Origin of the sequence: Embleya hyalina, assembly GCF_003967355.1 — a bacterium.
GTDB classification, from domain to species: Bacteria; Actinomycetota; Actinomycetes; order Streptomycetales; family Streptomycetaceae; genus Embleya; species Embleya hyalina.
The window spans coordinates 83,387-140,031 of record NZ_BIFH01000030.1; the positions used below are offsets into that span (position 1 = coordinate 83,387).

Here is a 56,645-nt window from a genome sequence, read left to right on the forward strand (position 1 = left end):
CATCGACGTCGGCGCCCTGCCCTCGACCCCTTTCCCGCTGTTCACCGCCTGGCTGGCCGAGGTGGCCGGGGCCGAGCTGCCCGAGCCGAACGCGATGGTGGTGGCGACCGCGACGCCGGACGGACGGCCCAGCACCCGCACGGTCCTGCTCAAGGAGTTCGACGAGCGGGGCTTCGTCTTCTATACGAACTACGGCTCGCGCAAGGGTGTCGAGCTCGGCGCCAACCCGGCGGTGAGCCTGCTCTTCCCGTGGCACGCGCTGGCCCGCCAGGTGATCGTCACCGGCTCCGCCGAACGGGTGTCCCGGGAGACGAGCGCCGAGTACTTCCGCTCCCGGCCGCGCGGTTCGCGGATCGGCGCCTGGGCGAGCGAGCAGTCCAGGCCGGTCGCCGGGCGCGAGCGGTTGGAGAAGCGGTACGCGGAGGCCGCGGCCGGGTTCGCCGACATCGACGACATCCCGGTGCCGGAGTTCTGGGGCGGCTTTCGGGTGGTGCCCGAGACGGTGGAGTTCTGGCAGGGGCGGGAGAACCGGATGCACGACCGGCTGCGCTACCTGCGCGAGGGCGACGACGGTGGCGGGCACACGTCGTGGCGGGTCGAGCGACTGAGTCCGTGAGGCGGGCTCCGTGGAGCGGGCGCCGTGAACGGATCCTGTGAACGGGCCGGAAACGACAGCGACCCGCAGGTCGCTTCTCCGTCCACCTCGGTGAGGTGGGTCGAAGGCCGGGGGACGATCCCGGCGACCTGCGGGTCGGGTGTCTGCCTGGTGTTGCCGGCCGCCTGCCTGCGTCCGTCGCGGTGCACTCACGACGGGGCCTGCCGAGCCGGTAAACCGGAGTGGCGGCTAGCGGGCAGCCACCTCACGCGTCCGAATGCTATGCAACTTCAGACCACCTCCTCTCCCGTGTGCCAGTGAGATTAGATCGGTGTCGGGACGGGTGCAACGGATTTACGAGGTGCCCGATCCCACACCGAATCCAGGAATAGATGCGGGGCACACTGGACTTGGATATGGGGATGCCCTCTGCCCCTGACACCTCGAAGAACCCGGCGCGGAGCGCGTCGACGAACGCGTCGGCGAACGCGTCGAAGAAGCCCTCCGGTCGCCTCGCCGGATCCGTGCTCGTGGACGTGGGTCCGCTGCGCGCGTTCCCCGACTTCCGCCGTCTGTGGTTCGGCCACTCGGTGTCCTCGCTGGGTCAGCAGATGACCGCCGTCGCGGTCGCGATCCAGGTCTACGACCTGACCGGGTCCAACTTCGCCGTCGGCGTGGTGGGACTGTGCGCGGTGGTCCCGCTGATCGTGTTCGGCCTGCTCGGCGGGGCGATCGCGGACAGCCTCGATCGGCGCCTGGTCGGCCTGGTCACCGCCGGCGGGCTCTCGGCGGTGTCGGTCGTGCTGGCCCTACAGGCCTTTCTCGACCTCGGCCAGGTGTGGCTGCTGTATACGGCGGTCGCGGTGCAGTCCGGCTTCTACGCGGTGAACAATCCGGCCCGCACCTCGATGATCCCCAAGCTGCTGCCCGCGGACCGACTGCCGTCGGCCAACGCGCTGAACTCGATAGCCATGTCGTTCGCGATGACGGTCGGGCCGATGCTCGGCGGCCTGGTGATCGGCCTGTGGAGCTTCCAGGCCGCCTACCTGATCGACGCGATCGCGTTCTCCGCGGCGCTGTACGCGATGTGGCGGTTGCCGTCGATGGCGCCGGACCGGACCGAAGGCGGGCCCAAACGGGCCTCGGTGCGTGAGGGGCTGCGCTTTCTGCGGAGTCGGCCCAACATCCGGATGACGTTCCTGACCGACATCGTCGCGATGGTCTTCGGCATGCCCCGCGCGCTGTTCCCGGCGATGGCCGCGGGCCTGTACGGCGGCGGGGCGACCACGGTCGGCCTGCTGGTCGCGGCGCCGGCGGTCGGCGCGCTCGTCGGCGGGCTGTTCTCCGGATGGCTGGGTCGGGTGTACCGCCAGGGACGCGCGGTGGTCGTCGCGGTGGTCGCGTGGGGGCTCTGCATCACCGCGTTCGGGCTCGGCGGACCGCTGTGGCTCGGGCTGATCCTGCTCGCCTGCGCGGGCTGCGCGGACACCATCAGCATGGTGTTCCGAAATACGATCATGCAGGTCGGCACGCCGGACGCGATGCGCGGGCGGCTGGCGGGCGTGTTCATCGTAGTGGTCGCCGGCGGGCCGCGCCTGGGCGACTTCGAGGCCGGGTCGGTGGCCTCGCTGACCACCGAGCGCGTCTCGGTGGTCAGCGGCGGGATCGCGTGTGTGGTGTTGGCGATCGGCCTGTCGCTGCGGTGGCGCGACTTCTGGCGCTACGACGGGCGCGACCCGAAGCCGTAGCCCGGGCGGCGCGGCGGGTCAGGCGCGCGGCGCGATCCACACCTGTTCGGCGTGTGCGGCCGGGCGGCCCTCGGCGTCGTAGAGCGTGGTGGCGGTGCGTACCTTGCGCCCGTCCCGGCCCAGAAGTCGGCCCAGCACCACGCACGGCTCGTCCGGATAGGGCAGCGCGTACACGTGCGCGGTCATCCGGCCGAGCAGGAGCGCGGTGTCGCGGTCGATCCCGGTCCAGCCGCCGGGGCAGTCCAGCGCGGCCCAGACGAACTCCGGAGCCACCTGGCCGGTGCCCGGCGCGACCAGCGAGCCGTGCGGGGTCCAGACGCACGCGTTGGTGTCCGGGCGGTCGGCGAGCATCCCGGGGAACAGTCGCAGGCCGTCGCCCTCGGCCCGATCCGGGCCGCACACGAAGCAGTCGGTGTACGGGTTCCACGCCGCGAAGCCCGGGAAGGACCGGCTCGCCTCGGCCGCCTCGGCGGGGGTGACCGGGTCGATCGGGGTGGGCAGCGGCAGCGCGGGGTCGACCGGGATCGCCTCCGCGATCGCCCCCGCGTCCTCCGCCAGGGTCAGCGTCCCGCTCGCCGCGTCGTGCGCGAGGGCCAGCGCGCGGTCCAGCGGCACCGCGCGGCGCAGCGTCACGGTCACCCCCGAGGCGATCCCGCCGACCGCGCGGGTGGCCAGCAGGCCGGCCAGGTAGCCGCCGTTGCCCATGCCCGGCGGCCCGTTGAAGCGGCCGGGGACGACCAGCGGGGCGGAGCGGGGGTCGGCCGCGCCGCCCGCTCCGGACGGGGTCTGCTCGGGGGAGTGGGACCGTGCGTTGGGATGCACTGCCGGGTTCACCTCAGATAGAAGATCCGGTCCGCGTGTTCGGCCAGCAACCGCTCGTTCCACGCGTTGCCGCCGTCGATGTTCGCGGACATGAACACCGGGGGTTCGATCCCCCGGGAGACCAGATGGCCGATCACGCCGACCATGAGTGTCTGCATCACCGCCGAGCACACCACACCCGAGGTCGGGCCGATCCGCTGGGGCACGCCCTCCACGTCGAGCGCGGCGTCGCCGACCGCGATCGCGGTGTCCAGGACGATGTCGCAGTTGTCGAGGACCCGGGTGCCGGACGGGTGCCGCGCCGGCTCCGCCTCGCTGGCCTCGACCGAGGTCAGGCCGATCACCAGCGCCCCGCGTTCGCGCGCCCGGCGGGCCAGCTCCACGGGCAGCCCGTTGCGTCCGGACAGCGAGATCACCACGAGCGCGTCGCCCTCGCGCACCCCCGCGCCGTCCAGCACGGGACCGGCCAGCTCGGCCAGCTTCTCCACCGCGCTGCTGACGGTGATCGGACGCACGGTCAGCTCGTTGCCGGGGGCGATCAGCGGGTTGGCCAGGATCAGGCCGCCCGCGCGGTAGACCACGTCCTGCGCGGCGAGCGCGGAGTGCCCGCCGCCGAACACGAACAGCCGGCCGCCCTCCGCCAGGGCACCGGCGATCCGGTCCGCGGCCCGGTCGATCGTGGGCAGTTCGACGTCCCGCAGCCGTTCCAGCAGCCCGATCGCCGCGTCGAGGTAGCGTGCGCCCAGCTCGACCATCCCCGGTCCTCCCGTTCGTTCGGAGCTTCGTATACGGATCCGCCGTGCGAACGCGGATCCGGCACCTTACCGCCGGATCGCCCGGTAGCGGTCGAGTGCGACGCGCCTTTCCTCGGCGTGCTCCACGATCGGATCGGGATAGCCGTCCACCCCGATCCGCCACGGCTCGTGCACCGCGCGGCCCGCGATGTGCCGCAACTCGGGCACGTACCGGCGCACGTAGTCGCCCTGCGGATCGAACCGGCGGCCCTGTTGGATCGGATTGAAGACGCGAAACCACGGCGACGCGTCGGTGCCGCAGCCCGCGGTCCACTGCCAGCCGTGGCTGTTGGACGCCGGGTCGCCGTCGACCAGGTGCCGCATGAAGTGCGCCGCGCCGCGGGTCCACTCCTGGTGCAGGTCCTTGACCAGGAAGGACGCCACGACCATGCGCACCCGGTTGTGCATCCAACCCTCGGCGAGCAGTTGCCGCATGCCCGCGTCCACGAACGGGAAGCCGGTTCGGCCCGCGCGCCACGCGTCGAAGAGCGCGTCGGCGTCCGGGCCGGTGTCGTAGGCCATGCCGGCCAGGTCCCGGTTCAGGTATTCGCGCACGGTCTCGGGGTGGTGCCAGAGCACGTCGCCGTAGAACTCGCGCCAGGCCAGCTCGGACCGGAACGTGGCGTCGGGACAGTCGGCGAGCAGCGTGCGCGGGTGGATCTCGCCGAACTTCAGGTGCACCGACAACCGCGAGGTGCCGGGCAGGTCGGGCCGGTCCCGCAGCTCCCGGTAGCGGTCCAGACCGTGCGCGCGGAACTCCCGCCAGGCGGCCAGCGCCGCCCGCTCGCCCGCCTCGGGCAGGTCCACCCCGGCCGGCTCGGGGGCGGTCGGCGGGTCGTCCGAGTCGGCGTGCGCCCAGGCGAGGTCGGTCGGTCGCGGCAGCGGCTCGGGCCACCCGTGCTCGGCCCACGCGCGCTGGAAGGGGGTGAACACGCGATACGGCGTCCCGTCGGCCTTGCGCACCCGGCCCGGGGCGACGGCGTACGGCGATCCGGTGGCGCGGAAGGGTACGTCCAGGGCCTCGGCCACGGCCGCGTCCCGGGCCCGGCCGTAGGGACCGAAGTCCGCCGTGACGTGCACCTCGGCGGCGCCGCTCGCGCGCACCAGCGCGGGCAACACCCGGGTCGGCTCGCCCGCGCGGACCACCAGCCGCCCGCCCGCCTCGCGCAGATCGGCGTCGAGGGTGTGCAACGAGCGGGCCAGGTGCGCTCGGCGCGCGGGCCCCGCGGCGTCCCACACCGCCGGGTCGAGGACGAACAGCGGCAACACCCGGGCGGGCGCCCCGTCCCCGGTACCGGGAAAGCCGGTGCCGGCGGCGGCGTGCAGCGCGGGGTGATCGGACAGCCGCAGATCGCGACGCAACCAGAGAATATGGACGCGGCGAACTCGATCGGTGGATTCTGCGGGACCCGAGGTCTTCCGGGATGGCAATGGCATATCGGAACGTTATGACCGTACGCACCCGACAACGTGTACCCACCGGGGCTGGGCACACGTACGGATGACGCGGCGGAGCACACGGGACGGCGTGTGCCGGGAAAAGCCGAGGGGACCCGATCGGCCGGACGTCCGCATCGGCGGTCCAGGTGCGTCAGAATTGCACGGCAGGACCACCAAGAACGGAGCCGCTGGTCGTGAGTGGACTCATCGACACCACGGAGATGTACCTCCGGACGATTTTCGAGCTGGAGGAGGAGGGTGTGGTCCCGCTGCGGGCGCGGATCGCGGAGCGACTCGAGCAGAGCGGGCCGACCGTGAGCCAGACCGTGGCACGAATGGAGCGGGACGGGTTGTTGACGGTCGAGGGCGACCGTCATCTGGAACTGACGGCCGAGGGGCGGGGAATCGCGACGCGGGTCATGCGCAAGCACCGACTCGCCGAGTGCCTGCTCGTGGACGTCATCGGGTTGCCCTGGGAACAGGTGCACGCCGAGGCGTGCCGTTGGGAGCACGTGATCAGCGAGCAGGTGGAGCGTCGCCTGCTCGAACTGCTGCGCTATCCGAAGGAATCGCCCTACGGCAATCCGATCCCGGGCCTGGAGGAACTGGACCGGGAACTGCACGCCGACTCCTTCAAGGAAGGCGGCCTCGTCACGCTCCTCGAGTCGGCGGGGCCGGAAGGAAAGAACGTCGTGGTGCGGCGGCTCGGCGAGCCGCTGCAGACCGACGCGCAGTTGATGTACACGCTGCGCCGGGCCGGGATTCGTCCCGGTGCGGTGGTGAGTGTGCACGAGTCGGCGGGCGGCGTGATGGCGGGCAGCGGTGGCGAGGCCGCCGAGCTGCCCCCCGAGGTCGCCTCGCACGTGTTCGTGGCGGCGCGTTAGTCGCGGCCCGCCGGCCGCGGCGCGCGTCGCTCGCGGTCGGCCGGTCGTGGTTCGCGCGAGGGCCCTCGCCACCGAGGTGACTCGGTGGCGAGGGCCCTTCGCCGTGCGTCGCGGGCGCGCGGCGCGCCCCGTGCGCGCCCGCTAGCGCGCCTCGGCCAGCGCCCGGCCGCAGGCGTACGCGATCGGGCTGACCAGTTCGCGGGCCTCGGGGAGCCAGCGGTTGAGCTCGGTGGGTTCGCGCGCCCACGCGGCGCCGCCGGAGGTGCCCATGCGCGACGGCGGGGCCACCACCCAGTCGCCCTCGCCCTTGGGGATCAGGTCGATCGAACCGGTGCCCCAGCCGACCCGGCGCAACATCTCGCCCATCTTGTCCCGCGCGCCCGGCAACACGAAGAACTGCAGCCGCCGGGTGGGGGTGGCGATCACCGGCCCGAGCGGCAGGCCCATCCGCTCCAGCCGGGCCAGCGCCAGACAGCCGGCCTGCTCCGGGACGTCGATCACGTCGAACCCGCGCCCGGTGGGCAGCAGGATCGCCGCGTCGGGGTGCTCGCCCCACCAGCGCCGCACCAGCGCGGGCGAACTGGCCGCCTGTACCGCCCAGTCGCGCAGGATCGGATGCGCGCCGGGGGTGGCGCACCCGGGGTTGCCGCAGTCGCACCGACGCCCCGCGCTGTGCTCGACCACCGAGGCGCCGGGAACCACGTCCCAGTGCCGGTCCCCGGCGTAGCGGACTGCGGTCTCTACAAGCGTGTCTCGGGCGATCTGCCGGGCCCCCAGGGTGTCTTCCACGTGCAGCACAACTGTGGGACCACGGGATGGTTACGGCCGGGCGAGGGCGCACTCGCGGCCACCCGTACGGCGCACCCGCAACGGCACCGGGTCGCACGTCGCGCGGGCGCGCGCCGGCCGATGGAAACCGGATGATCAGGGGCGATGGGATCATCGCCGGCCATCCGGCGCAAGGGGGGCGCATGGGTGCAGATCGGGGGGCGCAGTGAAGGGTGCCCTATCCGCTGCTCTATATGGGTCACTACGCTCCGTACGCGGATGAATCATTCGTCCGACTGCCGGGCGGCAACGGCGATTCCCCGGATCAGGGGACCCGGCGGACGGGCGACGTCCGCTCGACACGCACAACGGACTCACCAGGCATCGGGCGCGCACTCGACGGGATTGGGCAAGCCCCCGTCGCGCCGATCCCGCATGTCGCAAGCCCGCACCAACGGTCGGGGAGGGAACGCCGATGGCCGCGCGAACGCAGGCGACGAGGCAGCCCAACGAGAGATTGACGGCACTGATCCAGGAGGCCGGCTGCTCGAACGCGGGGCTGGCCCGACGGGTCAACATGTGCGGCGCCGAACACGGCATGGACCTGCGCTACGACAAGACCTCGGTGGCCCGTTGGCTGCGTGGTCAGCAGCCGCGCGGCGCGGTGCCGAACCTGATCGCCGAGGCGATCGGGCGCAAGCTCGGCCGGCCGGTGACCGTCGAGGAGATCGGCATGGCCGACGGTCGCAGCCTGGCGACCAACGTCGGCCTGCAGTTCGCGGCGACCCCCGCGGCCACCGTCGAGGTGGTCACCGAGTTGTGGCGCAGCGACGTCAACCGGCGCGACTTCCTGCTCAACTCCTCGGTCGCGGTGGCGGCCCTGGTCGCGCCCAGTCGGGACTGGCTGATCACCGAGCCGGATCCGCAGGTGGCCCGGATCGGCGGACCGCGCGTGGGCGTCTCGGACATCGAGGCGGTGTGCGCGACCACGGACATGTTGTCCGCGCTCGACCACCGCTTCGGCGCCGGGCACATCCGGCCGGTCGTGGTGCACTACCTGGGCAGTGTGGTGACGCAGTTGCTCAACGGGACCTATTCCGACGAGACGGGACGCGCCCTCTTCGCGGCCGTGGCCCGGCTCACCGAGCTGGCCGGCTACATGGCCGTGGACACCGGCCAGCCGGGACTCGCCCAGCGCTATTACATCCAGGCGCTGCGGCTGACCCAGGCCGCGGGGGACCGGGCCTATGGGGGCTACGTGTTGGCCGCCGGGATGAGCCATCTCGCGGGCAGCCTGGGCAATCCGCGCGAGATCACCCAGCTCGCCCGCGCCGCGCAGGAGGGCGCCAAACACGAGGCCACGCCGACCACCCAGGCGATGTTCCACGCCGCCGAGGCGCGCGGGCACGCGCTGCTCGGCGACGCGCGCGCGTGCGAGGGCTCGCTGGCCCGGGCCCAGTCCGCGATGGACCTGGCGCTGCCGGACGAGGACCCGGCGTGGATAAGCCACTTCTCGCAGGCGTACCTGTCCGACGAGTTCGCGCACTGCTACCGCGACCTGGACCGGCCCCGGCAGGCGGAGGCCGCGGCGCGGGAGGCGCTGGACGGGCACGCCGACACGCGGGTGCGCCGGCGGGCGGTCGACACGCTCCTGCTGGCCACCGCGCACCTCCAGCAGAACCGGCTGGACGAGGCGTGCGCGGTCGGCGCGGAGGCGCTGGACCTGGTGGGCCGGCTGCACTCGGCGCGCGGGCTCGAATACCTCAAGGACTTCCAGCGCCGGCTCGAGCCGTATCGGGACGAACTCGTGGTCCGGGAATTCGCCGAGGCGGTGCACGCGGTACCGGTCTGATCGCCCGACACCGCCGCCCACCTGCGGCGGGTCGGCTCACCGGGGCCGGCGAACACCCCCGCCGGAGCCCGGTCGCGGCACGCGCCGCTGTTCGTCACTCGAACGACTGAGTTACCGTCGGGCGGACCGGGGGAGCGGCCGCCGGACGATCCGCCCGGTCGCGCGACGCCCCGGTGCGACGGCTTCGAGGCGACGAACGGGTGGGTGGCATGGGATCCGGTGCAGCGGACGGCGGCACGGGCGGACACGGTCCGAACGGCGGGCAGCCGGGGCCGTCGCCTTTCGGCCCGCTCGAACTCCCGCGCGACGAGACCGAGGTGTTGCCGAGGTTCGAGGACTACGCGGATCAGGGGCCGCCGGAGCAGTACGGGCAGGGGGCGTATCCGGGGCAGCCGCAGGGGTATCCCGGGCAGCAGCAGCCGTATCCCGGGCAACAGCCGTATTCGGGGCAACAGTCGTTTCCCGGGCAGCAGGGCTATCCGGGGCAGCAGCCGTATCCGGCGCAGCAGCCCCCGGCGCCGGGGCAGCACGACCCGAACGGGCTGTTTCGGCCGGAGCCGGGGCAGCCGCAGCCGCCGGCCGCGCCCGGGCAGATGCCGCCGCGGCCGATGCATACGCCGCCGGGTGGGGCCGCGGTCGGCTCGCCCCTGGCGCCGCCCGGGACCGGGCCGCAGCCGGCGGGGGCGGCCGACCCCACCCAGGTGTTCGAGGTGAGCCTGTTCCGGGACGAGGTGGCCGGCTCGCCGCCCGCCGGTACGGGGCCGGTGGGCATTCCCGCGCCGCCGATACGGCCGGCCTACTCGGGGCAGCCCGCGCCGCCGTCCGGCGGGTATCCCGCCGCGCAATCCGCCGGGTACGCCGCGCCGCAACCGGCCGCCCCGCAGTACGGGCCGCACACCGTCCCGCCCGTCGACCACGGCGGCCCGGGCCGGGGCCGCACACCGCTGATCGCCGCCGGCGTCGGGGCGCTCGTGGTGGTCGCCGCGATCGGGGTGTTCGCCAGCGGCGCGTTCGGCGACGACGACAAGAGCGACAAGGCGGACAAGGGCGCCGCCGCGACCGCCGGTCCGAAGCCGGAGACGTCCGGGAGCGGGGCGCCCGGGACCTCGACGCCGCCCGCCAAGGCGAACGAGGGCGCCGCGCAGGCGTCCGCCGTGGACCGCCTCCTCCAGTCGGGGGCCGGCTCCCGACAGGTCGTGTCGCAGGCCGTGCAGAAGATCCAGAAGTGCGACGACCCCGCGGCCGGCGCGCAGTCGCTCAACGAGGCGGCCAGGCAGCGCGATCAGCAGCTCGCGGGCCTGGACAAGCTGACCACCGACAAGCTGACCCGCGGCGCCGACCTGGTCGCCGGACTGCGCGAGGCCTGGACCGCCTCCGCCGAGTCCGACCGCGAACTCGCGGCCTGGGGCAACGAGATGGCACACGGCGGTTGCAAGGACCACAAGGCCGAGTACACCGACCACAAGCGCGCCGCCGACCGCGCGGGCGGCCGGGCCACCACCGCCAAGAACAAGGTGGTCGGCCTGTGGAACCCGATCGCGGCCGACAACAACCTCGGCAAGCGCAGCGCCGGCGACTTCTGAGCCACCGCCGCGCCGGCGACCCGGGCCGTGTGGGCCGCTCGACCCGGCGCGGACCCCGGCCGACCCGCCCATCGACCCAGGCGCTAACTCCCGCGTGACCGTCCGGCAACAGGGACGTAACACACGTCGGCGAGTCTCACCCCATGGAGACAGGCACGGGGGCCGCGCCGCTGGTCGGGTTCACCATCGGCGTCACCGCGGCCCGGCGCCGCGACGAACTCGCCGCGCTGCTCCGGGATCTGGGCGCCAAGGTGGTGGACGCGCCCACCGTACGGATCGTGTCGCCGGCCGACGATCCGATTTTGCGCCGGGCCACCGAGCGGGCCCTGGACCGCCGGCTCGACTACGTGGTGGCCACCACCGGGGTGGGCTGGCGCGGCTGGTTCGGCGCCGCCGAGGGGTGGGGGCGCGGTGCCCGGCTGGCCGGCGCCTGCCGGGCCGCGGTGGTGGTCGGGTGCGGGCCCAAGGCGACCACCGCGGTGCGCGCGAGCGGGCTGCGCGAGGTCTACTCGCCCGGCTCGGACTCGCGCGGCGAGGTGCTGGCCTGGCTGCTCGCGCGCGATCTGCGCGGGCGGCGGATCGCCGTCCAGGAGCACGGCGCGCCGGCCCCGGGCTTCGCCGAGGGGCTGCGCGAACGCGGCGCCGAGGTGGTGGAGATCCCGATGTTCCGCTGGGGGCCGCCGGACGACCCGGGCGCGGTGCGCCGATTGGTCGAGCAGACCGTGCGGCGCGACGTGCACGCGCTCACCTTCACCAGCGCGCCCGCCATCGGCGCGTTCCTGGAGACCGCGGAGGCGGCCGGTCGGCACGCCGAGGTGCTGGCCGCGCTGCGCGCCGATGTGCTGCCGGTGTGCATCGGCCCGGTGTGCGCGCGTCCGCTGGCCGACCTGGGCGTCGAGTCGGTGTGGCCCGAGCGCGGGCGGATCGGCTCGCTGGTGCGCACGATCGCCGAGGCGCTGCCCGCGCGGGCCCGCCGGGAGTTGGACACCGGCACCCGGCGGCTGGTCGTCCAGGGCAACGCGGTCCTGGTCGACGGGCGGACCATCTGGCTGCCCCCGATCCCGGCCGCCGTGTTGCGCGCCCTCGCCGAGAAACCGGGCTGGGTCATGGGCCGGGCCGAACTGCTGCGCCGGGTGTGGGCGGACCCCAGGACCGACGAGCACGCCGTCGAGGCGGCGATCGCCCGACTGCGCGCCGCGCTCGGGCCGTACGCGGACCTGGTCCTCACCGTCACCAAGCGCGGCTACCGTCTGGCCGTGGATCCCTGACCCCGGGCCGGGCGGGCGTCCCGGCCCGACCGAGGCGCCCGCCATGGGCGAAAGGTGCCGGTCGGGGCGCCGGCAAAGCGGTATATTTCCTCCGCGCGCTACCCCCCGCCTGGTAGGAGCCGAGGACCAACCCGCACCATGGCTGGGTGACAGGGGGTGAACACGAACCTTGATACGCATACGGAAGCGCACACGACTGTCCGCGGTCGTGCTCCTCGCCACCACCGTGGCCGGAGCCGCGGCGTGTACCGGATCGCCGGACGCCGGCAAGGTCGCCGACACGGTCGCCACCGCGGGACCGAGCGCGGCACGGATCGGCACGCCCGCGCCCAGGACGGTCGCGGCGGACGGCACGCCCGCCACCGTGCCGCCGGGCGGCACACCCGCCACGGTGCCGCCGGTCGTCCCGCCCGCGGCCGCCGGCGACACCCCCGAGTCGGGGGCGTACGGGAGCGAGTTGCTGACCCACCTGCGGACCACCGCGCACGGGGGCCACGTCACCAAGGTCCGGGTGGTCAGCTCGTACAAGGTCTACAAGGTCACGCTCGAAACCGACCTGGTCCGGGGCAACGGCTCGAACACGCAGGCCGAGGAACTGGTCCGGGACCGGGCGGGCAAGCTGCTGACCGAGACCGCGCAGTGGGCCGAGGACCATCCGGCGCTGTGGGTGGGCGGGATCGAGATCCTGGACTCGGACCGCGACGCGATCGACTTCCGACTCGGCGCCGAGCGGGACGACCGCAAGCCGGCCGCGGACGACTACGGGGCCGCGATGCTGGCGGCGCTGCACACCACCGCGGAGGGCGCGCACCTCCAGCAGGTGCGGCTCACGCTGGACCACAAGGGCAAGTACGAGGTCGCGATCGACACCGACCTGTCCTCGCACCTGCCGGGGGACTACTCGACGGAGGCCGCGCAGGTCTTCAACAGCGCGGCCCGGATCCTGCTCGCCGCGCAGAACTGGATGCGCGACCACCCGGGCTTCGCGGTGGCCGCGCTGCGGGTGTTCGACGACGAGCGCGGGCTGATCACCATCAAGGTGGTGGACTGACCGCGGCGGATCGTGGGGACCGGATCGATCCCGCCGGCCAGGCCGTCGCCCCGCCGGCGGGATCGATCCGGTCTGCGGCATGATCGGTGGCGATTCGCGGCGATCCGGGAGATCCCGACCGGATGCGATCGGGATCGGATCCGGAACGCGACCGGATCGGATCGGTGAAACCGAAGCGGGGACAGGGGAGGAGGCGCCACGATGGCAGGTATGCGCCAGAGCACCGTTCCGTGGTGGCGTTGGCGGGCCCAGGTCCGCTCCGCGCTGCACATGTTCGGCGACCCGACGTTCCAGCGCGAGTCCTGGCTGGCCGGCCGCCCGGAGTACGGCTCGATCACCGACGCCGTCTATCGCCTGGTGGGCGACTCCTGGCTGGACCGCTGGTCGGCGACCACCTACATCGGCTCTCTGGTCACCGACGCCGAGGAGGCCGCGCTGGTGGACGCCGCGGTGCGGGAGATCCTGGGCGTGCTGCACGACGTCGGCGAGGACGCCCCCGCGCCCGCCTACCTCACCCACCCGCGCTGGCCCGACGTGGTCGCCGCCTCGCGCGCCGCGCACGTGGCGCTGGCCGGTGCGGACGAGGACGACCCCGACGCGCCGCCGGACTCGCTCGACGTGTTGCGTATCCGTACCGGTGGGCGCTGAGCCCGCACCGGACGTGGGATCCTGTACGACCGGCCGCCGTGCCACGTCGACACCGCGCACCTCGGCGGATGGCGGTGGACACGGGCAGACACCGCAAAGAAGGGCGCGTCCATGACCGAGCAGACCCAGCAGCCTCTCGACGGCACCGACGCCGGCGACGCGTCGACGGGTGCCGGCCAGTACGTGCTCACGCTGTCCTGTCCGGACAAGCGCGGCATCGTGCACGCGGTGGCCAGCTTCCTGATGATGACCGGCTGCAACATCGTGGACAGCCAGCAGTTCGGCGACCGCGACACCGGGCTGTTCTTCATGCGCGTGCACTTCACCGCCGAGCCGGGCGTCGAGTTGGACGCGCTGCGGGCGGGCTTCACCGCGGTCGGCGCGTCCTTCCACATGGACTGGCAGATCCACGACGGGGACGCGCGGATGCGCGTGTTCGTGATGGTCAGCAAGTTCGGGCACTGCCTCAACGACCTGCTGTTCCGGAGCAGCATCGGCGCGCTGCCGATCGAGATCGTCGGCGTGGTGTCCAACCACCGCGACTTCGAGGAGTTGTCCCGCTCGTACGGGGTGCCCTTCCATCACATCCCGGTCACCCGCGAGACCAAGCCGGAGGCGGAGGCGCGGCTGCTCGCGCTGGTGCACGAGCACGACGTGGAACTGGTGGTGCTGGCGCGCTACATGCAGGTCCTGTCCAACGACCTGTGCAAGCAGCTCGAGGGCCGCGCGATCAACATCCACCACTCGTTCCTGCCGAGCTTCAAGGGCGCGAAGCCGTACCACCAGGCGCACGCGCGCGGGGTGAAGCTGATCGGTGCGACCGCGCACTACGTCACCGGCGACCTGGACGAGGGCCCGATCATCGAGCAGGAGGTCGAGCGGGTGGACCACGCGGTCACCCCGGCGGCGCTGGTCGCGGTCGGTCGGGACGTGGAGTGTCAGGCGCTGGCGCGCGCGGTCAAATGGCACTCGGAGCGGCGCGTGTTGCTCAACGGGACCCGCACGGTCGTCTTCGCCTGACCGGGCCCGCCCCCGGGCGGTTCACCTGACGCTGAGTACGAACGCCGCCGAGCCGACCAGGGCCGCGCCGGCGCCGGCGATCCACCCGGCCCGGGCGGGTCGGGGGAACTCGGTGCGCTCCAGCGGCCCGTCGCCGTCGAAGTCGCGGACCACCGGAGGCACCCGCTGCCGATGCCGATCGCGCCCGAACAGGACACAGGCGACGGCGGTGATCCACGCGGCTACCCCGACGACGAACATGCATCGGGAATGTACGCCCGCCCGGGTCGGGTGTCACAGCGGCGCGCGGTGTGTCCCGGGGGCGTGCGCGGGGCTCGCCGCCCGCGCCGGAAAACCCTTTGCGAGGTGCGGCGTTGCCGTGGCTTGATGGAGGCCGAGCCAACGACAGGTCCTCCGTGTGTCCTGTCCCGTAGGGAGAGGAGCGAGCCGGTGCGGTTCCGTGACTTCGGCCGACGCCCCGTCAGGGGTGCCTCGGCCCGCCGCGTGTAACCCCTGCTTCGTTTCCCGCTCCGCGGGTCCCGCAGTCGCCAACCCTGCGGTCCCCGCCACCGGCTGCCCCGTGGCGCACCCGGGCCCACTACCCGGAGTGCGCCGGGGCGGCCACCCAAGACTTCGAGCCGCCGTGCTCACGTTTCACCACCGTCCGCTCAGGAGAGTGACCCAACCATGTCGTACACCGAGGTCCCCGGCACCCGGGTACCGATTCGCATGTGGACCGACCCGGCCGCGGTCGAGGGCCAGGCCATGCAGCAGCTCCGCAACATCACCACCCTCCCGTGGCTGCACGGCCTCGCCGTGATGCCCGACGTGCACTACGGCCGCGGCGCCACGGTCGGCTCGGTCATCGCCATGCGCGACGCCGTCTGCCCGGCGGCGGTCGGCGTGGACATCGGCTGCGGCGTTTCCGCCGTCCGTACGTCGTTGACGACCAAGGACCTTCCCGACGATCTTGCCGACCTGCGATCGCGGATCGAGGCGAACGTGCCGGTGGGGCCCGCAGGGCACAAGGAGCCGGTGGACGTGCGGAAACTGCGCTCCTTTCCGGTCGCGCGGTGGGACTCGGTGTGGAGCCGGTTCGGCGAACTGGCCTCGGAGGTGCACTTCCGGCGGGAGCGGGCGGCAAGCCAACTGGGCACCCTCGGCGGCGGGAACCACTATCTGTCGCTGGACAGCGACAGCGAGGGCCGGTTGTGGCTGCAACTGCACTCGGGTTCGCGCAACATCGGCAAGGAACTCGCCGATCACCACATCGGTGTCGCACAGTCGTTGCCGCACAACCAGGACCTGGTGGATCGCGACTTGGCGGTGTTCGTCGCGCGTACGCCGGAGATGGACGCTTACCGTGCGGACCTGTATTGGGCGCAGGAGTACGCCCGGCTCAACCGTGATCTGATGCTCGCGTTGTACGGAGACGTCGTGTCCACGTACTTCACGAAACGAGAGGTCACCTTCGATCGAGCCATCTCGTGCCACCACAACTACGTCTCGGAGGAGACGTACGACGGGGTGGACCTGCTGGTCACCCGCAAAGGCGCGATCCGGGCGGGCAGCGGCGATCTCGGGATCATCCCGGGGTCGATGGCGGTCGGTTCGTATATCGTGCGCGGCCTCGGCAACGTCGACGCGTTCAACTCGGCGTCGCACGGCGCGGGCCGGAAGATGAGCCGGAACGCGGCCAAGAAGCGGTTCACGGTGAAGGACCTGGTCGAGCAGACCCAGGGCGTCGAGTGCCGCAAGGACGCGGGCGTCGTGGATGAGATCCCCGGCGCGTACAAGAACCTGGACCGGGTCATGCGGCACCAGTCCGACCTGGTCGAGATCGTGACGCATCTGAAGCCGTTGATCACGGTCAAGGGCTGACCGAGCGTCACGAGAACAGAGCCAACTGCGGGGGAGCCGGTTCGACGGGCTCCCCCGCTTTGGCGAGTCGCCATCGGCGCATCGTGCAACTCGCGACGGTCCGACCGAGCAATACGGCTGCGGTATCGGCCGGATGAGCCCGGACCACCGCGTCGTCGACTTCGGTCCAACGCCTCGGTGCCGACCGGGCCCGCATACCGGCCGGTCGCTCCCATGCCCTGACGATTTCGGCCTTCGCGGCCTTGCGCGCGAGCGCTGGGCTGCCCTCGTAGTAGAGCTCACGAGCGATCGCAACGGCCGGATCGTTGGTGTACAGGATGTTGAAGACGCCGTCCCGCGCGTTGCGGCCCGGGCGTCGCAGGGCGCCGCCGACGGCCAGACCGAACTGGCAGAAGTAGTCCGAGACGGCCGCGCTCGACGTGGTCAGGCTCAGGAACGGAAAGCCCTTGGCCGTCACGCCGATCGCGCCGTCGGCATCGACGAGCCCGCGTAGGTAGTCGCGCGCGACGTGGTCGCCGGTGGGTGGGCCGATCAGGGTCGACTTCCTGCCGTAGGGCATGCCCAGGGCATGGAGGGTGTTTCGGGCCTCCAGGGCACACAAGGTCCAGATCGACGAGGCGTGCTCGGCCGAGAAGTTGGTCGCGCGGGTGCGCTCGCGAATCGAACTCGGGTACGGACACAGGCGTTGAAAGCGTTCCAGCAGCTCCCGGTCGCGGGCACTCACCTCCAGGCGCAGTCGGCCGCGTTGCCCTGTGCCTGCGGAGAGATGGCCGTCGGCTTGCAGGAAACCGAACATGTGGGAGTACTCCGGGCGACGGAGGTCCATGAAGTGCATCGCACCAATGTGCGATTCGGCGTTTGGCCGGGGGAGCGGAAACGTCGAAGATCACTCGATTGGCCCATGGAATCGGTGAAGTCACACGATGGAGCGATTGATGGACCGCGGCTCGACGCAGGCATGAACTCGGCCCCGACGAGCGTGTGCTCACCGGGGCCGAACGGTGCGTGCGGATCAGTGGGCGCGGTCGGTTCGGGCGAGGAGGTGTGTGGCTCGGGTGAGGGCGGTGAGGCCGGCGGTGGCGAACAGGGTGCGGCCTATGTTCCAGGCTATCCAGGTGTTTTCCACGTCTTCGCGGAGCTTGGCCGGGTCGGCGACCTTCGCGGGGTCGCCGGCGTCGTCGATCTTGTTGTTGAGCGGGATGTTGCCGCCCATGGTGATCAGCATGCCGACGAAGGCCAGGGCGACGCCGGCGATGATCCAGCGGCCGGCCTCGGTGGTGCCGAGCCTGCGGGTCTGCACGATGGAGATCACGCCCAGGATCGGGGCGCCGAAGAAACAGGAGAAGAAGACCGGGTTCTCGATGCTCTTGTTGACCTGCTGGAGGAAGTCGATGAAGGTGCGGTCGTCGACGTGGGCCAGGCCCGGCATGATCGCGACCGCGAAGCAGAAGTAGACGCCGGCGACGAGGCCGGTGGCGACCAGGCCTGCGCCCAGCACGATGGCGGCGGTGCGGGTCGATGGTGTGGACGACTGCGTGGCGGGCCGAGTCATGGCGGGGTCCCCGTTTTCGGATGGGTGGTGTCGAGAGGTCAGCGGGTGAGGGCGAGGGTCAGGCAGACCGCGGCGGCGATGCCGCCCAGCGCGCGCAGGTGGTTCGCCCGGGTCCACCGGGTCGGGAAGGCGGCCCAGAGGCGCTCCTCCGCCCGCGAGTTCGGCTCGACCCGGTCCAGCGCGTCGTTGCGCGGCACGTGGTAGCCGGCGGTCAGCCCGAGCGGGCCGATCAGGTAGCTCAGCGCGCCGGCGATCAGGTAGCCGGAGTACGCCCCGTCCCAGGAGACGAGCGCGGTCACACCCAGGCCCGCGCAGAGCAGGGCGGTGCCCAGCAGGCCGATCATCAGGGGCGGCCTCGGGGCCTCGACGTTGAGCGCACGCATGGCCGCGGCCCCCTGGTTCGCCGGGAGTCGGCCCAGACCGGCCATCACGAAGGAGGAGAAGCCGTAGAAGACTCCGCCCATCGTGGCGCAGCCGACGGCCGCGACCAGGGTCAGGACGAACAGGGGGCCGCTCATGGTCACACCTTCCAGACACCGCGGGCGGCGGCGTCGCGTGCGTAGTCGGAGAAGTCGCGCGGGTCCCGGCCGAGCGCGCGGCGCACACCGTCGGCGACGTGCGCGTTGCGTCCGTCGAGGACCTCGCCGAACAGGAAGGCCAGCAGGTCGACGACCTCGGCGGGAACCCCGTGCTCGGTCAGGGCCGCCGAGTACGCCTCCAGGGGTACCTGGACGTAGCCGATCTCGCGGCCCGACGCGCGGGCGATCTCGGCCACCGCGTCGGCGAAGGTCAGCAGCCGCGGCCCGGTCACCTCGTACACCTGCCCGGTGTGCCCGTCCTCGGTGAGCGCGGCGACCGCGACGTCGGCGATGTCCTCCACGTCGATGAACGGCTCGCCCACCGCGCCGACGGGCAGCGCCAACTCGCCCTCCAGGAGCGGGCCCAGGAACTCGCCCTCGTCGAAGTTCTGGGCGAAGAAGGAGGCCCGCACGATGGTCCAGTGGGCGCCGGAGGCCCGCACCCGGGCCTCGGCGTCCTGCGCCTCGGGCTCGCCCCGGCCGGACAGCAGGACCAGGTGCCGCACGCCGCTCTCGGCCGCGAGGTCGGCGAACGCGCCGACCGTGTCCGCGCCGCCGGGGGCGGCGATGTCCGGCTGGTAGGAGATGTATACCTTCTCGACGTCGCGCAGCGCCGGGGCCCACGTGGTGCGGTCGGTCCAGTCGAAGGGGATCGCCGCGGAGCGCGAACCGAGGCGGACCGTGCGGCCCCGCTCGATCAGTTTCGCGGCGATCCGGCGGCCGGTCTTGCCGGTTCCGCCCACGATCAGCGTGGTGGTGTAGTCGGTGCCGGCGGTGTTCGCGAGGTGCTGCTCGTTCGTCGTCATGGCTCTATTCAAGGGCCTGGCTGTGAGAGTGAACATCGCTGAAGCGCCCAATAACATGTTTGATCGTCTCGATCTTCGCTAGGATGCGCGCATGGATGCTCTCGCGAGCCTGCTCAACGGACCCCGGGCGCAAGGCGCCTTCCTGCTGCGTTCGATGCTCAGCGCGCCGTGGTCCATGCGCATCCACGACGAGGCGCCGCTGACCGTCGTGGCGGTGGTGCGCGGGCACGCGTGGATCGCGCTGGACCGCGGCGAGTCGGAGCGACTGACCGCCGGCGACGTGGCGATCGTGCGCGGGCCCGACCACTACCGGGTCTCCGACGCGCCGGACAGCCAACCGCAGATCATCATTCATCCCGGCCAGCGCTGTTCCACCCCCGACGGGCGGGACCTGGCCAAGGAGATGGCGCTCGGGGTGCGTACGTGGGGGAACAGCGCGGACGCCGAGACGATCATGTTGACCGGGACCTACCAGCTGGCCGGCGAGGTCAGCCGTTCGCTCCTGGAGGCGCTGCCCGCCCTGGCGGTGATCCGGGTGGACGAGGTGGACTGCCCGGTGATCCCGCTCCTGGCCACCGAGATCGTCAAGGACGAGGCGGGCCAGGAGGCGGTCCTGGACCGGCTCCTCGACCTGCTGCTGATCGCGATGTTGCGCTCGTGGTTCGCCCGCTCCGGGACGAACGCGCCGGGCTGGTACCGCGGCTACCGCGACCCGGTGATCGGCCACGTGTTGTGCCTGATCTACAACAACCCCGAACAGCCTTGGACGGTCGGGTCGTTGGCCGCCTCGGCCGGGGTCTCCCGGGCCGCGCTGGCGCGGCGGTTCAGCGAACTGATCGGCGAGCCGCCGATGGCCTTCCTCACCGCCTGGCGGCTCTCGCTGGCCGCGGACCTGCTGTGCCAACCGGAGGCCACGGTCGGTGCGGTCGCGGAAAAGGTGGGCTACGGCGACGCGTTCGCACTCAGCACGGCGTTCAAGCGGGTCCGGGGGATGAGCCCGCGCGAACACCGCACCCGGGCCCTGCGCCGCGAGCGGGTGGGCATCGACGGATCGCGCCACCAGCGGGCCGAGGGGAACGAGCCGATCACCCCCGAGGATTCGGCGCCCCGCCGGTGACCCGCCGGCCACCCGGCCGACGACCGGGTCGACCCGTGGCCCGTACATCGGATCGTGTGATCGGGTGATTAGGCTGGGCGGGCACCAACTTCGCGGTACAGGAACCCGTATCGCACATCGAACGAATCGAACGGCACGCGCGTGACGACTCGCATCACGGTCGCCGAGACCGAACGACTGGTCCTGACCCGACCCCATCCCGACGACGCGGCGGCGGTTTTCGCCGTGCACGGGGATCCCGAGACCAACCGCTACAACCCGCTGGGGCCGATGCCGTCGGCCGAGGCGGGCGTCGAGTTCCTACGATCGATGATCGAGGACTGGGAGCGGGACGGGATCGGCTACTGCGCGGTCGCGTCGCGCGAGCGCCCGACCGAGGTGTTCGGCTTCGCGGGGACCCAGTTGACCCGGCGGTTGCGGCCCGACGGCGTTCCGGTGTTCAACCTCTACTACCGCTTCTCGCCAATCGCGTGGGGCCGGGGCCTGGCCCGGGAGGCGGTCGACGTCACCGTCGCGCTGGCCCGTCGTACGCTGCCGACGATGCCGATCTTCGCGGTGATCAACGCGGACAACGTGCCGTCGCTGACCCTGGCCCGCCGGGTCGGTTTCCGCCCGAGCGACGCGTTCGTCGACGTGGAGGGCCGGGATGTGTACCTGCTGCCTCAGGACTCGGTCGCGGAGGCGGTCGACGCCTGACCGGCGGCCCGCTCGGCGAACACCGTGCGGGCGACGCCGATGCCGTTGAGCGCGGCGGGGAAGCCGGCGTAGCCGACCATCTGGGTGATCGTCTCGACCACCTCCTCCTCGGTGCCCCCGACGTTGAGCAGACCGTGGATGTGCACCGCCAGTTGCGGCGCGACCGTGCCGAGCGCGGTGCACATCGCGACCGTGGCGAGTTCGCGGGTGCGCAGGTCCAGGCCGGTGCGCGAGTAGATGTCGCCGAAGGCGAACTCGATCACGTAGCGGCCCAGATCGGGGGCGATGTCCCGGAGCGAGGCGATCACCTGCTCGCCGGCGTGCCCGTCGATCTCGGTGAGCGCGGTCAGCCCGCGGCGGTGGCGGTCGGCGGTGGTCTCGGCGGCGTCCGGGCCCTCGGCGGCGACCTCGGCTTCCTCGGACGCGGTGTCCGGGTATGCCTCGAACACCTCGCGTGCCGCGGCCAGTCCGTTGAGCGCGGCCGGGAAACCGGCGTAGAGGGACACGTGGATCAGCGTCTCCACGATCTCGCGGCGCGAGCAGCCGACGTTGAGCGCGCCGGCCAGGTGGAAGCGCAACTGCGGCGCCGCGTTGCCGAGCGCGGCCAGACCGGCGACGGTGGCCAACTGCCGCTCGCGCAGCGTCAGTCCGGGCCGCGCGTAGACGTCGCCGTAGCCGAACTCGACGACGAACCGGGTCAGGTCCGGGGCGATCTCGGCGAAGCCGTCGAGCACCGTCGACTGCTCGGGGCCGGCGACCTGCCGAAGGACGGCCAGGCCACGCTCGTAGCGCTCGTTCGGGCCGGCGAGGGTGGTGGTGTTTCCCGTGCTGTTCATGATCGGGAGCCTACGAGTTGGAGTGAACTCGAAGTCAAGGTGCGCGTGTGTCCGATTCGGGTGTCCGTGCCGACAACGGTCCGTGTCCGCGAGATGCCGTTTCGGTGGCAAACCATGATCCGGGTCACATGTGCCCGGACCTGTCGGTTGGCGCGGATATCTTGCTCCGATGTCTGATCAGAGGGGGAACCGGGACGCAGGCGACGGCCGCGACCGGATGGATGGACAGGCGGGCGCCGGGTCGGGTGGGGCCGATCCGAACGACCCGTTCGCCGGGTACGTGTTCGACGAGGACTTCGTCCGGGGCGCGACCACGACCGAGGGGTCCGCGCGGGCGCGCATGCTCGCCCGGAAATGGGCGAACGAGCCGCCGCAGCACACTCCGTGGCGGGCCGACGGGCCGAGCCGGCCGCCGCGCCGGCGCCGGTGGAGGACGGTCCTGGTGACCGTCGCGGTGCTCGCGCTCGTGGCCTTCGCCGCCGCGCCGGACCGGGTGTTCGGCTGGTTCGGCACGTCGAACACGGCCGCGTCCGACGATCCGATGGTGCAGCCGCCGGTCAGCGGGGTGGCCACCTCGGTGCCCTCGGCGGGGGACCGCCGGGCCATCGATCCGGACCTACCCACCCGGAAGAACCCGTTCGCGGGCTCGCCGGCCCTGAACTACGCGGACAACGAGGCGGGTCTGACCCTGCCCGAGGTCAAGACGGTGCCCGGGTACAGCGCGGCCGAGGTCACCGAGGCGCTGGACCTGACCCGGCGGCTGCTGATCGCCGGCAACCTGGACCGCGACGTGCTCGCGGGCGGGCGTCCGGCCGGCTATCTCGCGCTCCTGGATCCGGCCGACGGCGAGGTCGCCCGGATCGAGGAGGCGCTGCGCACGAACCGATGGGAGCCGGACAACCCGGTCTCGTGGGTGACCAGGTTCGATCCCAAGGAGATCGAGCCGGTCGGTCGGGTGGTCAAGGTCAACGGCATCACGAGCTACGACGTCGACGGCGAGGGCACCCTGACGGTGCACGCCGACTACTCGTTCGTCTATCCCGTGGCCAAGGCCGGCAGCGGGGCGGACGCGACGGTGACCCGCTCGGTGGTTCGCCGGGTGCTGGAGACGAAGGTCTATCGCGGGCCCCGCTACCAGGCGACCGTGCGTGGCCGGATCGCGTTGGGGAGCGTCGGGTTCGACGCCGCGAACAGCTCGTGCACGCGCCTGGACGGCTTCGTGCGGCCGGAGTTCCCGGAGGACTCGACGGAGCCCACGGGTGCGCCGAAGACGGTCGACCCGTACGACCGCAGCAAGCCCATCGAGGACGGGGTGCCGGGGGAGTGTCAGCGGGTGAGCCGGGTTTGACGGCGTCGCGGGTCGGCGGCGCGCCCTAGAACAGGCCCTCCTGGACCGAGCCGTCGGGTGCGCGGCCGGTGTCCAGGGGCTTGAGGGTGAGGCCGGAGGGGGCGCCGCGGGCCGGGGTCAGGTGCCATCCGGTGAGCAGGCGCAGGTCCACGAACAGCGGGCCGGTGTCCGTGGTGATCAGTGCGTCGTGGCCCGCGACGCAGGTCAACTCGCCGTACAGCAGCGCGTTTTCGGTGAGGCCGGTGACCTGGTCGCGGGTCGGCGGCGGGGCGTCGGTCAGGCCGTAGAAGCGGCTCAGGTCCTGGACGTCGCACGGGGCGGGGGTCATCGTGTCCGGGAGCAGGGTGGTCAACCGGGTGTGTGCCGCGACCAGTTCGGCCGGGGAGTCCAGCTCGCGCGGACGCCACCAGGCGGTGGTCTTGGCCCGGTGCGGGATGCGTTCGCGGACGGTGCCCGTGGCCGAGCACCGGCGTTCGGTGCCGCGGACCGGGATCAGCGGGCCGTGGCCGAGCCAGGTGAACATCGGCGCGCCCTGGTCGGCGAGTCGGGCCGCGCGGCGTTCGGTGGCGGTGAGGCCGACCTTGACCAGGCCGGGGCCGAACCAGGCGAGGTAGAGCGAGAACGGGCGCGGGTCGTCCATCGCCTGATCGCGTGCGAGTTTGCGGCCGGGGTCGGCGAGCGCGCACGCCTCGCACTGCGAGCGGGGGGCGGTCGCGGGCAGCGGGGCGAGGGTGGGGCAGGGGGTGCGGCGGCCGGTCTTGCGGCGGATGCCGACGCACGTGCGGGGGCCGGTCAGGCGCCAGCCGGTGGGGGCGCCGAGGGGCAGCGGTTGACGGGACTGTTCGTCGCCGGGGCCGGTCAGGGCGAGGTGGGCGCGGCCGTCGTGCCAGTGGATGCCGGTGGCCAGTGGGCCGGTTCGCTGGTGGGGGACGGTCATCGCCACACGATACGCGAAGGCGGTGGGGGCTTGGCGTGGTGTGGCTGCGCCCGGTGCGGGCCGCGTGGTTGCCGGTGGCCGGTGGCTCCGGGGCCGGCCTGCGGCCCGCAGGTCCTCAAGCGCCGGACGGGCTGGGTTCGAGTCGGGTTGCGGGCCGCGTGGTTGTTGGTGGCCGGTGCCCCCGGGGCCGGCCTGCGGCCCGCTGGTCCTCAAGCGCCGGACGGGCTGGATTTGCTTGGGTTGGTCGGGCCTGGTTGCGGGCTGTTTGGTGTCTGGTGGCTTCGGGGCCGGCGTGCGGTCTGCTGGTCCTCAGGCGCCGGACGGGCTGGGTTCGGGTCGGGTTGCGGGCCGCGTGGTCGTTGGTGGCCGGTGTCTCCGGGCCGGCCTGCGGCCCGCTGGTCCTCAAGCGCCGGACGGGCTGGATTTGCTTGGGTTGGTCGGGCCTGGTTGCGGGTTGTTTGGTGTCTGGTGGCTTTGGGGTCGGCCTGCGGCCTGCTGGTTCTCAGGCGCCGGACGGGCTGGATTTGCTTGGGTTGGTTGTGTGGTTGTGGCTTGTTCTCAAGTGGTGGATGGGCTGGGGGGTGTTGATTGGGCTGTGGATTTGGCCCAGCGGTAGTCGGGTTTGCCGGCTGGGGTGCGGGGGATTTCTGGGACCACCACCAGGTTGCGGGGGGTTTTGTAGCCGGCCAGGTGGGTTTGGGTGTGTGTGGTGAGTTCGGTGAGAGTCAGGGTGTGCGTGGGGCGTAGGGAGACCACCGCGGCGACTCGTTCGCCGAATCGCGGGTCGGGGAGGCCGACCACCACCGCGTCGTAGATCGCGGGGTGGGCCTTGAGGACGCCCTCGACCTCTTCGGGGAAGACCTTTTCGCCGCCCGTGTTGATGCATACCGAGCCGCGGCCGAGCAGGGTCACGTCGCCGTCGTCCTCGACTCGGGCGTAGTCGCCGGGGATCACCCAGCGCACGCCGTCCGGGTCGACGTGGAAGGTGTCGGCGGTCTTGACCGGGTCCTTGTAGTAGCCGAGCGGGATGTGGCCGGTGCGGGCCATCCGTCCGGTCTCGCCCACCCCCACCGGGCGCAGGTCCTCGCCCAGGATCGCGGTCTTCGGCTTCATCGGGAACCGGCCGCCGGCGGTCTGCGAGCTGCCCGCGCCGAACTCCGAGGCGCCGAAGCTGTCGGCGATGTACAGGCCGGGGATCAGCCGGGTGAGTTGGGCCTTGACCGTGGGGGAGAGCAGGGCGCCGCCGGAGCCGATCACCTTGAGCGTGTCGACGGCGTACGCGCCGCTCTCCAACTCGTCCGCGATCGGGCGGGCCATCGCGTCGCCGACCAGCATCATCGTCACGCAGCCCTCGCGGGCGACGGTGCGCAGGATCTCGGCCGGGTCGTAGCGCGGCCCGGTCCACAACACCGCGGTGCCCGCGCCGAACAGGGTGATCCAGGTGATCCACTGGCCGTTGCCGTGCATCAGCGGCGTGGTCAGCATCTGCGCCAGCGGCGCGCCCCGGGCCTTCTCGGCGAGCAGTTCGGGGTCGGCGATCGGCTCGCCGCCGAAGTTCCCGCCGCCCATCGCCGAGCAGAAGATGTCGTGCGCACGCCACTCGACGCCCTTGGGGAAGCCGGTGGTGCCGCCGGTGTAGACCATGTAGCGGTCGTCGGGGGAGCGCGGCCCGAAGTCGCGGTCGGTGCTCTCGGCCGCGAGCGCCGTCTCGTAGTCGATCGTGTCGTCGAGCACGTCGTCGTTCTCGTCGGCCAGCACGAACACCGGCCCGAGCGCGGGCGCGCCGGCCCGCACCGCGGCGACCTTGGGCAGATAGCCGCGCTCGACGACCAGGGCCGCGAGGTCGGCGTTGTCCACGATGTAGCGCAGTTCCTCTTCCACGTAGCGGAAGTTGATGTTGATCGGCACCATCCGCGCCTTGAACGCGCCGATCATCGCCTCCATCCACTCGGCGCGGTTGCGCGAGTAGACGCCGATGTGCGCACCCACCGGCAGACCCGCCGAGGCGAAGGCGTGCGCGGCCCGGTTGGCCCGCTCGTCCAGTTCGCGATAGGTCAGCCGTACCTCGCCCGCGACCAGCGCGAGCCGGTCCGGACACGCGTCGACCACCACCTCGAAGAGGTCGGCCAGGTTGAACACCCGCTGATTCATTGTCAGTTCCCTTCCGCGACGATGCCGCGCAGGCCGTCCGCGCCGAAGACCGGCTCCAGGAAGGCCCGGAAGTCGGGTCCGCGGCGCAGGTGGTGGCCGCCGTCCACGTTGATGTTCTGGCCGGTGATCCAGGTCGACTCGGGGCCCACCAGGAACGCCGCGAGCGCGGCGATGTCCTCGACCCGGCCGACCCGCTCCAGCGGGGTGCAGGCCAGGTAGTCCTCCAGCACCGGGCCGCCGGCGGTGACCGCGCCGACCATGTCGGTGGCCACCAGGCCGGGCAGGATGCCGTTCACCCGCACGCCGCTCGCGCCGAGTTCGTCGGCGGCGAGCCGGACCAGGTGGTCGATGCCGGCCTTGCTCACCCCGTACGCGCCGAACCAGCGGTGCGTGACGGCGGAGGCGATCGAGGAGATGGCCACGAACGAGCCGCCGCCGGCCGCCGCCATCAGCCGGGCCGTGTGCTTGAGCACGAGCATCGTGCCGGTCAGGTTCAGCTCGACCGTCTCGCGCCACTTGGCGGTGTCGATCCGGGTCAGCGGGCCCATCGTCGAGTTGCCCCCGGCGGAGGCCAACACCGCTCGTACCGGGCCGAGTTCGGCGGCCGCCGCCACCGCGGCCTCGACCTGCGCCTCGTCGGTCACATCGGTCACCGCGTACCCGACGCGCGCCCCGGCCGCGGCCACCTTCCCCAGTTCGGCCACCGCGCCGCGCAGCCGGTCCTCGCTGCGGCCGGCGATCAGCACATGCGCCCCGTCGGCGGCGAACCGCAGCGCACAGCCGAGCCCGATCCCGCTGCCACCGCCGGTCACCAGCGCCACCGAACCCCGCAGCGGCGGCTCGGCACGTGTCACCGCGCTCGCCACGTTCCGTGCGCTCATCGGCCGGCTCCTGCCACGTCGGTGGGGGTGTACGCCGCGCCCGCCGCGGGCCACAGCGGTGCGGGTACCTCGAAGCCGACCGGCTCGCCCCAGGTGTTGCGGTAGGCCACCTCGTGCGCCGGGGTTCGCGGTGCGACGCCCCACGTGCCCGTCGGGTAGCCGAACGACACGCAGCACGCCATGTGCCAGCCCTCGCCGGCCGGCACGCCCAGTACGTCCGCCACCGCGTCGCGGTGCGCGATCCCGAGCACCGCGGTCAACGCGCCGCCCACCCCCTCGGCGCGCGCGGCCAGCATCGCGCTCCACACCGCCGGGAAGATCGAGCCGCCGGTGGGGTCGTGCCGGGCGAAGCCGAACAGGAACAGCGGAACCTGCTCGAAGTTGTCCGCGAGCCACTGCGAGGAGCGGCGCATCCGGACGAACGACCGGCTCTCCGCGCTGCCCGGATCCGCCTCGGCGGCGGCCACGCGCGGCGCGTACACGGTCGTCCACAGCGCGGCCATCGCCTCCCGGTACAGCGGTCCCAGCCGGCCCTTGACGCCCGGGTCGTCCACCAGGAGGAAGCGCCAGGCCTGGGCGTTGCCGCCGCTGGGCGCGCGCACGGCCGCGTCCAGGATCCGGGCCTGGACCGTTGTCGGGATCGGGTCCGGGGCGACCCGGCGCATCGCGCGAGTGCTGTACAGCGCCTCGTGTAGTTCCATGGAATTCCCCTACCTGTACTGGGTGGTGATGCGGCGTCAGACGACCGCGCCGGCATCCCGGAAGTGCTCGACCTCGGCCGGGGACAGGCCCCACGCGGCGAGCGCGGCATCGGTGTCGCCGCCGGCGGCGGCCGGGCCCGGGTGCACCGGGCGGGTGGGTACGGCGGCGGCGGTGCGGGAGAACCTCGGCGCGGGAGCCGGTTCGGGCAGACCGTCGGCGTGCAGGAACGTGCCGCGGGCCACGTGGTGCGGGTGGGCCGGCGCCTCGCCGGGCGAGAGCACCGGCGCGAAGCAGGTCTCGGTCCCCTCCAGGAGCGCGCACCACGCGTCCCGCGTGCGGGTCGCGAACACCTCGGCGAGCCGGGCCTTCATCGCGGGCCAGTGCGCCGGGTCGTGTTGCCGGGCGAGGTCGGCGAACACCGGGTCCTCGGCCAACCCGAGCCGGTGGATCAACTCGGCCCAGAACCTCGGTTCGATCGCGCCGACCGCGATGTAGGCGCCGTCCTCGGTCGCGTACACGTCGTAGAACGGCGCGCCGCCGTCGAGCATGTTGGTGCCGCGCGGGCCGAGCATGCCGGCGGCGCCCATGGTGAACCAGGTCGCGCCGAGCGTCGCGGCGCCGTCGATCATCGCCGCGTCGACCACCTGCCCCCGGCCCGAACGGCCGGCCTCGAGCAGCGCGGCGACCAGGCCGAACGCGAGCAGCAGACCGCCGCCGCCGAAGTCGCCGACCAGGTTGAGCGGAATGCTCGGCGGTTGTCCGGCCCGGCCGATCGGCTCCAACATCCCGGCCAGCGCGATGTAGTCGATGTCGTGCCCGGCGGCGGAGGCGAGCGGGCCGGTCTGTCCCCAGCCGGTGAGCCGGCCGTACACCAGCCGCGGATTGTGCGCGGCGACCACGTCCGGACCCAGACCCAGGCGCTCCATCACGCCCGGCCGGAACGGCTCGATCAGCGCGTCGGCGTCCGCGCACAACCGCAGCGCCAAGGCGACGCCGTCCGGGTGCTTGAGGTCGAGCGCGATCGAGTGTTTGCCCCGGTTCATCGGGTTGCGCGGCGGCTTGGCGTAGCCCTTGCGGGCCTCGGCGGCGCGGTCGATCCGCAACACGTCGGCGCCGAGATCGGCGAGCAACATGCCGCAGAACGGGCCCGGCCCGAGGCCGACGAACTCCACGACGCGGATTCCCGCGAGCGGTCCTGCGGTGGCGGTCACGGCGGCTCCGGCGTCGATCGGGTGCGGAAGCGGGTCCCGAATCGGGCCCGGAAATTACTGGAACACGTTCTCGGTAGATCTGACGAGACGTCAGACTAGACTTCCGTCTCATCCGTGGGCAAGATCGCCGCGGAACGAGTCGGCACCCGATCCGACCGCCCGCGAACGTCCCGCCCGACCCGCGTGCACGACCCCACAGGACAGGCTCACCGGTGGCCGAACCCCGTACCGAATCGACGATCACCCTCACCAGATCGCTCACCCGCGACCAGCAGGCGCGGCGCGAGCGGCTGGTGCGCGCCGCGTGCGATCTCGCCCTGGAAGGGGGCTACGCCGCGGTCACGATGCATGACGTCGCCGACCGCGCGGGGGTGGCCCGGGCCACCGTGTACCGCTACTTCACCTCGAAGAACCACCTGCTCAGCGAGGTCTCGGCGCTGTGGATCGGCGAGTTGTCCGACGAACTCGCCCGTCGACCGCTGCCCGCCGACCCGGCGGGGCGACTGGCCGCGCTGCTGTGTCGGATCGTCGAGGTGAGCGCGGAGAACCGCCTGCTGACCGAGGCGGTGGTGCAGGCCGCGACCGCGCCGGACCCGTCCGCCGGACAGTCCCAGGAGAACTTCCACCAGAGCATCCACCGGATCACCGGCCTTGCCTTCGGCGAGCCCGGCGAGGACGCGGACGGCGCCGTGGCGGCGCGACGGCACGACATCGAGACGGTGCTCGGCCACGTCCTGCTGTCCGGTCTGGTCAGTCTCACCGCCCGCGGTCGCGCGCTCGACGAGGTCCAGGACCTGATGCGCACCGCCGTCCGCCTGTTCGTACCGCTCGACACGTGATCACCCCGGAGGCCTGCCGTGACGACTCCCGCGATCCGCGACATCCATCTGCTCGACCGGGACTGGTACGCCGGTGACCCGTACGCCGACTACGCGTGGCTGCGCGAGCACGCGCCGGTGTACTACAGCGAACGCGCCGGCGTCTGGGGACTGACCCGGCACGCCGACCTGTCCTGGGCCGAGCGCAACCCGGAACTGTTCTCCTCGGCCAAGGGCTCGCGCCCGCTCGGCTATCCGCAACCGTCGATGATCGACTCCGACGACCCGCTGCACTACCGCCGCCGCAAGCTGGTCTCGAAGGGTTTCACGCCCCGGCAGATCGCCGCGATGGAGGACCACGTCCGGGACATCGTGACCTCGCTGATCGACGCGATGCTGGCCGGCGGGCGCAGCGCGGAGTTGGTCCGCGCCTTCTCCGCGCCGCTGCCGATGACGCTGATCGGCGAACTGCTCGGGGTCGGCGCCGAACACCGCGACCAACTCCAGCACTGGGCCGACGTGATGGTGATGCTCTCCGACGGCGGTGAACTCGGTCACAAGGCCGGCGAGGCGTTCGCCGAATACGTCGCCTACACGACGCGGGTGATCGAGGAGCGGCGCAAGACCCCCTCCGACGACCTGATCGGGATCCTGGTCGACGCCGAGATCGACGGAGAGAAGTTGTCCTTCGACGAGTTGATCGGCGAGTCCCTGCTGCTGCTCGTCGGCGGCAACGAGACCACCCGCAACGTGATATCCGGCGGCATCGCCGCGCTGCTGGCCGACCCCGGGCAACTGTCCCGATTGCGCGAGGACCCGGCGCTGATCCCGACCGCCGTGGAGGAATCGCTGCGCTGGGTGTCGCCGGTGGTCAACATGGCCCGGCACACGACACGTGACGTGGAGCTGCACGGGACGGTGATCCCGGCCGACTCGACGGTGATGATGCTCTACGGGGCGGCCAACCGGGACGCCGAGGTGTTCGCCGACCCGGAGCGCTTCGACGCCTTCCGCTCGCCCAACCCGCACATCGCGTTCGGGAGCGGACCGCACTTCTGCCTCGGCTCCTCGCTGGCCCGGCTGGAGATCCGGGTGGCCTTCGAGGAACTGCTGCGCCGCCTGCCGGACCTGCGATTGGCGCCCGGCGCCACGCTCGCGCACGGGCCGTCGTCGTTCATCCGGGGGCTGGTCGAACTGCGCGTGGAGTACTGAGCCGGCGGCGGCCCGCCTCCCCGGCCCGGCCGTCGCCCCGCCTCCGGCCCCGCCTCCCGCCCCGGTTCCGGTCCGGGCCCGGTGCGAGGGAAGCACCTCGGATCCGGGCCGGACCGCTCGTGATCCGCCCGCGCAAAGTGGACACCCGCGTATTCTCGGGCCAACTGCCGGACGACGAGGGGGGCGCCGTGAAACCGCTCGAGGCCGCGGATCCGCGGCGGATCGGCGGATACCGGGTGCTTCGCGTGCTGGGGGCGGGCGGGATGGGCCGGGTCTATCTCGGCCGCAACCCGGGCGGCCGGGTGGTGGCGATCAAGGTGGTGCGCTCCGAGTGGGCGGACGACCCGGGATTTCGCGAGCGCTTCCGGCGCGAGGTGGACGCCGCACGGCGGGTCGGCGGCGCGTGGACCGCGCCGGTTCTGGACGCGGACACCGAGGCGGACACGCCCTGGGTGGTCACCGGCTACGTGGCCGGACCCAGCGTGTACGAGGCGGTGTCGGGCCGCGGGCCGCTGCCCGAGGAGACCGTGCGCACCCTCGGCGCGGGCCTGGCCGAGGCGCTGACCGCGATCCACGCGGCCGGCCTGGTGCACCGCGACATCAAGCCGTCGAACGTGCTGCTGTCCCTGGACGGGCCGCGCGTGATCGACTTCGGCATCTCGCGCGCGATGGACGCCTCGGTGCTCACCCGGACCGGGCACACCGTCGGCTCGCCGGGTTTCATGTCGCCGGAGCAGGTCGACGGGCGCGACATCGGCCCGGCAAGCGACGTGTTCTCGCTCGGCTCGGTCCTGGTGTTCGCGGCGACCGGTACCGGGCCGTTCGGCGAGGGCAGCGGCCAGGCGCTGATGTACCGGATCGTGGCCCAGGAGCCGCGCCTGGACGACCTGCCGGGGCGGTTGCGCGAGGTGGTCGCGGCGTGCCTGGCCAAACACGCCGGATCCCGGCCGAGCCCGGCCGAGCTGCTGGCGGCGCTGGCGCCGGCGGGTACGGGCGACCTGGTTGCGGGGAACTGGCTGCCGACGGACCTGACCACCGCGCTGTCCCGCCGCGCGATCGAACTCCTGGAACTGGACGAGGACGGGGCGCCGGACGCGGGCGGGTTCGTGGCGACCGGCAGCGGGGCGCCCACGTGGGACGACCGGCCGGCGGGGGCGCCGGCGGCGGAGCCGACCGGGGTGACACATGTCCCCGCGGAGCCGGTCGGTGCGGCGTACCTCCCGCCGGAATCCCCGCCGTCGATGGCGTCGGCCCCGCAGTCCCCGATCCCGCGATCCCCGGGCGCGTCCGCGTTCCCCGGGGCGCCCGAGACGTACGTGGGGGACCGTACGCCGCCGCCGAAGCACTCGCGCCGGATCGCTCCGTGGGTGTACGCGCTCGTCGTCGTGCTGCTGGTCGCCGGCGGCACCACCGCGGCGCTGCTGTGGCAGCGGGGCGGCGACAAGGACGAGCCGACGGCGGCCGGACACCAGGGCACCCCGAGTCCGTCGTCCTCGGGGCAGGCATCCCCGGACCCGGCGTCCCCCGGCAAGGTGTCCCCCGGCTCCGCGACGGACACCCTCCCGCAGTCCTACCACGGCGTCTGGACCGGCGAAGCGACCTCGGACCTCGGCAGTGTCACGCAGATCACCGTCACGCTGACCGGCGGCAAGGTGGGGGACGGCAAGGTCGGCGTCACCAAGCTGACCGGTACACCGGTCGGCGGCCCTCCGGCCGACTGCGACGCGGATCTGGAACTGCTGTCGGTGTCCGCGGACAAGGGCGTCGAACTGACCAGCCATCTGACCCACAACCGGAACTGCGTGGACGGCCGGGTCCTCGTCAAACTGCTGACGCAGACCACGATGTCCTACGAGTCGCCGGGGGAAAGCCCGCTGACCTCGACCTCCAGGGGACGACTGACGAAGAAGGGCTGACCCCCGGTCGGGAACCATCGTTCCCGACCCATGCGTCAAACTGGACACCTGTCGAATGCGGAACGGCCTGTCGGGTCGGTAATGCCCGGTCGAGTGGGGAATGGCGAGTTCGGACATGCGGCACAGCCCTGGGAACGCGGACGACGAGCACGGCGCCGACGTGCTCGACGAGCGTTTTCGCGAACTCGTGGTCGAACTCGCCCCGCGGGTGCCGCTGCCGCCCGTCGCCGGGATCCACCGGGTGGTGCGCCGTCGGCGGCTGCGCAACCGAGTCCTGGCCGGAGTCGCCTCGCTGGTGGTGGTCGCGGGTGGGGCGACCCTGGCGAGCACCGGATTCGGCGGCGACGACGCGAAGCCGACGCACCGGGAACAGGCGGCCGTGAGCCCGAGCGTGCCCCCGTCGCCGGCGGTGACGTCGGCCGGCCCGTCCGCGACGCTGAGCGAGACCTTCTACCCGACCGCCCAGGAGTTCCCGGCGGTGGCCGGGATCTACGACAACTGGCGGGTGGTGGAGACCCGGGAGGCGATGGGCGAGGAACTGGGTCCGTGTGCCACCGACACGATCGCCGGCCTCGGCGCGGTACAGACCGAGGAGCGGCTGTACCGGCACGACGGGCAGGGCGGCGGCCTGGTGCGGCTGGTCCGCTACCCGGACGAACGCACCGCGGTGACGGCGGTGGCCGACTTCACGGGCGGACTCGCCGGGCCCTGTCCGGAGAGCAACCGCCCCAACGCGATGGCCGACGGCACGTTGCGGATCACGCCGCTGAACGCGGAAGGCTCCGCCTGGCGGATTCAGGGACTGGTCAGCGGCGAGGACCAGTACGCGGACTTCGGCGTCCTGCGCAACGGCCCGGTGGTGGCGGTGGTGCAGGAAACGAGCATCGGCCCGGTGAAGGAGCCGCCCACGGACGGGTTCCTCCGATTGGTCGACACCCTCCGGAAACGGTTGGGAAAGCCCGGATCCGGACCCTGATGTTCCGAATTCCAGCTTTTCGCCGGCCAATACCGCAGGCAATAGGCGACCCCGGTCCTCGAATGCTGCGAACAGGTGAGCGACACGGCAATCCGACACCTGGCTATTCGCCACTCACGCGAGCCGGCCGGATTTCACGCGTACGGCCCAGGGGGTATGGAACGCCGTGGCCGACAACAGGCGCTAAGCTGTGCGCGCGCCCTCGAAGTCGGTCAACCCGCAGAGGTGTCCACCCTGCATGGAATCACCCTGCACGGAATCATCCGGCTGCCGGCCCACCTATTCTCATCGGCTCTTTTCGGAGGCAATGCATGGCGGAGTTCGAGCCGCTGGGAAGCGCGTGGCGCAAGAGCACCAGGAGCGCGGACGTGAACTGTGTCGAAGCCAGGCACCAGGACGAGGTCGAGGTCAGGGACTCGAAGGCGCCGGTGTCGCGGCTGGCTTTCGGGGCCCGCTCCTGGGGTTCGTTTCTTCATGCAACCGGTCGTTCGGCGAACTGATCCGGTTGCTCCCGGCGACTTTGCACGCCGATACGTGAAGGCGGCCTGCCGTTCGGCAGGCCGCGATTGATATGGGCGCAAGGCCCGAGGACGGGTTTGGTATCCGTTACCCGATGAGGGTGAGCAGTCCGGCGGCCCGGAGCGTGTAATAAAGCGCTCCCGCTGTCACCGCGGCCACGGCTACCAGCAGAAAGATCACGCGGAGCATCCTCTCGAAGTCGTCCTGCACGAGTTCACCTCCTTTCCCCGATCAGGCGTCCTTTCGTGTCGACGGTGGGTACCGTGCAAGGGCGGGGAGGACGGCGTTGTTGCCCTCATCTGTGATTGTGCATGCCGATGTCCGCTTTCGCCAGAGTGAGTCGAGTCTGCTATGCGTGGTCCCACGCAAAAAAGAACGGGTTGTCCCGGTAAGTCATAAAAACTGACTCGGGACAACCCGTTCGTAGCCTCGCAGTGGCCGCTGCGAAACCGTGCTGCTCATCGACATCGAGCAACGGATACGTACCTGACATTATGCGCAGGGATGTGCAATCAGCCAAGTGGCTCTTGGCATGTAATCAACTCGCGTCCTGGCTGCGCGCGTGCTGTCGGCCGGCCTGCTGCCACAACGCCCGGTACACCCCCTATTCGGGGGGATCGATGCCGGTGGGCGGCGGGGTCGAGCCCGGTGCGAAACGTTCGAGCGCGGCGTCCAGCATCTCCGGCGCGTGCTCCCGCGACGCGAGTTGTTCGAGGCCCCAGAACGTCTCCAGGTAGGAGAGCGGGGAAACGGTCGGCGGGTCCTCCGGGTTGCCCTCGCGGATGACGATGTTGCCGGAGGGGGTTTCGATGAACAGCACCGCCTCGTCCTCGAGGTCGGGGAACTCCATGAGCTGGTAGGCGATGCGGGCCCGGTGGTACAACCCGGACTCGAACGGCACCACCCGGATCGTGATGTTGGGCCACTCCGCGTACTTGCGGATGCGGCGGATCTGGTTCCGCATGACCGCCGGGCCGCCGACCGCGCGATGCATCACGCTCTCGTCGACGATGAAGTGCAGTGTGGGTCCGTCCGGGCGCATCAGCCGCTCCTGCCGGTCCATCCGCAGGGCGACGTTCTCGTCCAGCGCGGGACCGGCCGGCGTCATCACCCGGAGCACCTCGCGCGCGTACTCCTCGGTCTGCAACAGGCCCGGGACCAGGATCGGTTCGAAGTTGCGGATGACCGTGGCCGAGGACTCGTAGCCGAGGAAGACCTTCGCCTCCGCGGTGAGGATGTTCCGGTAGGCGTACCACCAACTGCGCTGCTTCGACGCCCTGGCCATGTCGATGAACTCGGCGACCCGGGCCGGTTCCAGCACGCCGTAGTGCTGGAGCAGAGCCTTGAGGTCGGTGGTCGAGATGTTGACCTGACCGGTTTCGATCCGGATCAGCTTGGAGAGCGACCAATCCATCTCCAGCGCAACGTCCCTTTGGATGTAACCGCAGGCCTCGCGCGTCTGCCGCAGCAGGGCCCGGAGCCTGCGTCCCTGGAACATCGGGTCCCGTGTACCCATCGGCCGCCCCCCAAAGGTTGTCGGCAGCGATCTCGCATCCAGCGAGGGCGCAGAACGGGTGGTGCACAAATGCCACCCGGAGAACAGCATCGCGTCGAATCGGCCGACGCGACAAGCCCTCACCGAGGTCCGAAGCGTGCGGATCCGGCGCCTGGTCGGTCGACGCGGCGCCGGATCCGGGGGATGTCCGCGGAGGGGGTCGGGGGGTGCCCGCGGGGGCGATCAGCCTTCCAGCGCGTAGGACTCGGCGCCGTCCGGGCCGACCGGCTTCGAGCCCCGGAGGGTCACCCGCTGCATCGAACGGCGCATGCCCGGCGGCACGTCGGTCGGGACGAGGTGCACGGTCGCGCGGTTGTCCCAGAACGCGATGCTGCCCGGCTGCCACCGGAAGCGCACGCTGAACTCCGCGTCGGCGATGTGCGCGTAGAGCATCTCCAGGACGTGGGCGCTCTCCTGTCGGCTCAACTCCCGGATGTGGCTGGTGAAGTTCGGGTTGACGAACAACACCTTCTCGCCGGTCTCCGGGTGCACCCGCACGACCGGGTGCACCGCGCGCAGCCCGTCGCCCAGGAACTGCTTGCCCAGCTTGCTCTGCAGTTCGCCGCGCTTGATCGGCAGCGCGTTGTGGTGCACCGCGTGCAGTCCGTCGACCAACTCCTTGAGCGGGTCGGACAGTCGCTCGTAGGCCAGGGCCAGGTTGGCCCACTGGGTGTCGCCGCCGTACGGCGGCACGATCACCCCGCGCAGGATCGACGCGGTCGGCGGGTCGGGAATGAACGTCACGTCGGTGTGCCAGCGGCTCTCCACGAAGCTGCCGCCGCCACCCATGCCCAACTGCTGGTTGTCCAGCAGCAGGATCTCCGGGTGGTCGGGGAAGGCGGCGGGCAACGTCGGGTGGCCGGGGGCGAGTTCGCCGAAGGCGAGGCCGAACGCCTTGTGCTGTTCCTGGGTCAGGTGCTGGTCGCGGAAGAACACCACCTTCCACTTCAGCCAGATCGCCCGGATCTCGGCGACCAGCTCGGCGCCCAGCGGCCGGGCCAGGTCGACGCCGAAGATCTCGGCGCCGATGTGCCCGGCCATCGGCCGCACTTCCAGGCCGAGCGCGGCGGCCGCGGCGGGGGTGGGGTCCTCGTACGTGGGCTGGTCGATGATGCTCGTCATGGCCGAACCTCCTGAGCCGAAGCGAGGTCCCGTGGCGGGACCGCTATGCGGATGGATCGAGCGCGGCCGCGGTCCGGGCGGAGACCGGGGCCAGGTAGAGCGCGACGGCGGTGTCGGTCAAACCCGCCAGGAAGAGCTCCCGATCGGTCGGGGTGTGCCGGCCGGGGTGGTGCAGCGCCATCTCGCGGTCCGCGAGGGCGTGGGTGAGGTAGGACGACATCAGCAGCCAGCGGTCGTCGCGCAGGTGCGCGGGCAACTCGGCGAGCAGGCCGAGCATGCGCTCGCGCACGGTGTGGATGCCGCGCGTCCACTCCTCGCGGGCGAGATCGCGGATGGCGGTGCCCTCCAGGAAGGCCGCGTGCACACAAAAGCGCAGATACCAACTGGGCTCGCCGACCTCGCCGAGGGTGTCGGCGAGCGGGTACAGGAACGCCTCGACCAGACCCCGGACGTCGTATCCGCGTCCGGCGGCGTCGAGTTCGTCCAGCATCGCCAGGCGCCGCGCGTTCACCGGCTCCATCCGATGCCGGAAGACCGCGTCCACCAGGGCCTCCTTGGACCCGAAGTGGTAGCGCGCGGCAGCGGTGTTGCGCTGTCCGGCCTGGGCGCCGATCTCGCGTAGCGAGACCCCGTTGATGCCGCGTTCGGCGAACAGCCGCTCCGCCGCCTCGATCATCAGAAGGCGTGCGCCGGCGCCGCGGTCCGACGCCGAAGCGCCGTGCGTCCCTGTCATGGCCGCACGTTAAACCGCGTGGGTTGATAACTCAAGTGGGTTAATCGAACCCGCGCATCGGACCGCCCGTCGGATCCGCCTGTCGAACCGCGCCCGCCGCACCCCGGCGGCGGGCGCTCAGGAGTGCATCAGGCAGTACAACTGGTGCCCCGCGTGGTGCAGATCGCGGGCGAACTTGGTCCAGTCGTGCAACATCCGATACAGCAGATACGCGTCGCGCGGCACCCGACGATCCGGGAACGTCGACCAGATGAAGGCCGCCGCGCCCAACTCCTCCTCGGTCGCGTTGCGCAGCACGTCCATCAGCATCGGCGGCAACTGCATCACCGCGTGCGCGGGATGCAGCACGACCAGCTCGAGCGGTGGCGTCGCGTCGGGCGGGGTGTCCCCGAGCAGCGACAACACCATCGCGCTGACCGTCTCCGGCTTCACGATCGACACGTAGGAATTGGTGGGGCGTTCGACCGTGTCGGTCGGATCGATCAGCGGTGGCACCCGCGCGGCGGTCGCGCGATCGGGTGCGCCGAAGTACTCATATGTCACGCCCACGTGTGCACCTCCCGACCATGGTCGGTTCCGTGACACGTGCGCACACCCGTGGCGCCCGACGCCATCGCTCCCTGCTCGCTTGTCTCGGTCTGCTCGCTTGTTTCGATCCGAGGGGGATCGGGGGGACTCGTTGAAGATCGTCGCAGGTCGCGCGGGCTTCCCATACCGCGGTTGGGTAACAGGTGTGCACCACTCGGAACCGGTGCCGAGCCGGCATGCGTCAGGACTCCCGGCCAGGCGGCCCGCCCGCGAAGATCCGCGCGAGCGACATGTCGTTCAACGCCTTGACGAATACCCCTGTTCGCACCGAACCCGCCGAACGCGCGGTGATCTTCACCACGTTCGTCCCGACCACCTCGGCCCGGACGTCGGTGAGCATCGCGTTCCACGGCACGCCCTGCGCGGTCGGCTCGCCGCCGGTGAACACCCCGCGCAGCCGATCGGCCTCGGCCCGGGCGGCCTGTTCCGACTCGCGGGCCACGCACAGCACGTTCGTCCCGGGCTCGCCGGACCTGCCCGTCACGCCCACCGCGATCCGGGGCCCGCTCGGCTGCTCGCCACCGCCGGCGCGGTCGGTGAGCACCGCGGCCAGCGGCCGGTCCAGGCAGTCGGCCAGGGCGCGGGCGGTCGGGTCGGCGCCGAGTCGGGTACCGCCCCGGGAGAGGTCGGCGCCGAGCAGGGTCGAGCCGTAGCCGATCTGCCGGTCGGCGACCCGCACCGCGTTGAAGTGGTCGACCACCGACGGCAGTTTCCGCGCCAGCGCGTCGTCGAAGGACAACTCGTTGTCGGCGCGCAGGCGGTACACGCTCGCCGCGGTCGGGTCCGGCTTGCCGCCCAACTCCTTCAACTTGCCGATCACCGCGCCCTTGTCGAAGCCGCCGGCGATCACCCCGCCCTGCTGCGGCGGCCGGCCCGCCGACCACGCCTCGTTCGTCTTCGCCGGATCGAAGCCGAGCGCCGGCGCCACCTGGGGCCCCATCGCGGCCAGATCGGGATAGCCGGTGCCGAGCAGCGCGCCGTACGGTCCGGTCCCGGCGGTGCCGCCGTTGGCCTTGGCGATCGCGGCGGTGTCGCCGTATTCGAACCAGCCCCGGGTCGACGCGTCGTCGCGCACCCCGTCCAGCGCACCGCGCAGGCCCGTGGGCCCGGCGTCGTGGGAGTCGCCGCCGCACGCGGCCGTCCCGGCCAGCATCAGCAGCGTCGCCAGTGTCGGAACGAGGCCGCCGGCTATCCGCCCGCGTCGCCCGGACCGCCCACTCCGACGTGTTCTCGCCGCCACGCGCGCACCCCGATCGTCGTGCTGCACCCCACCGGACATGCCTCACCCGTGGGCACGAGTCCGGGTGGTCCGATCATACTGCGCCATACCCCCGGTTTCGCTTCCCGGATCCCCGGGAACCAACGCGAATCCGCGCACACCCGCTCCGGTCGTCGTCGACCCGCCGCGCCCGGCGCCGTGGCGGGGAGCGGAGCGGGTCCGGATTTGTTTGAGAGCATGACCGGGTGAGCTCTGCCAACGAGAACCCCGCACCCGCCTCCGCCGCCCTGTTCGCACGCGCCCGGGCCGTCACCCCCGGCGGCGTCAACTCGCCGGTGCGCGCCTTCCGCGCGGTCGGCGGCACACCCCGCTTCATGGTCTCCGGCACCGGCCCGTACCTGACCGACGCGGACGGCCGCGAGTACGTGGACCTGGTCTGCTCGTGGGGCCCGATGATCCTGGGCCACGCGCACCCCGCCGTCCAGGAGGCCGTCCGCGAGGCGGTCGCGCGCGGCACGTCCTTCGGCACCCCCGGCGCCGGCGAGGTCGAACTCGCCGAGGAGATCGTCTCCCGGATCGCCCCGGTCGAGCAGGTCCGCCTGGTCAGCTCAGGCACCGAGGCGACCATGTCCGCGATCCGGCTGGCGCGCGGCTTCACCGGCCGGGCCAAGGTGGTGAAGTTCGCCGGGTGTTACCACGGTCACGTCGACGCGCTGCTCGCCGCGGCGGGCTCCGGCCTGGCCACCTTCGCGCTGCCCGACACGCCCGGGGTCACCGGCGCCTCGGCCGCCGACACGATCGTGCTGCCGTACAACGACCTCGCCGCAGTCGAGTCGGCCTTCGCCGCGCACGGCGCCGAGATCGCCTGCGTGATCACCGAGGCCGCGCCGGGCAACATGGGCGTGGTCACCCCGCGTCCGGGCTTCAACGCCGGGATCAAGGCGCTGTGCGAGCGGCACGGCGCGCTGTTCGTCTCCGACGAGGTGATGACCGGCTTCCGGGTGTCCAAGGCGGGCTGGTTCGGCCTGGAGGGTGTCGTCCCGGACCTGATCACCTTCGGCAAGGTGATGGGCGGCGGCTTCCCGGCGGCGGCCTTCGGCGGGCGCTCCGACGTGATGTCCCAGCTGGCCCCGCTGGGCCCGGTGTACCAGGCCGGCACGCTGTCGGGGAACCCGGTGGCCACCGCCGCCGGCGTGACCACGCTGCGGCACTGCACCGACGCGGTGTACAAGCACCTGGACCGGGTCTCGCTCGCGCTGCGCACGGAGGTGTCGGCGGCGCTGGCCAAGGAGGGTGTCGCGCACACGGTGTCCACCGCCGGGAACATGTTCTCGATCTTCTTCACCGACGCACCCGTGCACGACTACGACCTGGCGCGCGCCCAGGAGTCGTTCCGCTTCGGCCCGTTCTTCCACGCGATGCTGGACGCGGGCGTGTATCTGCCGCCGAGCGCCTTCGAGGCGTGGTTCCTCTCGGCCGCCCACGACGACGCGGCCGTGAACCGTATCCTCGACGCGCTGCCGGCCGCAGCCCGCGCCGCAGCGAGTGCCCAGGAGAACTGACGATGGCTCAGAAGCCGCAGACCAACCGCGACGTGACGATCGTCCACCTCATGCGCCACGGCGAGGTGCACAATCCGCACGGCATCCTGTACGGCCGCCTGCCCGACTACCACCTGTCGGAGCTGGGCCTGAAGATGGCCGAGCGGGTGGCCGACCACCTCGCCGGGCGGGACATCACCCACGTCGTGTCCTCGCCGCTGGAGCGTGCCCAGGAGACCGCCGCGCCGATCGCCGGCCGGCACTCCCTGGAGATCGCCACCGACGATCGCCTGATCGAGGCGGAGAACATCTTCCAGGGCAAGACCTTCGGGGTCGGCGACGGTTCGCTGCGCAACCCGGGGCACTGGAAGCACCTCACCAACCCGTTCAAGCCCTCGTGGGGCGAGCCGTACATCGAGCAGGTGGTCCGGATGATGGGCGCGCTCGGCGCGGCCCGGGACGCCGCGCGCGGGCACGAGGCGGTGTGCGTGAGCCACCAGTTGCCGATCTGGGTGACCCGCTCGTTCGTCGAGCGGCGGCGCCTGTGGCACGACCCGCGCAACCGGCAGTGCTCGCTCGCCTCGCTCACCACGTTCACCTACGAGGGCGACAAGATCGTCTCCGTCGGCTACAGCGAGCCGGCTCGGGACCTGCTGCCGGCCAAGCTCGCGGGCAAGAAGCAAAACAAGAGCTTCGGGGCATAGCCCCCTATTTATTTGGGACGAATCGGGATGATTTAAAGCGGTGTCGGCGGCACGACGGACCCCGAGTGGAGCGGTCGTGAGGGCATGCGAAACTTTTCACATGCTCACACGCCGCCTCCCTCGTCGTGCCGCACTGCTCACCGCGGCGGCCCTGCTCGCCCTCACCGGTTGCGGCGGGATGAGCGCCGGCGGCAAGAGCAGCGGCGGCGACGGCAAGGGCTATGTCGACAACGACAGCAGCGGCATCGCGCGGGCGAAGCAGGCCGACCGCAAGTCGGCCCCGAAGGTCGCCGGCAAGACGCTGGAGGGCAAGGACGTCAGCCTCGCCGAGTTCAAGGGCAAGGTCGTGGTCCTGAACGTGTGGGGTTCGTGGTGCCCGCCGTGTCGGGCCGAGGCCGCCGACTTCCAGCAGGCGCACACCGAGAACGCCGACAAGGGTGTGCAGTTCCTCGGCATCAACACCCGCGACGCCACCCAGGACAACGCGCTCGCGTTCACCGCGAGCAAGGGCATCACCTACCCGAGCCTGTGGGATCCGGACGCGCGCGAAATCCTGAAGTTCACCGGGAGCCTGAACCCGAACGCCATCCCCAGCACGCTGATCATCGACCGTGAGGGTCGGATCGCCGCCCGCGTGCTGCGTGCGGTGACCATCGACGAACTGCGCTCGATGATCGATCCCGTGCTGAACGAGAAGGCCTGATCGAGGTGCTGGTCGCAGCCGAGGGGATCAACAACACGGTCTATACGGGGTCGCTCGTCGCGGCCCTGCCGATCGCCCTGCTCGCGGGGTTGATCTCGTTCTTCTCGCCGTGTGTGCTCCCGCTGGTGCCCGGCTACCTCAGCTACGTCACCGGCATCTCCGGCGCCGATCTGAAGGACGCCCGGCGCGGTCGGCTCTTCCTCGGCGCGCTGCTGTTCGTCCTCGGCTTCACCGCCGTCTTCGTCTCCACCGGCGCCGCCTTCGGCTACTTCGGCCAGACCCTGGCCGAACACCAGGCGACGCTCACCAAGATCTTCGGCGCGGTCACCATCGTGCTCGGCCTGTCCTTCATGGGCGTACTGCCCGGGCTCCAGCGCGAATTCCGCGTGCACCAGCGGCCGGCCGTCGGGCTGGTCGGGGCACCGCTCCTGGGCATCGTGTTCGGCCTGGGCTGGACGCCGTGCATCGGTCCGACCCTGTCGGCCGTACTCACCCTGTCCACGAGTGAGGCGAGTGCCAATCGGGGAGCGCTGCTCACGGTCGCGTACTGCATCGGCCTCGGCGTTCCGTTCCTGCTCACCGCGGTCGCGTTCCGTAAGGCACTCGGGGCGTTCGGGTGGGTCAAGAAGCACTACGTCTGGGTGATGCGCCTGGGCGGCGGCATGCTCGTGCTGCTCGGTGTGCTCATGCTCAGCGGGGCGTGGGACCACATGATGCGCGAGATGCAGTCGTGGGCCCGGCAATACACGATCGGATTCTGATGAGCATCGAGACCCACCCCGACGACGTCGCACGGCCCGGACCCGGAGCCGGCGACGATCCCGAGCGGGTCGCGGCGACCGAGGCGCGAGCCGGCGCCGGGATGTCCACGGCGCCCGCGCAGGACGACGGCGACGAGGAGATCCGCCAACCGCAGTTGGGCGTGGTCGGCTGGCTGCGCTGGCTCTGGCGGCAGCTGACCTCGATGCGCGTCGCGCTGATCCTGCTGTTCCTGCTGTCGATCGCGGCGACGCCGCCGACGCTGATCCCCCAGCGGCCGGTCAGCCCGATCAAGGTCGGCCAGTATTTCCGCGACCACCCCACCCGCGCGAAGATCATGGACAAGTTCCAGCTCTTCGACGTGTTCTCGTCGTGGTGGTTCGCCTCGATCTACATCCTGCTGTTCGTCTCGCTCCTGGGCTGCATCGTGCCGCGCTGCTGGGCGCACGCGAAGACGCTGCGGGCCAAGCCCCCGGAGGCGCCGCGCAACCTCGCCCGGCTGCCCGCGTACGCCCGGTGGGAGACCTCGGCGGACCCCGACGCGGTGCTGGCCGCGGCGCGCGCCACGCTGAAGAAGCGGCGCTTTCGGCTCAACCCGGGCAGCGACACGATCGCGGCGGAGAAGGGCTACGCGCGCGAGACCGGCAACCTGCTCTTCCACATCGCGCTGTTCGGCATCCTGGTCGCGTTCGCCCTGGGCAGCCTGTACAGCGTCAAGGGCGGCAAGATCGTGGTCGAGGGCGGCAGCTTCGCCAACGTACTCACCCAGTACGACGACCGCCAGTTCGGCGCGCTGGTCGACGAGGACAACCTGGAGCCGTTCGGATTCCGGCTGAAATCGGTCGACCAGACCTTCCAGCCGACCGGCGCCAAGCGCGGCGAACCGCGCTCGTTCACCGCGCACATCGAGTCCTGGTACGGACACGAGGGCAAGGACAAGTCGGGCACGATCCGGGTCAACCACCCGCTCGAGGTGGGCGACACCAAGGTCTTCATGATCGCCACGGGCTATGCGCCCGAGGTGACCGTGCGCGACGCCAAGGGCAAGATCGCCTACAAGGGTCCGACCGTGTTCCTGCCGCAGGACGGCAATCGCACCTCGACCGGCGTGATCAAGGTCCCGGACGTCAGCGCCGGCCTCAAGCAGCTCGGCTTCGACGCGCAGTTCCTGCCCAGCGCGCCGGTGGACCAGGACGGCAGGATGCTCGTGGACCCCAGGCGCGGTCCGATCTCGGTCTTCCCCTCGCTGCTCAACCCCCGGTTGCTGATCAGCGGCTACGAGGGCGACCTGGGCATGGACTCGGGCGTGCCGCAGAACATCTACGCGCTCAAGGCGAACAAGATGTCGAAGTTCATGAACGGCGCCGACGTGTGGCGTGCGGAACTCAAGGTCGGCGAGACCAGGGATCTGCCCAACGGCGCCGGCACGATCACCTTCGACGGCGTCAAGACCTGGGCCAACTTCCAGGTCGCGAGCGAGCCCGGCAAGGGGCTCGCGCTGATCAGCACGATCGCCGCGATCGTGGGTCTCGTATTGTCACTGTTCGTTCGCCGCCGCCGGATGTGGGTGCGCGCGGCAGAGGGCCCCGACGGCCACACGGTCGTCGAGGTCGGCGGGCTCGCCCGCACCGAGGGTGGGGGCCTCGGCGATGAGGTACAGGAGTTCGTGGACGCGTTGCGCGAGGCCGCGCCGGCGAACTCTCCCGGCATCAAGGTCAAGGAGTGAGCGTGGGCGTCAACGAGAACCTCGCCCAATTCAGCAATGTGCTGATGTATTCGGCGATCGCCGTCTACCTGATGGCGTTCTTCGCCTATTGCATGGAATGGGCCTTCGGCAGCAGCGGGACGGTGGCCAAACGCTCCGCAGACCTGACCGTCGAGGTCCTGGAACCGGCCGCCGCCGCGGCTACGGGCGGCGGGGTCGCGCTGGCCGAGCGGCCGGTGGTCGTGCTGCGCGACGGCACGGAAGCCGGCGCCGGCGACGCGGACGAGGGCAACGTGGCGGGCGGCAGCGAACGTGCCGACCGCATCGGCCGGGTCGCGGTCTCGCTGACCGTACTGGCCTTCCTGCTGCACGCGGGGTCCGTGCTGACGCGCGGCATCTCGGTGGAGCGGGCGCCGTGGGGCAACATGTACGAGTTCTCCACGTCGGTCGCGCTGATGGTGGTCGCCGCCTTCCTGGCGCTGCTGTGGAAGTACCCGGTGCGCTGGCTGGGCCTGTTCGTCACGCTGCCGGTGCTCACCACGCTCGGCGTGGCGGTGACGGTGCTCTACACCGACTCCGAGCAGCTGGTCCCGGCGCTCGACTCGTACTGGCTGTGGATCCACGTCGCGTCCGCGATCGTGTCGTTCGGCGCCTTCCACATCGGCGCGCTCGCCTCGATCCTGTTCCTGTTCAAGCAGCGCTACGAGCGCCGGCAGGCCGACCCGACCGACACCAAGCGGGGTCGCTTCGACGACCAACTGGCCCGCCTGCCCAGCGCGTCGTCGCTGGACAAGACCGCCTACCGGGTCAACGCGATCATCTTCCCGCTGTGGACGTTCGCGATCGTGTGCGGCGCGATCTGGGCGGAGAACGCGTGGGGCCGCTACTGGGGCTGGGACCCCAAGGAGGTCTGGTCCTTCATCACGTGGGTGGCCTACGCGGCCTACCTGCACGCGCGCGCCACGGCCGGCTGGAAGGGCTCGAAGGCGGCGGTGGTCTCGCTGGTGGCCTTCTCGTGCTTCCTGTTCAACTACTACGGGGTCAACATCTTCGTGAACGGGCTGCACTCGTACGCGGGCGTGTGATTCGCGCATTCCCTGACGGGTCCGCCCCGTCGCCCCGGTCGGGGCGACGGGGCGGACCCGTCTCGGCGTTCGCCGCACCTGTGGAACTGGCCGATTTCATCGGTGTCCGGGTGGTCACACAGCGCTATGGTGGCGACCATGGCCGTGGACGAATACTCGGAAAGCACCCAAGCCGCTCCCACTCCCGAAGAAGTCGGCGCCTCCTACGACGAGTTCGGCGACCTGTACGGACTGATCCTCGGCGACGCCGCCATCCACGTCGGCATGTGGGTGACGCCGGGCGCACGGACTCGCGCCGCCGGATTCACCGACCTGGCCAACCTCGCCATGGATCGGCAGACCGACCACTACATCGCCGCCCTGGACCTCGGGCCGGACGATCACCTGCTCGACATCGGCTGCGGTACCGGCGGCCCGGCCGTGCGGGCCGCGCGCGCGACGGGGGCCCGGGTCACCGGCATCACCGTCAGCGGATCCCAGGTGGAACTGTGCCGGGCGCGCGCCGAGGAGGCGGGACTCGCCGACCGGGTGGACTTCGCCCTCGCCGACGCGATGGACCTCGGCAAGGAGTACGAGGACGAGTCGTACGACGCCGCCTGGGCCATCGACTCGTTCGCCCACATGGAGAATCGCCTCGCCGTGCTGCGGCAGGCGTGGCGCGTACTGCGTCCCGGCGGACGACTGTTGTTCACCGAGTTCACCAAACGCGGCGAGCCGACCCCGGAACACCTGGCCGTATGGCGCGCGGTGTGGACGTCCCCACCGCCCCAAACACCCGCCACCCTGCTCGAACGGGTCACCACCGAGGCCGGATTCCACCTCGAACGCCTCGAGAACCACACCGACAGCTTCGTGGTCACCGGCGATCTGATGGACATCTTCTACCGCGAGCACCACGAGCGGATCCTGGCCCGATACGGCGCGGAGACGACCGCGAGCATGGACGCGGCGATGCCGAAGCTCCGCGAGTTGATCAACGAACACATGGGCTACTTCGTCTTCGTGGTCCGCAAGCCGAACTGACGCGGGCGTCGGCCCGCATACCACCGCACACGACGCGCGCGTGCCTCCTATCCTGGCCCGGTGGCGGTGTCACCCACCGCCGGGGAGGGTGGAGCATGTCATCCCGCATATCCATATCGGGAGTTCGCGACGCGGTCCTGATCACCGGCGTGCTGATCGGCGCCGTGTGGGCCGTCCAGTTCGTCAACTACACGACCGACGACTCGTTGGTGACACACGGAGTGACACCGCGGCGGGCGGACGAACTGCCCGACATCCTCACCGCGCCGTTCCTGCACTTCGGGACCGGGCACATCGTGTCCAATACGTTTCCGCTGATGCTGCTCGGCTTCCTGGCCGCGCTGCGCGGGGTCGCCCGGTTCCTGCTCGTACTTCTCACCATCACCGTCGTCGGCGGCTTCGGAGTGTGGCTCACCGCGCCCTCGGGGTCGAACACGGCGGGCGCGAGCATCCTGGTCTTCGGCCTGTTCGGGTATCTGATCGTGCGCGGCTTCGCCGATCGGCGGGTGCTCGACGTGCTGATCGGTTTCGCGGTAGTGGCCCTGTACGGCAGCTCGTTCGCGATCGGACTCCTCCCGCTCGCGGAGGGCGTGTCCTGGCAGGGCCACCTGTTCGGCCTGATCGGCGGAGTGGTCGCGGCGGTGGCCCTGCGCCGCCGACGGCACGACGCACGCCGCGACGCGCCGGGGCTCGCGCCCGCCGGGCCGCCGATCGTCTGACCGGCAGCCGCGGTGTCCGGCGGATTCGCCGTCGGGAGTCGGTGGGCGACGACGGTGCGGGTGGGTGATCCGCACCGTCGTTCCCGTGTTTCACACGGTGGCCCGCCCGGTCTGGGTCAGCGGGCGCTGCGGATCAGGCGGCCCGGGCGGGCTCCGGTGTCCTCGCCGTTGCGGCGGGTCACCTCGCCGGCGACGATCGTGGCGATGTAGCCCGTGGCCTCCTGGAGCATGCGGCCGCCGCCGGCCGGGAGGTCGTGGACCATGCGGGGGCGGTGCAGGGTGAGGGTGTCCGGGTCGATCACGTTCAGGTCGGCGCGTTTGCCCTCGGCGATCACGCCCCGGTCGGTCAGGCCGTACAGCGCGGCGGTGTCCATCGTCTGCTTGCGGATCAGGAACTCCAGCGGCAGCCGCTCGCCGCGCGTGCGGTCCCGGGCCCAGTGGGTGAGCAGGAACGTGGGCTGGGACGCGTCGCAGATCATCGAGCAGTGCGCGCCGCCGTCGGCCAGGCCGAACACGCTCGCCGGGTGGGTCAGCATCTCCCGGATCGCCTCGTGGTCGCCGTCGGAGTAGTTGAACATCGGCACCATCAGCGTGGTCCGCGCGTCGTCGGCCAGTTGCAGGTCGTACAGCGTCGCCAACGGCTCCTCGCCGCGGGCCCGCGCGATCGCGACCACGGTCCGGTCCGGCAGCGGCTCGTAGTCCGGGACCGGGTCCATCGGATACATCCGGTCGAGCATGTACTGCATCGCCAGATTGACCGAGTCGCCGGGGATGTTCGGGTCGCTGGGCAGGTCCGTCTCGGCCAGGATCGCCGCCTTGACCTCGGGCCGGGCCAACTCGGCCGCGAACGCCGCGTCGTCCAGTTCGCCCGCCAGGCGCCGGTCGTCCAGTGCCCGGAAGGTCGGTCGTTTGCTGAACGCGTTGCGGGTGCCGAACCCGGTCAGCATCCCGAACGGGCGCCCCGCGATCTGCGGATGCAGTCGCGCGCCCGCCTCGTTCGCCGCCTGCGACTCGGCCATCAGCTCACGCCACAACCCCGGCGCCGCGTTCACCTGGAGCAGCGCGAACGACACCGGCATGCCGATCTCGGCGGCGAGTCGGCGCATCCAGGCCACCTCGGAGGCGGGCTTGACGATGTCCTCGCCGGACGAGCCGGTCGGCGCCAGTTCGAACACGGCCCGCCCGCCCGCGGCCATCGCCCGGCCCAGGCCGAAGAGTTCGTCCTCCGTGGCGAAGGTGCCCGGCACCGGCTCGCCGCCCATCGCCTTGTGCGCGACGGTGCGCGAGGTGGAGAAGCCCAGCGCGCCGGCCTCGATCGCCTCGGTGACGATCGCCGCCATCGCCGCGATGTCCTCGGCCGTGGCCGGCTCGTTGCGCGCGCCCCGCTCGCCCATCGCGTACGCCCGGACCGCGCCGTGCGCGATCTGGACGCCGATGTCGGCGGCGAACGTGCGCCGCTCCAGCACGTCCAGGTATTCGGGGAAGGTCTCCCAGCCCCACGTCATGCCCTCGGCCAGCGCGGTGCCGGGGATGTCCTCGACGCCCTCCATCAACCGGATCAGCCAGTCCTCGCGCCCCGGCCGGACCGGGGCGAAGCCGACCCCGCAGTTCCCGGAGACCACCGTGGTCACCCCGTGCGAGGTGGACGGGTCGAGCACCTCGTCCCAGGTGGCCTGGCCGTCGTAGTGGGTGTGGATGTCCACGAAGCCCGGCGTGACCAGCCGGCCGGCCGCGTCGATCGTCTCGGTCGCGGTGCCGTCCAGGGCCGGATCGGGGCCGTCGTGCCGACGCACCGCGACGATCAGTCCGTCCCGGATCCCGATGTCGCCGGCGAACCGATCCGCGCCGGTGCCGTCGACGATCGTGGCGTTGACGATCCTGAGGTCGTAGACGGGGGTCCCGACGTCGTGCGCAGGAGTTTCGAGGTCGTTCACAGCAGCCTCCCCGGTAAGGTGGCCAGACCGTACGGCTGCGCATTGTGCGAGTCAAGATGCGCACTATGCGAAAAGATCACCGGATGAATCCGGTATGGTCCCGCCATGGCCCCACGCCCCTCGCCACAGACCGACCGACTCGTCTCGCTGATCGACGCGATCGCCGAACGGCCCACCGAGGGGCTGACCCTGTCCGAGATCGCCCGGCACCTCGCGGTGACCCCCGCGACCTGCCATCCGATGCTGGCGAGCCTGACCTCGCTGGGCTGGCTGATCCGCCACCCCACCCGGCGCACCTACCGGCTCGGCCCGGCCCTGGTCACGGTCGGGCGCGCCGCCGCGCGCGGGCTGGGCGTGCTCGACGTGGCCCGGCCGGTGATGCGCCGACTGCGCGACGAGACCGGGCTGACCTGCTTCGCGATGACCCCCGGGGAGCGGCACGTGGCCATCGCGGAGGTGGTGCGCGCGCCGGGCGCGGAGCCGCACCGGCCGCACATCGGCGCCCAGGCCCCGATCACTCCGCCGCTGGGCATCGGCTACGTGCCCTGGGCCGACGAGCAGACGGTCCGCCGCTGGCTGGACGAGGCCGACGGGCCCACCGCGCGGGCCCGGATGGAGCACGCCATCGACAACGCGCGGCGCGGCGGGTTCGCGATCGAGCTGGTCACCGACGTGGACACCCGGCTGGGCGAGACGCTGGGCGAATTGGACGAGCACCTGGAGGGTCTGGACACGCTGGGCGCGGGCGCGGCGGCGGCCCGGCTGCGCACTCTGCTCGAGGAGATCGCGGCCGAGATCGGCGGCTCCGACGGCGGACAGATCGACGAGTTGGAGGCCGACCGGGACTACCGGGTGGGCACGATCAGCGCGCCGGTGCACGCCCCGGACGGCGACCTCGTGCTGATCCTGAGCCTGCGCGGCTTCGCGCCGCGCACCGACGGCCGCACCCTGGAACAGACCGGCCGACTGCTCGCGAAAGCGGCGGCCGAGGTGGCCGCCGCGCTGTGAAAACGCGAGCGCCGACCGAGATCACGGTCGGCGCTCGCGTGACACGGCGCGGGTCAGTCCTTGTCCTTCGCGCGCCCTTCCGGGTTGTCCTGGTCGGGGCTGCGCAGGTCGTCCTCGCGGTGCTTGAGGTCTTCCTCCCAGCGCCGCAACATCTCGTCCTCGTCGGTGCCGGGCTTGGGCGCCTCGGCCGGCTTGTCGTCCTTGGCCAGGGACGCCAGGAACTCGGGGTTGTCGTCGGGGGCCAACTGCCCGCCGCGACCGCGACCACCGAAGACCGACCCGCCGCCGACGTGCTCCCGCTTGGGCCGCCCGGCGACGAACCAGCCGATCGGCCCCAGGAACGGGACCGGGAAGGAGACCAGCAGAATCAGCACCCACATCACCTTGGAGAGGTTGCGGACCTGCTTCTCGTCGGTGGTCAGGCAGTCGATGAAGGCGTAGACGAGCACGCCGAGGGCCAGCAGGATTGGCAGGACCCTGAGCATGAATCGGTCTCCCTGACTGGTACTCGGAACTCTGTACTGAGGTGTGTCTCCCGTCCAGCGTAAACGGTCGGCTTCATGAACACCGGATCGCTCACAACCCGGTGACCCTGCCCGACGCGTGCAACTCGTACACCAGCGTCAACCGCCGCCGCTCGCCGGCCGCCGGCGCCACGTCCCAGCGCACGATCCCCTGGTCGTCGACCGAGTCCGGGGCCGGCTCCGACAGGTCGCGGCGCACCTTGACCTCGACCGCCGACACCTCCGACACCGGCACCCGCTCGCGCAGCACCACCGTCCCGGGCGCCTCGGCCCCCGGCGCCGCGATGTGCGAGACGAAGACGGTCACGGTACGGGTGATCACCGTGCGCCCGGTGAGCGCCGCCGTGGTGCGCGACTCGGTGACCTCGCGGACCACCCGGAAGTCGTCCTCGCTTCCGAACGGCAACCGCACCTCCTCGCCCGGTGCGGCGAAGTCGAGCTGCCCGCGTCCGACGTAGCCGCTGCCGCGGACCAGCTCCACCGGACCCGCGAGCAGCACGTGCCCCGCGTCGTTGGCGAACCGCACGACCTGGCTCACGTACTCCGACAACTCCGGCGCGCACGCGGCCTCGGGCGTGCAGTCGGCGGAGAAGGTGGTCAGCCGGACCCGATGCGGCCGGCCGTCGCCGGGCACCTCCACCGGCCCGGGCGCGGCCAGCACCCGGACCTCGCCGCCGTCGTCCACGCCGGGCAGCTCGGCGGCGCCCGAGGAGCCGGCCGCGACCTTGCCGACCGCGGCGATGTCCTCCTCGCGCAGGTCCACCTCGACCTGCTTCTTCTCCTCCTGGGTGCGCTCGCGCAGGGTGAGCCGGTCCTCGACCAGGCTCGGCGGTCGCGCGGCCAGGGTCGGCCGCGCGGTGGACAGGGACAGCGCGACCCCGGACCAGTCCTCGCCGGTGCGCTGCCAGACCATGGCGTCGCACTCCAGCTCGATCGAGCGACGGTCGGGAGCCAGCGTCGCGCGATAGGCGGGTCGCCACAGCGCGCAGGGCACCAGGTGCGTCACGCGCAGCTCGGCCGAGCCCGCCCGGTCCGCGTCGATCACCACCTCGACGGTCGCGGTCAGCTCCTCCGGCGCCCGCTCGGCGAGGTCGAGGGCCGCCCCCGCGTCGCGCGACCGGCGGGCCAGCGCGCTCTTCTCCTCGGTCAGCGCGTGCAGGTCGGCGAACCGCTGCTCGGCCTCGGCGGACAGCCGGTCGAGTTCGCCGGCCCAGCGCTGCGGATCGGTGGTCCCGTAGCCGGTGTGCTCGACGATCTCCCGGCGCAACTCGTGCTCGGCCTGCGTGATCAGCGCGAGTCGGCCGCGCAACCGCTCCTCACGCCGCGACAGTTCGACCTCCTGCGTACGCAACTCGTGCACGAGTCGGCGCAGTTCGGAGGCGTCCGGGCCCGGGCCGTTCGCGGGCTCGGGGGTGTACGCGCGCAGCACCCGCGCGTCGATCGCGGTCGCGGTGCCGTCGTCGGCGACCACCTCGGCGCGCAGCGACCGGTCCACCGCGAGGGGGGTCACCGGACCGATCAGGACCCGCTGCACTCCCTCGGTCAGGCCGATCCGGCCGGACCGGGTCACCTGGGCCCGGTCCTCCAGGCAGGTCACCACCGTGATCGGCAACGCCTCCGGCTTGGGATCGGCCGGCGTGCCCTGCGTGCGTGTCGGCCGAACCGTCGGTTGCGTCGTCGGCCGAGCCGTCGGTTGCGTCATCTCAAACCCTCCTGTTGCCGCCGACCACGGCCTTCGCCGCCGGGATCCGGATCTCGTAGCCGCCGGTCAGGTTCCCGCGCTCGCCCGGGGCGAGTTCGACGTGCCACACACGCGCGCCCGCGACGTGTCGCCCGTCGCGCAGCTCGGTGTCCTCGACCCAGCGCGGCGCGCCGTCGTGCTCCTCGATCCGCACGTCCTTGTCGTCGGTGACCGGGACCCGCTCCAGGATGTCGAGCCGGATCGGCCGGGCGAGGTGGTTGACCGCCTCCACCTCGATGCGGTGGTCGAGTACGACGGTGCCGCCGCGCAGGCCCGCGGTCGACTCGCGCATGTGCGCGTTGCGCGAGACCTGCACGCTCTCCACCACGCCCACCCCGACCCGCTCGCGCGCACCCGGCGCCAGCGTCGGCAGCGGCACGGTCATCAGGAACTCGCCCGCCACCGACACGTCGGCCGGCCCCGCGAGCAGCGCGTGCGGGGAGGCGTTGGCGAGCACGACGGTGCCGAACACCGCGTCGTCCAGGGCGGGTACACAGACGAACTCGGGGTCGAGGCCGATCTCGATCTCGCACACCGGGATGGTGTGCCACGCGCCGTCCGCCGCCACCTCGGCCGGGGCCGCGGCGTCGAAGCGGTAGTCGTACGACCCGGCCGCGTCGCGCGGCGCGAGCGCGTGCTCCGGCAGCGTGAGCCGGGTGACCTCGTCGGCGCGCCGGCGGTACTCCGCCGCCACGCCGCCCGGTCCGGACGCCGCGGCGCGCAACCGGCCCCTGGCCTGCGGTTCGTCGTCGGCGCCGCGCAGTTCGAGCGCGGCGTAGTCGAGCAGGTCGGCGCCCGGCTCGGTCGGGGCCGGCGGGGCCTCGTCGGCGTCGACGAAGCGCGCCTCGACCTCGGCCGCGGGGGCGAAGCCGGTGTCCTGGAACGCGGCGAAGCCGGCCCCCCCGTACGCGTCGCCCTCCGCCGCGTCGGCCGAGGCGCCGCGGCGGAAGCGGCTGCGCGTGGCGGAGCGGGCGGCGGCGGGCGGCGGCGGGCCGCCGTAGCCGCCGGGTGCCGCCGGCGCGGCCAGGGGCGCCGGGGCCGGGGTCACCGGGGCGGGCGGCGGCGCGGCCCGGTACAGGATCGGGTCCTCGTCCTCCATCGACGCGCCCGGCGCGCCCGCCACCGCCGCGGGTTCGCCGTACGCCGGCCGCGCCCGCCCGGCCCGGCTCACGTCGTACGCCGCGAACAGGTCGGCCAGCCCGGTCGGCGGCTCGCGCCACCCCGCGTGCGCGGGCGCGCTCTGCCGCCGGCCCAGCCGCAGCGACTTCAACTCGGGCAGGTCGGCGCCGCGGGCCAGGTCGGCGGTGGACAGGCCGAGCCGGACGTCGGACCAGTCCTCGCCGGTGCGCTGCGCGACACAGGCCCGCATCACCAGCGTGCCGCCGGTCATCGCCTCGTCCAGGCGCAGTTGGTACATCGGCGCCCAGCGCGCGCCGGGCACGTGGTACTCCACCGCGAGTTCGACCGGGCCGGTCCCGCCGGTGTGCTCCAGGGTGACCACGGCGGTCCCGGACGCCCGGGCCCGCTCGGTACGCGCGGCGCCGGACCCGGCGTTCAGCCGGAAGCGGTACACCTCCACGTCGCGGGTCGCCTCGCGGATCTCCGCGTCGCAGGCGGTGATCCGCTCGTGCAGCACCGCCGACCGCTCGTCCGCGAACGCGGCCAACTCGAGCAGCGCGGACACCGGCGCGGTGCGCGGCGGGTCACCGCGGCGCACGGGCGGCGACACCGGCTCCAGGCCGGCGATCCGGCCCAGTTCGGCGTCGAGGCGGGCCCGTCGCTCGCGCAGCGCCCGCAGCCGCGACTCGGCGGCCTCCAGGTCCCGGAGCACGTCCGGCAGATCCGCGTCGTCGACCACCTCGACGTCGACCACGGGCCGCACGTCGGTGACCCGTACTCCCGCGCCGCCCGAGACCACGCGTGCCCGCAGTCGGTCGCCGTACGCGGTCAACGGGAAGCCGGTCACCCGCACCCGTACCGGCCCGGACGCCTCCGCCGGCAGGTCCACCTCGCAATTTCGTACGCATACCGCCCCGACGGCGTGAACGACCACCGAACGCAATTCCGAAGCGACCGTGAGCATGTACCCCTCCCTGCCCGTCCCTGCCCGGCACGAAGGGACCAACGTAGCCCGAGCGGACGGGTGCGCGTGCGGGTCCGGCGAGTCCGTATCGGATACTGGCACGCATGGCATACGGGACCTTGCGCGCTTTCCTGAAGGCACTGGAGAAGCGCGGTGACCTCAAGCGCGTGCGCGCCGAGGTCGATCCACATCTCGAGGTCGGCGAGATCACCGATCGGGTGAACAAGGCCAAGGGTCCGGCACTGCTCTTCGAGAACGTCAAGGGCAGTTCGATGCCGCTGGCGATGAACGTCTACGGCACCGACGAGCGCATGCTGGCGGCGCTCGGGCTGAAGAGCTACGACGAGCTGTCGGAAAAGATCGGCGGGCTGCTGAAGCCCGAACTGCCGCAGGGTTTCGGCGGGATCCGCGAGGCGTTCGGCAAGCTCGGCGCGGTCGCGCACATCCCGCCGAAGAAGATCAAGGACGCGCCGTGCCAGCAGGTGGTGTACAAGGGCGACGAGGTCGACCTGGACACCATCCCGGCGCTGTTCACCTGGCCCGAGGACGGCGGTTCGTTCTACAACCTGGGCCTGACCCACACCAGGGACCCCGACACCGGCGTGCGCAACCTGGGGCTGTACCGGCTCCAGCGGCACGACAAGCGCACCATCGGGATGCACTGGCAGATCCACAAGGACAGCCGCAACCACTACCAGGTGGCCGCCAAGCGCGGTGAGCGGCTGCCGGTGGCGATCGCGTTCGGGTGTCCGCCGGCGGTGACGTACGCGTCCACCGCGCCGCTGCCCGGGGACATCGACGAATACCTGTTCGCCGGCTTCATCGGCGGCAAGCGCATCGAGATGGTCGACTGCGTGAGCGTGCCGCTCCAGGTCCCGGCCGAGGCCGAGGTGGTCCTCGAAGGCTGGTTGACCCCGGGCGAGATGTTGCCCGAGGGTCCGTTCGGCGACCACACCGGCTTCTACACGCCGCAGGAGCCGTTCCCGGCACTGACCATCGACTGTGTGACGACGCGCGACAAGCCCCTGCTCCAATCGATCGTGGTGGGCCGGCCGCCGACCGAGGACGGGCCGCTGGGCAAGGCGACCGAGCGCTTCTTCCTGCCGCTGCTCAAGATCATCGTGCCGGACATCGTGGACTACGACCTGCCCGAGGCGGGCGGCTTCCACAACTGCGCGATCGTCTCGATCGACAAGAAGTACCCCAAGCACGCGCAGAAGGTGATGAGCGCCATCTGGGGCGCGCACATGATGTCGCTGACCAAGCTGATCGTGGTGGTGGACGCCGACTGCGACGTGCACGACTACCAC

The 56,645-nt window shown here is 71.9% G+C and carries 53 protein-coding genes (2 of these 53 running past the window's edge); 28 read left to right on the plus strand and 25 right to left on the minus strand.

The genetic code is table 11. The annotated features are described in order from the left end of the window. Positions 1-616, plus strand: the 3' portion of a protein-coding gene (gene pdxH, locus EMA17_RS32655; protein WP_126640892.1) for a pyridoxamine 5'-phosphate oxidase. Its footprint begins 26 nt before the window's first position; the window shows 616 of its 642 coding nt (coding positions 27-642); its start codon lies off the left edge, out of view; its stop codon occupies positions 614-616. Between the two features lie 401 nt (positions 617-1,017). Next, positions 1,018-2,343 carry an MFS transporter gene (locus tag EMA17_RS32660; RefSeq protein ID WP_126640780.1) on the plus strand — a complete coding sequence of 442 codons (1,326 nt, stop codon included), beginning with the start codon at positions 1,018-1,020 and terminating at the stop codon, positions 2,341-2,343. An 18-nt stretch (positions 2,344-2,361) separates the two neighbouring features. Here EMA17_RS32660 and EMA17_RS32665 read toward each other — a convergent pair whose 3' ends face one another. The 3 genes from EMA17_RS32665 to EMA17_RS32675 all read right to left on the minus strand — a co-directional run bounded on the left by EMA17_RS32665 (position 2,362) and on the right by EMA17_RS32675 (position 5,321). Next, on the minus strand, positions 2,362-3,165 hold the full coding sequence (locus EMA17_RS32665) for a hypothetical protein (protein ID WP_218043137.1): 804 nt from the start codon (positions 3,163-3,165) through the stop codon (positions 2,362-2,364). A gap of 8 nt (positions 3,166-3,173) precedes the next feature. Next, a complete protein-coding gene (locus tag EMA17_RS32670; protein ID WP_126640781.1) occupies positions 3,174-3,920 on the minus strand; it encodes a sugar isomerase domain-containing protein in 747 nt (248 codons plus the stop codon). A gap of 66 nt (positions 3,921-3,986) precedes the next feature. Further along, entirely contained in the window at positions 3,987-5,321 is a 1,335-nt protein-coding gene (locus EMA17_RS32675; protein WP_246127046.1) for a cryptochrome/photolyase family protein, read from the minus strand. A gap of 272 nt (positions 5,322-5,593) precedes the next feature. Between EMA17_RS32675 and EMA17_RS32680 the strand changes: the two genes are divergently transcribed. Further along, the gene (locus EMA17_RS32680) at positions 5,594-6,283 is read left to right on the plus strand and encodes an iron-dependent transcriptional repressor DtxR (protein WP_078976746.1); all 690 of its coding nucleotides are present in this window, start codon (positions 5,594-5,596) and stop codon (positions 6,281-6,283) included. Positions 6,284-6,424: 141 nt separating this feature from the next. Here EMA17_RS32680 and EMA17_RS32685 read toward each other — a convergent pair whose 3' ends face one another. Then, on the minus strand, positions 6,425-7,081 hold the full coding sequence (locus EMA17_RS32685; RefSeq protein ID WP_126640782.1) for a bifunctional DNA primase/polymerase: 657 nt from the start codon (positions 7,079-7,081) through the stop codon (positions 6,425-6,427). Positions 7,082-7,526: 445 nt separating this feature from the next. Here EMA17_RS32685 and EMA17_RS32690 point away from each other — a divergent pair, with 445 nt between their 5' ends. From EMA17_RS32690 to purU, 6 genes are all read left to right on the plus strand, one after another. Continuing rightward, positions 7,527-8,903 carry an NsdA family TPR-like regulatory protein gene (locus EMA17_RS32690; protein ID WP_126640783.1) on the plus strand — a complete coding sequence of 459 codons (1,377 nt, stop codon included), beginning with the start codon at positions 7,527-7,529 and terminating at the stop codon, positions 8,901-8,903. A 209-nt stretch (positions 8,904-9,112) separates the two neighbouring features. Continuing rightward, positions 9,113-10,486: a hypothetical protein gene (locus tag EMA17_RS32695; RefSeq protein WP_126640784.1), complete on the plus strand. Its 1,374-nt coding sequence runs from the start codon at positions 9,113-9,115 to the stop codon at positions 10,484-10,486. A gap of 143 nt (positions 10,487-10,629) precedes the next feature. Then, positions 10,630-11,754, plus strand: coding sequence for a uroporphyrinogen-III synthase (locus tag EMA17_RS32700; protein WP_126640785.1), 1,125 nt, complete (start codon positions 10,630-10,632; stop codon positions 11,752-11,754). A 169-nt stretch (positions 11,755-11,923) separates the two neighbouring features. Continuing rightward, positions 11,924-12,805 (plus strand): hypothetical protein, encoded by an 882-nt coding sequence (locus EMA17_RS32705; protein ID WP_126640786.1) that lies wholly within the window; start codon positions 11,924-11,926, stop codon positions 12,803-12,805. Positions 12,806-13,006: 201 nt separating this feature from the next. Continuing rightward, a complete protein-coding gene (locus EMA17_RS32710; protein ID WP_170222292.1) occupies positions 13,007-13,453 on the plus strand; it encodes an SCO4402 family protein in 447 nt (148 codons plus the stop codon). A 111-nt stretch (positions 13,454-13,564) separates the two neighbouring features. Then, positions 13,565-14,473: a formyltetrahydrofolate deformylase gene (gene purU, locus EMA17_RS32715; RefSeq protein ID WP_246127047.1), complete on the plus strand. Its 909-nt coding sequence runs from the start codon at positions 13,565-13,567 to the stop codon at positions 14,471-14,473. Between the two features lie 21 nt (positions 14,474-14,494). On the opposite strand, the gene EMA17_RS32720 is transcribed toward purU, so the two are convergent. Then, on the minus strand, positions 14,495-14,713 hold the full coding sequence (locus EMA17_RS32720; RefSeq protein ID WP_126640787.1) for a hypothetical protein: 219 nt from the start codon (positions 14,711-14,713) through the stop codon (positions 14,495-14,497). A gap of 426 nt (positions 14,714-15,139) precedes the next feature. On the opposite strand from EMA17_RS32720, the gene EMA17_RS32725 reads away from it, so the two are divergent. Next, positions 15,140-16,333, plus strand: coding sequence for an RtcB family protein (locus tag EMA17_RS32725; protein ID WP_126640788.1), 1,194 nt, complete (start codon positions 15,140-15,142; stop codon positions 16,331-16,333). A gap of 7 nt (positions 16,334-16,340) precedes the next feature. Here the strand turns inward: EMA17_RS32725 and EMA17_RS32730 are convergent, their stop codons facing one another. The 4 genes from EMA17_RS32730 to EMA17_RS32745 form a co-directional block, all read right to left on the minus strand. Next, positions 16,341-17,159 (minus strand): hypothetical protein, encoded by an 819-nt coding sequence (locus EMA17_RS32730; protein ID WP_246127048.1) that lies wholly within the window; start codon positions 17,157-17,159, stop codon positions 16,341-16,343. Positions 17,160-17,345: 186 nt separating this feature from the next. Further along, a complete protein-coding gene (locus EMA17_RS32735; protein ID WP_126640790.1) occupies positions 17,346-17,885 on the minus strand; it encodes an anthrone oxygenase family protein in 540 nt (179 codons plus the stop codon). Positions 17,886-17,923: 38 nt separating this feature from the next. Beyond that, on the minus strand, positions 17,924-18,403 hold the full coding sequence (locus EMA17_RS32740; RefSeq protein ID WP_246127049.1) for an anthrone oxygenase family protein: 480 nt from the start codon (positions 18,401-18,403) through the stop codon (positions 17,924-17,926). Positions 18,404-18,405: 2 nt separating this feature from the next. Further along, the gene (locus tag EMA17_RS32745) at positions 18,406-19,269 is read right to left on the minus strand and encodes an NAD(P)H-binding protein (protein ID WP_126640792.1); all 864 of its coding nucleotides are present in this window, start codon (positions 19,267-19,269) and stop codon (positions 18,406-18,408) included. 91 nt (positions 19,270-19,360) lie between these two features. Between EMA17_RS32745 and EMA17_RS32750 the strand changes: the two genes are divergently transcribed. Continuing rightward, the gene (locus tag EMA17_RS32750; protein ID WP_126640793.1) at positions 19,361-20,386 is read left to right on the plus strand and encodes an AraC family transcriptional regulator; all 1,026 of its coding nucleotides are present in this window, start codon (positions 19,361-19,363) and stop codon (positions 20,384-20,386) included. A gap of 141 nt (positions 20,387-20,527) precedes the next feature. Next, positions 20,528-21,082 carry a GNAT family N-acetyltransferase gene (locus EMA17_RS32755; RefSeq protein ID WP_126640794.1) on the plus strand — a complete coding sequence of 185 codons (555 nt, stop codon included), beginning with the start codon at positions 20,528-20,530 and terminating at the stop codon, positions 21,080-21,082. Here EMA17_RS32755 and EMA17_RS32760 read toward each other — a convergent pair. Beyond that, positions 21,049-21,918 carry a carboxymuconolactone decarboxylase family protein gene (locus EMA17_RS32760; protein ID WP_126640795.1) on the minus strand — a complete coding sequence of 290 codons (870 nt, stop codon included), beginning with the start codon at positions 21,916-21,918 and terminating at the stop codon, positions 21,049-21,051. The genes EMA17_RS32755 and EMA17_RS32760 overlap by 34 nt on opposite strands. 169 nt (positions 21,919-22,087) lie before the next feature. On the opposite strand from EMA17_RS32760, the gene EMA17_RS32765 reads away from it, so the two are divergent. After that, entirely contained in the window at positions 22,088-23,266 is a 1,179-nt protein-coding gene (locus EMA17_RS32765; protein WP_126640796.1) for an SCO2583/SCO2584 N-terminal domain-containing protein, read from the plus strand. A gap of 25 nt (positions 23,267-23,291) precedes the next feature. Here the strand turns inward: EMA17_RS32765 and EMA17_RS32770 are convergent, their stop codons facing one another. The 5 genes from EMA17_RS32770 to EMA17_RS32790 form a co-directional block, all read right to left on the minus strand. After that, on the minus strand, positions 23,292-24,203 hold the full coding sequence (locus EMA17_RS32770) for a DUF2797 domain-containing protein (RefSeq protein ID WP_126640797.1): 912 nt from the start codon (positions 24,201-24,203) through the stop codon (positions 23,292-23,294). 558 nt (positions 24,204-24,761) lie between these two features. Further along, on the minus strand, positions 24,762-26,354 hold the full coding sequence (locus EMA17_RS32775) for an acyl-CoA synthetase (RefSeq protein ID WP_126640798.1): 1,593 nt from the start codon (positions 26,352-26,354) through the stop codon (positions 24,762-24,764). 2 nt (positions 26,355-26,356) lie between these two features. Beyond that, complete coding sequence (locus tag EMA17_RS32780; RefSeq protein ID WP_126640799.1) at positions 26,357-27,235, minus strand: SDR family oxidoreductase; 879 nt, start codon at positions 27,233-27,235, stop codon at positions 26,357-26,359. After that, entirely contained in the window at positions 27,232-27,936 is a 705-nt protein-coding gene (locus tag EMA17_RS32785; protein WP_126640800.1) for a nitroreductase family protein, read from the minus strand. Before EMA17_RS32785 ends, EMA17_RS32780 begins: the two co-directional genes overlap by 4 nt. A 36-nt stretch (positions 27,937-27,972) precedes the next feature. Further along, complete coding sequence (locus tag EMA17_RS32790; RefSeq protein WP_126640801.1) at positions 27,973-29,148, minus strand: CaiB/BaiF CoA transferase family protein; 1,176 nt, start codon at positions 29,146-29,148, stop codon at positions 27,973-27,975. Positions 29,149-29,360: 212 nt separating this feature from the next. On the opposite strand from EMA17_RS32790, the gene EMA17_RS32795 reads away from it, so the two are divergent. The 5 genes from EMA17_RS32795 to EMA17_RS56100 all read left to right on the plus strand — a co-directional run bounded on the left by EMA17_RS32795 (position 29,361) and on the right by EMA17_RS56100 (position 34,570). Then, the gene (locus tag EMA17_RS32795) at positions 29,361-29,987 is read left to right on the plus strand and encodes a TetR/AcrR family transcriptional regulator (RefSeq protein WP_078976767.1); all 627 of its coding nucleotides are present in this window, start codon (positions 29,361-29,363) and stop codon (positions 29,985-29,987) included. Positions 29,988-30,005: 18 nt separating this feature from the next. After that, positions 30,006-31,178 carry a cytochrome P450 gene (locus EMA17_RS32800; RefSeq protein ID WP_126640802.1) on the plus strand — a complete coding sequence of 391 codons (1,173 nt, stop codon included), beginning with the start codon at positions 30,006-30,008 and terminating at the stop codon, positions 31,176-31,178. Positions 31,179-31,366: 188 nt separating this feature from the next. After that, the gene (locus EMA17_RS32805; RefSeq protein ID WP_126640803.1) at positions 31,367-33,094 is read left to right on the plus strand and encodes a serine/threonine-protein kinase; all 1,728 of its coding nucleotides are present in this window, start codon (positions 31,367-31,369) and stop codon (positions 33,092-33,094) included. Between the two features lie 100 nt (positions 33,095-33,194). Beyond that, complete coding sequence (locus EMA17_RS52045) at positions 33,195-34,070, plus strand: hypothetical protein (RefSeq protein ID WP_160161641.1); 876 nt, start codon at positions 33,195-33,197, stop codon at positions 34,068-34,070. Positions 34,071-34,381: 311 nt separating this feature from the next. Then, positions 34,382-34,570, plus strand: coding sequence for a DUF397 domain-containing protein (locus tag EMA17_RS56100; protein ID WP_160161642.1), 189 nt, complete (start codon positions 34,382-34,384; stop codon positions 34,568-34,570). 106 nt (positions 34,571-34,676) lie between these two features. On the opposite strand, the gene EMA17_RS55500 is transcribed toward EMA17_RS56100, so the two are convergent. The 6 genes from EMA17_RS55500 to EMA17_RS32835 form a co-directional block, all read right to left on the minus strand. After that, a complete protein-coding gene (locus tag EMA17_RS55500) occupies positions 34,677-34,799 on the minus strand; it encodes a hypothetical protein (protein WP_020556480.1) in 123 nt (40 codons plus the stop codon). Positions 34,800-35,193: 394 nt separating this feature from the next. After that, positions 35,194-36,105 carry a helix-turn-helix domain-containing protein gene (locus tag EMA17_RS32815; RefSeq protein WP_160161643.1) on the minus strand — a complete coding sequence of 304 codons (912 nt, stop codon included), beginning with the start codon at positions 36,103-36,105 and terminating at the stop codon, positions 35,194-35,196. A gap of 222 nt (positions 36,106-36,327) precedes the next feature. Next, positions 36,328-37,266 carry a TauD/TfdA dioxygenase family protein gene (locus EMA17_RS32820; protein WP_126640805.1) on the minus strand — a complete coding sequence of 313 codons (939 nt, stop codon included), beginning with the start codon at positions 37,264-37,266 and terminating at the stop codon, positions 36,328-36,330. A 43-nt stretch (positions 37,267-37,309) separates the two neighbouring features. Then, complete coding sequence (locus tag EMA17_RS55505) at positions 37,310-37,999, minus strand: TetR/AcrR family transcriptional regulator (protein WP_126640806.1); 690 nt, start codon at positions 37,997-37,999, stop codon at positions 37,310-37,312. Positions 38,000-38,116: 117 nt separating this feature from the next. Further along, positions 38,117-38,548 (minus strand): hypothetical protein, encoded by a 432-nt coding sequence (locus tag EMA17_RS32830; RefSeq protein WP_126640807.1) that lies wholly within the window; start codon positions 38,546-38,548, stop codon positions 38,117-38,119. A gap of 220 nt (positions 38,549-38,768) precedes the next feature. After that, positions 38,769-39,740, minus strand: coding sequence for a hypothetical protein (locus tag EMA17_RS32835; RefSeq protein WP_126640808.1), 972 nt, complete (start codon positions 39,738-39,740; stop codon positions 38,769-38,771). 311 nt (positions 39,741-40,051) lie between these two features. Between EMA17_RS32835 and hemL the strand changes: the two genes are divergently transcribed. From hemL to EMA17_RS32875, 8 genes are all read left to right on the plus strand, one after another. Beyond that, positions 40,052-41,368 carry a glutamate-1-semialdehyde 2,1-aminomutase gene (gene hemL, locus EMA17_RS32840; protein WP_126640809.1) on the plus strand — a complete coding sequence of 439 codons (1,317 nt, stop codon included), beginning with the start codon at positions 40,052-40,054 and terminating at the stop codon, positions 41,366-41,368. Between the two features lie 2 nt (positions 41,369-41,370). Further along, entirely contained in the window at positions 41,371-42,051 is a 681-nt protein-coding gene (locus EMA17_RS32845) for a histidine phosphatase family protein (protein ID WP_078976776.1), read from the plus strand. A 100-nt stretch (positions 42,052-42,151) separates the two neighbouring features. Beyond that, on the plus strand, positions 42,152-42,754 hold the full coding sequence (locus tag EMA17_RS32850; RefSeq protein WP_126640810.1) for a TlpA family protein disulfide reductase: 603 nt from the start codon (positions 42,152-42,154) through the stop codon (positions 42,752-42,754). A 5-nt stretch (positions 42,755-42,759) separates the two neighbouring features. Further along, complete coding sequence (locus tag EMA17_RS32855; RefSeq protein ID WP_126640811.1) at positions 42,760-43,515, plus strand: cytochrome c biogenesis CcdA family protein; 756 nt, start codon at positions 42,760-42,762, stop codon at positions 43,513-43,515. Beyond that, positions 43,515-45,239 (plus strand): cytochrome c biogenesis protein ResB, encoded by a 1,725-nt coding sequence (gene resB / locus EMA17_RS32860; protein ID WP_126640812.1) that lies wholly within the window; start codon positions 43,515-43,517, stop codon positions 45,237-45,239. Before EMA17_RS32855 ends, resB begins: the two co-directional genes overlap by 1 nt. A gap of 44 nt (positions 45,240-45,283) precedes the next feature. Continuing rightward, entirely contained in the window at positions 45,284-46,303 is a 1,020-nt protein-coding gene (gene ccsB / locus EMA17_RS32865; protein ID WP_126640898.1) for a c-type cytochrome biogenesis protein CcsB, read from the plus strand. 138 nt (positions 46,304-46,441) lie between these two features. Next, complete coding sequence (locus EMA17_RS32870) at positions 46,442-47,326, plus strand: SAM-dependent methyltransferase (protein WP_126640813.1); 885 nt, start codon at positions 46,442-46,444, stop codon at positions 47,324-47,326. Between the two features lie 95 nt (positions 47,327-47,421). Further along, positions 47,422-48,045, plus strand: coding sequence for a rhomboid family intramembrane serine protease (locus EMA17_RS32875; RefSeq protein WP_126640814.1), 624 nt, complete (start codon positions 47,422-47,424; stop codon positions 48,043-48,045). Between the two features lie 116 nt (positions 48,046-48,161). On the opposite strand, the gene EMA17_RS32880 is transcribed toward EMA17_RS32875, so the two are convergent. Continuing rightward, entirely contained in the window at positions 48,162-49,979 is a 1,818-nt protein-coding gene (locus tag EMA17_RS32880; protein WP_126640815.1) for an N-acyl-D-amino-acid deacylase family protein, read from the minus strand. A 105-nt stretch (positions 49,980-50,084) separates the two neighbouring features. Here EMA17_RS32880 and EMA17_RS32885 point away from each other — a divergent pair, with 105 nt between their 5' ends. Then, entirely contained in the window at positions 50,085-50,987 is a 903-nt protein-coding gene (locus EMA17_RS32885; protein WP_126640816.1) for an IclR family transcriptional regulator, read from the plus strand. Between the two features lie 53 nt (positions 50,988-51,040). Here the strand turns inward: EMA17_RS32885 and EMA17_RS32890 are convergent, their stop codons facing one another. The 3 genes from EMA17_RS32890 to EMA17_RS32900 all read right to left on the minus strand — a co-directional run bounded on the left by EMA17_RS32890 (position 51,041) and on the right by EMA17_RS32900 (position 55,335). Beyond that, a complete protein-coding gene (locus EMA17_RS32890; RefSeq protein WP_126640817.1) occupies positions 51,041-51,472 on the minus strand; it encodes a PLD nuclease N-terminal domain-containing protein in 432 nt (143 codons plus the stop codon). Positions 51,473-51,563: 91 nt separating this feature from the next. Further along, entirely contained in the window at positions 51,564-53,213 is a 1,650-nt protein-coding gene (locus EMA17_RS32895; RefSeq protein ID WP_126640818.1) for a DUF4139 domain-containing protein, read from the minus strand. A 1-nt stretch (position 53,214) separates the two neighbouring features. Then, on the minus strand, positions 53,215-55,335 hold the full coding sequence (locus tag EMA17_RS32900; protein WP_126640819.1) for a DUF4139 domain-containing protein: 2,121 nt from the start codon (positions 55,333-55,335) through the stop codon (positions 53,215-53,217). A gap of 104 nt (positions 55,336-55,439) precedes the next feature. Between EMA17_RS32900 and EMA17_RS32905 the strand changes: the two genes are divergently transcribed. Next, positions 55,440-56,645, plus strand: partial view of a menaquinone biosynthesis decarboxylase gene (locus EMA17_RS32905; RefSeq protein ID WP_126640820.1) — the 5' portion only. It continues 246 nt past the right edge of the window; the window shows 1,206 of its 1,452 coding nt (coding positions 1-1,206); its start codon is at positions 55,440-55,442; its stop codon lies off the right edge, out of view.

Coding starts and splice junctions, on each gene's coding strand:
- EMA17_RS32660 (WP_126640780.1), top strand. CDS start 1,018: ATGCCCTCTGCCCCTGACACCTCGAAGAACCCGGCGCGGAGCGCGTCG.
- EMA17_RS32670 (WP_126640781.1), bottom strand. CDS start 3,920: ATGGTCGAGCTGGGCGCACGCTACCTCGACGCGGCGATCGGGCTGCTG.
- EMA17_RS32690 (WP_126640783.1), top strand. CDS start 7,527: ATGGCCGCGCGAACGCAGGCGACGAGGCAGCCCAACGAGAGATTGACG.
- EMA17_RS32695 (WP_126640784.1), top strand. CDS start 9,113: ATGGGATCCGGTGCAGCGGACGGCGGCACGGGCGGACACGGTCCGAAC.
- EMA17_RS32700 (WP_126640785.1), top strand. CDS start 10,630: ATGGAGACAGGCACGGGGGCCGCGCCGCTGGTCGGGTTCACCATCGGC.
- EMA17_RS32710 (WP_170222292.1), top strand. CDS start 13,007: ATGGCAGGTATGCGCCAGAGCACCGTTCCGTGGTGGCGTTGGCGGGCC.
- purU (WP_246127047.1), top strand. CDS start 13,565: ATGACCGAGCAGACCCAGCAGCCTCTCGACGGCACCGACGCCGGCGAC.
- EMA17_RS32720 (WP_126640787.1), bottom strand. CDS start 14,713: ATGTTCGTCGTCGGGGTAGCCGCGTGGATCACCGCCGTCGCCTGTGTC.
- EMA17_RS32725 (WP_126640788.1), top strand. CDS start 15,140: ATGTCGTACACCGAGGTCCCCGGCACCCGGGTACCGATTCGCATGTGG.
- EMA17_RS32730 (WP_246127048.1), bottom strand. CDS start 17,159: ATGGACCTCCGTCGCCCGGAGTACTCCCACATGTTCGGTTTCCTGCAA.
- EMA17_RS32735 (WP_126640790.1), bottom strand. CDS start 17,885: ATGACTCGGCCCGCCACGCAGTCGTCCACACCATCGACCCGCACCGCC.
- EMA17_RS32740 (WP_246127049.1), bottom strand. CDS start 18,403: ATGAGCGGCCCCCTGTTCGTCCTGACCCTGGTCGCGGCCGTCGGCTGC.
- EMA17_RS32745 (WP_126640792.1), bottom strand. CDS start 19,269: ATGACGACGAACGAGCAGCACCTCGCGAACACCGCCGGCACCGACTAC.
- EMA17_RS32750 (WP_126640793.1), top strand. CDS start 19,361: ATGGATGCTCTCGCGAGCCTGCTCAACGGACCCCGGGCGCAAGGCGCC.
- EMA17_RS32760 (WP_126640795.1), bottom strand. CDS start 21,918: ATGAACAGCACGGGAAACACCACCACCCTCGCCGGCCCGAACGAGCGC.
- EMA17_RS32765 (WP_126640796.1), top strand. CDS start 22,088: ATGTCTGATCAGAGGGGGAACCGGGACGCAGGCGACGGCCGCGACCGG.
- EMA17_RS32770 (WP_126640797.1), bottom strand. CDS start 24,203: ATGACCGTCCCCCACCAGCGAACCGGCCCACTGGCCACCGGCATCCAC.
- EMA17_RS32775 (WP_126640798.1), bottom strand. CDS start 26,354: ATGAATCAGCGGGTGTTCAACCTGGCCGACCTCTTCGAGGTGGTGGTC.
- EMA17_RS32780 (WP_126640799.1), bottom strand. CDS start 27,235: ATGAGCGCACGGAACGTGGCGAGCGCGGTGACACGTGCCGAGCCGCCG.
- EMA17_RS32785 (WP_126640800.1), bottom strand. CDS start 27,936: ATGGAACTACACGAGGCGCTGTACAGCACTCGCGCGATGCGCCGGGTC.
- EMA17_RS52045 (WP_160161641.1), top strand. CDS start 33,195: ATGGCGAGTTCGGACATGCGGCACAGCCCTGGGAACGCGGACGACGAG.
- EMA17_RS56100 (WP_160161642.1), top strand. CDS start 34,382: ATGGCGGAGTTCGAGCCGCTGGGAAGCGCGTGGCGCAAGAGCACCAGG.
- EMA17_RS32815 (WP_160161643.1), bottom strand. CDS start 36,105: ATGGGTACACGGGACCCGATGTTCCAGGGACGCAGGCTCCGGGCCCTG.
- EMA17_RS32820 (WP_126640805.1), bottom strand. CDS start 37,266: ATGACGAGCATCATCGACCAGCCCACGTACGAGGACCCCACCCCCGCC.
- EMA17_RS55505 (WP_126640806.1), bottom strand. CDS start 37,999: ATGACAGGGACGCACGGCGCTTCGGCGTCGGACCGCGGCGCCGGCGCA.
- EMA17_RS32835 (WP_126640808.1), bottom strand. CDS start 39,740: ATGCTGGCCGGGACGGCCGCGTGCGGCGGCGACTCCCACGACGCCGGG.
- EMA17_RS32845 (WP_078976776.1), top strand. CDS start 41,371: ATGGCTCAGAAGCCGCAGACCAACCGCGACGTGACGATCGTCCACCTC.
- EMA17_RS32850 (WP_126640810.1), top strand. CDS start 42,152: ATGCTCACACGCCGCCTCCCTCGTCGTGCCGCACTGCTCACCGCGGCG.
- resB (WP_126640812.1), top strand. CDS start 43,515: ATGAGCATCGAGACCCACCCCGACGACGTCGCACGGCCCGGACCCGGA.
- ccsB (WP_126640898.1), top strand. CDS start 45,284: ATGTATTCGGCGATCGCCGTCTACCTGATGGCGTTCTTCGCCTATTGC.
- EMA17_RS32870 (WP_126640813.1), top strand. CDS start 46,442: ATGGCCGTGGACGAATACTCGGAAAGCACCCAAGCCGCTCCCACTCCC.
- EMA17_RS32875 (WP_126640814.1), top strand. CDS start 47,422: ATGTCATCCCGCATATCCATATCGGGAGTTCGCGACGCGGTCCTGATC.
- EMA17_RS32885 (WP_126640816.1), top strand. CDS start 50,085: ATGGCCCCACGCCCCTCGCCACAGACCGACCGACTCGTCTCGCTGATC.
- EMA17_RS32890 (WP_126640817.1), bottom strand. CDS start 51,472: ATGCTCAGGGTCCTGCCAATCCTGCTGGCCCTCGGCGTGCTCGTCTAC.
- EMA17_RS32895 (WP_126640818.1), bottom strand. CDS start 53,213: ATGACGCAACCGACGGCTCGGCCGACGACGCAACCGACGGTTCGGCCG.
- EMA17_RS32900 (WP_126640819.1), bottom strand. CDS start 55,335: ATGCTCACGGTCGCTTCGGAATTGCGTTCGGTGGTCGTTCACGCCGTC.